This window comes from Nocardioides sp. J9 (assembly GCF_007829375.1).
Classification (GTDB): domain Bacteria; phylum Actinomycetota; class Actinomycetes; order Propionibacteriales; family Nocardioidaceae; genus Nocardioides.
The window spans coordinates 1-56,145 of record NZ_VLJQ01000059.1 but is presented as its reverse complement, the minus strand read 5'-3'; the positions used below and the strand labels follow the sequence as shown (position 1 = coordinate 56,145).

The window sequence follows — 56,145 nt, the reverse complement described above, 5'->3', positions numbered from 1 at the left end:
TGGGCGGCCTCGCGCAGCGCGAGGTAGAGGACGACGTCGTCCTCGGAGACGTCGAGGCCCTCGGCGAAGGCCCGCACGTTGCTCATCACCAGCGCCGCCTTGCCCGGGGCGCCGAGCGGCAGGCCCACGTCGGACGCGGTCAGCACCTCGCCCGCCAGGGCGCCGAGGCCCTGGCCGACCTGCATCGCGAGCATGCCGCCGACGGCCTGGCCGATGAGGCCGACGAGCGGGCCCGCTGCGGCCTTCATCTCCTCGGGCAGGCCGCTGGACAGGCTGGTCACCGAGCGGGCGGCGACCGGCTCGACCAGCACCTTCCACACCGGCTGGGTCTCGACCAGCCACTCGGCGCGTGACCAGGCCGCCGTCGTACTCACCCCGGAGGGGAACTCCGTGGTGTCGTCGAGCCAGTGGTCGGCGAGGCGCACGGCGTCGGCCACGCGGTCGCGGTCGCGCTGGCTGGGGGAGGGGTCCGCCTCCTGCGCGACCTGCTGGCGGGCGACGTCGCCGGCGGCGTTCCAGTTCAGCGGGCCGTCGTGCGGCTGCATCAGCGACTGGAGCTGCTGGAAGAACGCCATCCCCCCGCCGGGGCCGAACGGGTTCGCGCCGCCGGGGAACCCACCGCCGAGCGCACCGAAGAGGTGCTCGAAGGGGGTGCCCTTGAAGGGGTTCGGCTGGTCGTCGCCCGGGTTGCCCGGATCGTTGCTCATGGCCCCGAATTTACGCCGCGGAGCCAACCGGCGGTGTGGGGGAGAGCCCTGAGTGGACCCCGAGTCCGGGCCTAGAGTGGGGCCCATGCCTCACCCCGCCGTGCGCCTGGTGGCGATCTCCGACGAGCCGCTGTCGGTCACCGACGTCCTCGACAGCCTCGACGACCCCGCGTCGGGCGGGCTCGTCCTCTTCGTCGGCCGGGTCCGTGACCACGACGGCGGGCAGGGCGTGACCGGGCTGTCCTACTCCGCGCACCCGAGCGCACTCGACCGGCTGCGCGACGTCTGCGACCGCATCGCCGAGGAGTACGACGTCTCCGGCGTCGCCGCCGTGCACCGGGTCGGCGACCTCGGGATCGGCGACCTCGCCGTCGTCGTCGCGACCACCGCCGGGCACCGCGGCTCCTCCTTCGAGGCGAGCCGCGCGCTCATCGACACCCTCAAGGCCGAGGTGCCGATCTGGAAGCACCAGCGGTTCACCGACGGCTCGGACGAGTGGGTCGGCTCGCCCTGACGGAATCGCCCTGACGGAATCGCCCTGACCCGGCCGGGTCTGCCCGGCGCCCGCGTGTCCTGACCGGTCCGCCGTCGCGGGCGACCTACCCTCGTCAGGTGGAGATCCTGCTGTGGCTCGCACCCGCCGCCCTCGCGACGACCGTCGCGATGGTGTGGGTCGCCTGGTGGGGTCGCGAGGGTCGTGGCGAGGTCGACCGCGAGACCGCCGCGCGCCGGCTCGGCGAGGCGCTCTCCCGCGAGCAGCGTCGCCGCCCCGGCTACGCCGCCCCGCCCCGTCCCGAGGACCGCTCCAGCGGCGTCGCGCTGCGGCCGTCGAAGCTGCGCCCGGTCGTGCTGCCTCCGGTGGCGAAGGACGACGCGCAGGCAGGTGGACCCGTCGCGGACCAGCCGCAGGAGCAGCCCGGCGGGCAGGCCTCGCCCGACCGCCGCGCCTCCTGACTGCCAGCCGCGTCCCGAAGCCGACCCCGGGCGATTTCCGACACCCCCACCGACGCGTTGGCCCCGTCTGAGAAGGTAGGCGCCATGAGCCAGCGCCTGATCGCCGCGTGCATCGCGGGACCACTGGTGCTGATCCTCGGCGGCATCGCCCTCGCGGTGCCGCTCCCGTACGCGTCGTACAGCCCCGGCCCGACCTTCGACATCCTCGGCAAGGACGGCGACAACGCCGAGGTCATCCAGGTCGACGGTCACGAGGCCTACTACGACGACGGGCAGATCCGGTTCACGACCGTCATCGCGTCGTCGTACGGGCAGAAGCTGTCCCTCGGCGACGCGCTGACCCGCTGGCTCGACCCCGACCGCGCGGTGGTGCCCTACGACGTCGTCCACCCGGCCGACCGCTCCGCGGAGGACGAGAAGACCGAGGGCGCCATCCAGATGACGACCTCGCAGGACGTCGCCAAGGCCGTGGCGCTCAAGGAGCTCGGCATCGAGGCGCCCAGCGCCGTGCAGGTCGCGTACGTCGACGAGAAGGGCCCGGCCCACGACAAGCTCCTCGCGCGCGACGTCTTCAAGGAGGTCGACGGCGAGCCGGTCGTCGACGCCGACCAGGTCGTCAAGGCGGTGCGCAAGCACAAGGACCGCTCCAACGTGGAGTTCAAGATCCTGCGCGGGCAGAAGGAGATGTACGTCCGGGTCAAGCCGGTCATCGAGGACGGCACGCCGCGCGTCGGCGTCAGCCTCGGCCTCGGCTACGAGTTCCCGTTCGACATCCAGTTGCGCGTCGACCCGAGCGTGGGCGGCCCGAGCGCGGGCCTGATGTTCTCCCTCGCCATCTACGACACGCTGACCCCCGGCTCGCTGACCGGCGGCGCCAACGTCGCGGGCACCGGTGAGCTCCTGCCCGACGGCACCGTCGGCCCGATCGGCGGCATCCAGCAGAAGATCGCCGGCGCCGAGGAGGCGGGTGCGGAGCTGTTCTTCGTGCCGGCCGCGAACTGCTCCGACGTCGGTGACCTCGACCCCGACCTGCGCCTGGTCAAGGCGACCACGATGCACGCGGCCCGCGTCGCGCTGGAGAAGTGGGTCGAGGACCGCGACGCCGAACTGCCCGCCTGCTGACCGCCTGACTGCTGAACCGCCCGCCCCCCGCACCGCGAAACGAGCACCATGGACTACGAGCTGGACGTCGACCCGGCCCTCGCCGCTGCCGTGCTGGAGCTGGAGAAGCACCACGCCAAGGCCGGCTGGGACCAGCCCGCGCGGCTCTACGCGCTGGTCGACACCGCGCAGCTGGTCGAGCAGGAGCCGGGCCTGGCCGCCCAGCTCGGGCTGGACCAGCCGATCGAGCGCGGGTCGCTGACCCCGGTGGAGCAGGAGGCGCTCCCCGCCGGCCAGCAGCTGGAGGAGGTGCTCCCCGGCATCGTGTGGCCCGCCGTGGTCACCGGCTGCGCCGCCGTGGTCGAGCGCCTGGTGCTGCCGCCGGCCGCCGACGGGCAGGTGCCCGAGGACCCGGCCGCCGCGCTGGAGTTCGCGCGGGAGCACCCCGACGCCGAGGAGGTGCGCATCGTCGCCGGGGTGACCCGGCACGGTGCGGCGTACTGCGCGCTGCGGCTGCGCAGCGAGGACGACGACATGGCAGTGATGGGCGGACCGGACCTCGTGCCGGGCCTGCTCGAGCTGCTCCGTGGCACGCTGGAAGACGCTGAGGACGAGCCGATGGGTGGCAACGATGAGTGACCTTTTCGACGAGGAGCCCGCGCGCCCCGCGCCGGAGCGGCCGGGCCGGCGTGCCCGGGCGCTGGTGATCACCGGTGTCGTGCTGGTGGTCGGCTTCTTCCTGCTGACCGCGTTCGCGTCGATCTACACCGACCGCCTCTGGTACAAGGAGGTCGGCTACAGCCAGGTGTTCAGCACCATGCTGTGGACCCGGGTCGGCCTGTTCCTCGGCTTCGGCGCGCTGATGGCCGCGATCGTCGGGGTCAACATGCACCTCGCGTTCCGCTTCCGCCCGCTGTTCCGCATGTCGCCGAGCGACGCGAGCGTCGAGCGCTACCGCGACGCGGTCACCCCGATCCGCGGCTGGCTGCTCGGCGGCGTTGCCGTGGTCGTCGGGATCTTCGCCGGCACCTCGGCGGTGGGGCAGTGGCGCACCTTCCAGCTCTGGCTGAACTCCCAGAGCTTCGGGTCGAAGGACGCCTACTTCGACAAGGACATCTCCTTCTACGTCTTCCGCCTGCCGTGGTGGAACTTCGTCGTCGACTTCGTGATGGCAGCGACCGTCGTCGCGCTCATCGGCACCGCGGTCGTGCACTACCTCTACGGCGGCATCCGGCTCCAGGAGAGCCACGACCGGCTCTCGCCGGCCGCGCAGGTGCAGCTGTCCGTGCTGCTCGGCGTGTTCGTGCTCGCCAAGGCGGTCGACTACTTCCTCGACCGCTACGACCTGGTCACCGACGACCACCGGCTCTTCACCGGCATGAACTACACGGCGGAGAACGCCGTGCTCCCGGCGCGCAACATCCTCGTCGGGGTGGCCTTGATCTGCGCCGTGCTGTTCTTCCTCAACGTGTGGCGCCGCACCTGGCAGCTGCCGTCGGTCGGCCTCGCGCTGCTCGCGCTGTCGGCCGTGCTGCTCGGCATGATCTGGCCGGCCATCGTGCAGAACGTGCAGGTCGACCCGTCCGAGGCGGACAAGGAGAACCCCTACCTGCAGAAGAACATCGACGCCACGCGCGAGGCCTACGGCCTCAGCACCGTCGAGACCGCTCAGTACGAGGGCAGCGCCAACCCCGAGGCCAACGCCGCCCAGGCGCGCGCAGTGCTCGGCCAGCTCGCCAACGCCCCCGTCGTCGACCCGCTGCAGGTGCGCGACACCTTCCAGCAGCGCCAGCAGGTCCGCTCCTACTACAGCGTCCCGCAGGTGCTCGACGTCGACCGCTACACCATCGACGGCCAGGAAGTGCCGCTGGTGCTCGGCGCCCGCGAGCTCGACCAGTCCGGCATCCCGACCGGCGACCAGAACTGGTCGAACCTCCACACCGTCTACACCCACGGCGAGGGCCTGATCGCGGCCTACGCCAACCAGATCGCGCCCAACGACGAGCAGAACGGCCGCATCTCGTGGGCCGAGGGCATCGGCAGCGGCTCGAGCGGCAAGACCGACCTGAGCGAGACGTCGGAGTTCGAGACCCGCATCTACTTCGGCGAGCTGTCGCCGTCGTACTCCATCGTCGGGAAGTCGTCCGACGACGCCAACGACGTCGAGCTCGGCCTGGCCAACGTCGGCTCGGGCGAGGTCCAGCGCACGACGTACGACGGCAAGGGCGGCGTGCCGATCGGCAGCACCTTCAACCAGCTGATGTACGCGATCAAGTTCGGCGAGCCGAACTTCCTGCTCTCCGGCCGCGTCCACGGCAACTCGAAAGTGCTCTACAACCGTGAGCCGGTCGAGCGCGTCGAGAAGGTCGCACCGTGGCTGACGGTCGACAGCGACCCCTACCCGGCCGTGGTCGACGGCAAGATCGTGTGGATCATCGACGGCTACACGACGACCGACAAGTACCCGAACTCCCAGCGTGACTCGTTCGAGTCGATGACCGACGACTCGCTGCAGCAGGAGACCCTCGGCATCCAGACCATCCCGACCGACGAGATCAACTACATGCGCTCGGCGGTCAAGGCGACGGTCGACGCCTACGACGGCACGGTCACGCTCTACCAGTGGGACGAGAAGGACCCGATCCTCAAGACGTGGATGGAGGTCTTCCCGGGCTCGGTGAAGCCGAAGAGCGAGATCGACGAGGCCCTGCTCGAGCACCTGCGCTACCCCGAGGACCTCTTCAAGGTGCAGCGCTTCCAGCTGGCGCGCTACCACGTGACCGACGCGGGCAGCTTCTACTCCGGCAACAACCGGTGGGAGGTTCCCGAGGACCCGAACTCCACTCGGCAGGTGTTCCAGCCGCCGTACCGGCTCTTCGCGACGGGCGAGGGAGACCGGGTCGACAGCGACTGGTCGCTGACGTCGGTGTTCGTGCCGTACCGCAAGGGCTCGCTGGCGGCATACCTGCAGGCGAACTCGGACGCCACCAAGGACGACTTCGGCAAGCTGCGGCTGCTCGAGATGACCGACCAGAGCGCCCAGGGCCCCGGCCAGGTCGTCAACGAGATGAAGCAGGACCAGAAGGTCACCGACACCCTGCGTGACCTCAACGTCCAGCAGGACACCCCGCCGCGCTACGGCAACCTGCTGACGCTGCCGGTCGCCGGCGGCCTGGTCTACATCGAGCCGATCTACGTCGTACGCACCACCGGTGCCGGCAGCTTCCCGATCCTGCAGTACGTGATCGTGAAGTACGGCGAGCGCGTCGGCATCGGCGAGACGCTGCCCGCGGCGCTCGGAGACGCCCTCGACGTGGACACCTCCGGCAGCGGCTCCAGTGGGTCCGGCGGGGACTCCGGCGACGGCGGCGACGGTGGCGACGGCCAGGGGTCGGGCGGCACCATCGACGAGCGGATCGCCTCGGCGCTGCGCGAGGCCGACGACGCGTTCAAGGCCGCGCAGCAGGCCCAGCGCAACGGCAACACCGTGAAGTGGGCGCAGGAGATCGACAAGGCGCAGAAAGCCATCGACCGCGCCGTGAAGCTCGCCGACCAGCGCGACATGGCTGCCGCGGACAAGGCCGGCAAGGGTGACAACGGCAAGGGTGACAACGGCGGCAACGGCGACGCCGACGCGGGGGAGGACAGCGAGCAGTGACGAGCGAGATCGAGGTCGTCCAGCGCTTCCTCGGCCGGCTCCAGGAGATGGACGTCGAGGGCGCGGTCGCGCTCTGCGCCGACGACGTCGTCTACCAGAACGTCCCGCTCCCGGCGGCGCGCGGTCGCAAGGCCGTACGCCGCCAGCTCAAGGCGATGACCAAGCTCGGCACCGGCTTCGAGGTGCAGATGCGCAACATCGCCGCCAACGGCCCCGTCGTGCTGACCGAGCGCGTCGACGTGCTGCGCCGCGGCTCGTTCGCGATGGAGTTCTGGGTGTGTGGCACCTTCGAGGTCGAGGGCGGGAAGATCGTCCTGTGGCGCGACTACTTCGACTGGCCGACCTTCCTCGCCGCCGGCGTGCGCGGTGCGGGTCGTGTCGCACGGCAGGCCGTGGCCACGCGCCGCGCTGCCCGCTGACCTCCGTCTCCTCGGGTCTGACCGGTCGGGGCTGGGTGGCAGGGGTACGTCGATGCTGCTGACCCTCGACCTCCTCGGGATCTTCGTCTTCGCCATCTCCGGCGGCCTGGTCGCCGTGCGGAACCAGCTCGACATCGTCGGCGTCGTCGTGCTCGCCATGTCCACCGGCCTCGGCGGCGGTGTCATCCGTGACGTCGTCATCGGCGCCGTCCCGCCGGCTGCGGTGGAGAACTGGCCCTACTTCGTCGTTCCCGTCGCCGCGGGCCTGCTGACCTTCTGGCTGCACCCTGCCGTCGGCCGCTTCGAGCGGGTCGTCAACGTCTTCGACGCCTTCGGCCTCGGCCTCTTCTGCGTCGCCGGTGCCCTCAAGGCCCACGAGTACGGCCTCGGCCCCATCCCGGCCGCCGCCCTCGGCATGGTCACCGGCGTCGGTGGGGGAGTCATCCGCGACCTCTTCGTCGGCCGCATCCCCGTAGTGTTCCGTGCCGGCGAGCTCTACGCCATCCCCGCCCTCGCCGGCGCCGCGGTCGCCTCCACCGGCTTCGAGCTGGGCGCCCACGGACCCGGCATCGTCGTACCTGCCGCGGGCGTGGCCATCACCTGGCGCCTCCTCGCCCTCAGCCGCGGCTGGACCGCCCCGGTGCCGAGAGCGTGACGAGGCGGGGGATGCCCGCCCCGATTTGGTGCCTTTTCACCCCTGTTGTAACGTTGTCATCACCGACGCGGGGTGGAGCAGCTCGGTAGCTCGCTGGGCTCATAACCCAGAGGTCGCAGGTTCAAATCCTGCCCCCGCTACAAGAAAGTGGCCCCTGACCTGCGGAAACGCAGATCAGGGGCCACTTGGTTTCTTGAGTCACATCGCCTTATGTCGCGTTTATGTCCCAGAAACCCTCCGCGGTGGTGACCCAGTTCGGTACCAGTCGGGGCCGGGGCATGGGGCCAAGGAGGTGCAGGGCTGGGCTCGAAGGGTCCCGGACGACGTCAGTCGTCCGGGGCGATCGTCGTGGCCTTGGCTGCGAAGGACTGAAGGATGTGCGTCACGTCAGGTGTGGTCCTGTCCTTCTCGATGTAGAACTCTTTGGTGATCGCGTCTGAGGAGTGGCCGAGAATGCGGGCTGCGGTGTTCGAGTCGACCAGGCGGTCGATCAAGGTCGCGACGGTCTTGCGGAAGGTGTGTGGGGTCACCCAGTCGAAGCCTGTGTCTGCTCGGATCGTGCGCCACCGCCGCTCGATGTTGCCCACCTGGTGCCAGGTGCCGTTACGGGTGGCGAAGACCGCGTTGTAGTGATTTGGCCGCTGCTCGATACGCCGCCTCATCAGAACATCGACAGCAAACGGCGGCAGCGCGATGGTGCGTTTGGAAGCGTCCGACTTCGGCTTGGGCTTTCGGTAGGTGCCCTTTCCCGTCTCCGTCTTGATCGTCCCGCTGATTGACACCGTCGGCGGGGCACCACTCAGGTCGATGTCTGTCCACCGGATCGCGAGCACTTCTCCGATCCGGCAGCCGGTAGCGAGAAGCAGGTCAACGATGTCGGGCATGTCCTGGTTCGGCTTTGGACCAGGTCGCTTCTTGGTCATCCAGGCGTCTACAGCAGAGCGGACGGCATTGAGATCCTCCACCGAGAGCGCTTGGACGTCCTTCTTCTGGCCTCGAAGCCGCGATGTGGACGAGACCGGGTTGGCTGGCACCGCATCGTCGATAACTGCGGCGTCGAACATCATCTTGAGGACCGTCTTCGTCTTCTTGCGGCGGCTGTGCGAGCCCTGCGACCTGATTAGCCGCTCCAGGCGCCCAGCAGTTGCCTCGCGCAGGCGAATGTTGCCGATGGCTGGATTGATGACGTTCTCGATGATGCGTTGGTACTCGTTCGCGGTAGTTGCTTCCGAGCGCTGTTCAGCGCGATACAGCGAGAGCCAGATGTCGGCCACCTGGCTGATTCGCATGTCGGAGCCGATGAGGTCACCGGATGGGGCGCTTCGGTCGGCGATCTTGGCTTTGAGTTCTCGCACTGCGGCGGCGGCGCTTCGACCGGTCCCCTTGATTTCGCGCGTGACGCCGTCGAAGTCTCGGAAGCGCGTTCGCGCGCGGTAAACGCCGGGACGCACCTCCTTCGTCGTGATGCTCCCGAATGTCCCGATGGGGAGCGGAGGGCGAGCCATGGGCGTTCCTTCTTGACCTCTGAGCGCTAGCGATGCCGTGGACGGGACCGTCGTGACATGGAACCTAGCGTGCCGGAAGTTGATGACTGGTCGCCCCTCGAGCCCCGACCGTCGTGGTCGATGTCCACCTCCGCTTCGAGATCCAGTGCCTCGGCGTGGGCCTCGATCCATGCATCAAGATCCGAGCGGCGGTACCGCAGCGCGCCGCCCGCCTTCACTGCGCGCGGACCGAACCCCGGGCGTCGCGTGCGCCAGGTATAGAGCGTCGACTTCGCGATCCCGATGTAGGCAGCCGCTTGGGCAATGTTCATTGTGGCTGGGATGAGTGCGAGCCGGCCACGTTCTGCCGGGCGTGGCTCGACGGAAGGTGCCTTGGCGTGTTCGCTTATGTCTGTGACTGCATCCTCAGGGATGCGTTCGCGTTCCTGGGCAGCCAGCGTTCGGTAACCGCCGACGTTGAGGATCTCCCTCGCCTGTTCCATCTCGCGTCTCCTCCGACCTGGCTGTGGTGGATCTCGGTGGTCGCAGCCCACCTGGTGTCTGATGGTCACCTAAGTGGCCCGACAGGTGGTGAGCGATCAATGCCGGCAGCGGACTTTCTGCATGGCATGCCGCGGTCCGGCGAAGATGCCGGGGTGAAGTGGTCGCCAGGTTGCGCGTTGTCCGCTGCCGAGAGCCAAACGGGGCGAGGGCTACCGCCGCCGTTTGTGTGCGCCAGGATCGCAGAGGCTGCCGCGGCGGATGCCGCGGACGCGGTTGCCGTACTCGCCGAACGCAAGGCTTCCCGTACGGGCCGCGGCACCGTGACGGCGCGTCGGGCGAGGATGTCGGCGGGGGAGACCCATACGACGTCGCCCTCGGTCGGCGGAGTGGCAAGCCCGGCCTCGGCGTCGTTGTGGGCTCGGCGAGACATGGCTCGGGCCGGGCCGGTGAGGTTGGGGGCGTCTGCTTTCTCAGCGACGACGTGCGCGAGCTCGGAGCCAGCCTCGATCGCACGGAGCGTGGCCATGGTGGCCTGGGGGAGTCCTGGCCGGGTGGCGATGACCTGCGGTGTCGCGAGGGTGGTGGTGTCGTGGGTCATCTGGCGGTACGCGGCGCGGACCTCGGCGGCCGCGCGCGCCAAGGGTTCTTCGAGGCGAGCGCCCGGGGGAGCGAGGTCGCCCCAGCGGCTGGCCAGGTTGCTCCAGGAGCGGCCTGCTTCGGCGATCGCGGGGACCAGGCGGTCCGCAGGCTCGAGGATGCCGGCGGTGGCGGCCGCGTCGACGAGCACCATGCTGGCGCCGGCGATGAGTCCCTGGGTGCGGGTGATGAGCAGGATGTTGGCCGGCTCGATGTGGCGGGCCAGGGCGCGGTGTGACTGGATGTCCCAGTTGGCCAGGGCCTGCGCCAGGCGGCCGGGGTCGTCGACCGGCCTGATCGCCTCGCTGGCGAGGGCTTGGGCGAACTGGTCGGTCAGGTAGCTGCGTGCGGTGTTCTCGCATACCGACATTCGATCGACCCAGACCCCGGTGGGTGCGATCGCGTAGGGGGAGTGGTGCTGGGCCAGCTGGACCCGGCGGCCCGAGTCGCGGGCGTCGTTGACGCGGTCGCGGCCGTTGTCGTGCAGGGCGACGTTGACGGCGTGGGCGGTCAGGTAGAGACCGTGCATGATCCTGGTCCGGGCTGCCTCGAGGTCGCGGTGGGCCTCGGTCTGCTCGTGCGGGATCTCGGCGCCGTAGCGGCGCACGAGAGCCGCGGCGGTGAGGAGGGTCTGGGTGATCTGGTCGACGCGGGGGTTGGTCGGGCCCGGACCTGGCCAGGCCTTCCGGCCGGACAGGCTGGACTCGATGGTCGAGGCTTGCGCCGACAGGCTGGTGATGGGCCGATCGCGCTCGTCGATGCCAGGCCTGCGATCAGGTAGCGAGGCCCACAGGTCCTCCGCGGCCGCGACCATCGTCGGCCAGCTCCGCAGGAGCGTGTCGGCGTCATCGCCGGCGACGTCCATGAGCAGCTGGCGGGCCAGGTAGTCGACGTCGAAGAGCATCTCGCCGACGCTGCGTACGTCGTGCGAGGTCATCGGGATCTGGTCGACGTCGAAGAGCTCCTCGTCGATGTCGGCGTACGCCAGGCGCAGGTCAGTAGTCAAGGCCGCGGGCTTCCCGGATGAGGTCGCACAGGTCGACGACCAGCTGCGAGCCGTGGACCAGGTCCGGCTGATGCAGCGGTAGCGGGCGGGTCAGCTCCTCGGCGTCGGTGAGCAGCTGCAGGGGCGTGCGCTCCTCGAGGTCGGGGAGTGGGTCAACGTCGCGCAGCTCGTAGTCGTCGGGCAGCAGGGCGCTGGCCTGGGAGTGCGCCAGGTAGACACCCAGCCCGAGGTCGTGGAGCGGGGAGTCGGGGGCGGCCTCGTCGGCGTCGCTCCACACCTGGGCAGCGGCCTGGTGCAGCAGCTGGGCGATCGAGCCGAGGCGGTCCCAGGTGGCATCAGCGTTGAGGGTGTCCACGGGTGTTCCTTTCAGTCGGAGGTCGGTCTGCACCATGAACCCACGTCCCGGCCGCGGCCCGCTGCGCCGAGCGGCGGGGCTGTGGATAACTCGGGGTGCWGTCGGCACTTGGGCACAAACTGGTCTCGTTCGCCTATGTCGCTCGGCGGTTGCCGGACGATCACCGCGAGCAAAGTCAAGAGATCCGCACTAGTGCTGCAAGATGGAGGAGGGTCGAGATGAGGTTCCCGATGACCGTGCTGAGAGGCGTGACGCTGGCGCCGGCGCTGCTGGTGAGCTTCGTCCTCACCGTGGTGGTGTGCGCCCTGCTCCCGCCGGCGCTGGGCCTGGTGGCGTTCATGGCTGCGGGCGGCGTGCTGGTCGCGCTGGCGCTGGGGCAGGTGCAGGAGCCTGCGGTCGCGGCGTTGACCAGGTCGCGGCCGGCGACGGAGGCCGAGTTGCGGGTGATGGCGCCGGTGCTGGCCGAGCTGTGCGGCCGCGGTGTCGACGTCGGCGCGCTGTTCGTGCGCCGGATCCAGCGATCGAGCACCCCGGTGGCGGTGGCGATCGGCCGGCGCACCGTGGTGGTCAGCCCTGGGCTGGTCGAGGCGACGTACCGCGGCGCTGTGACCGGCACGGAGGCGGCCGCCGCGCTGGCTCATGCGGTCGGCCGGCGCCGGGCGATCCGGCCGTGTCTGGAGCTGGCCGTGCTCGCGGCGACGACGCCGTGGGGGCTGATGGTGACGACGTTCCGCGGCGTCGGCCGGGCGTTCGCCTGGCTTCCGTTCATGCGGCTGGCCTGGACGCTGCGCGGCGTCGTGGGGGTGATCTGCGTGGTGCAGTCGGTCGTCGAGGACCGGGCCTGGGCCGGTCTGCTCGGGGGCGCGGTCATCGCGGTGACCTATCTGGTACCGGCGGCCGGCCGGCGGATCGAGCTCCAAACGGAGGCCGAGGCGGACCAGTTCGTGCTCTCGCTCGGCCTCGGTCCCGTGCTGGCAGGTCTGCTGCGGCGCTACGGGCACCCGATGACCCTTGAGCGGATGCAGCGCTTGGAGACGGCCGTCGAGCAGCCTCAGCGGCCGCGGCTTCGCCTGGTGCACGGCTGAGGCTGCTCTCTGGCGGTGGGGCGGCCAGCGGCGGGTTACTCGTCGTCCTGGAAGCCGGACGTTGAGTGGTGCACGCAGCCGCGGCCGTCGCCCTCGTGCGGCTTGTGGTTCATGCAGGGCAGCGACCCCAGCTTGTGTGAGCAGTCGACCCAGCGGACGGTCGAGGATCTGGTTGTCGGCGCGAGTGCGGTAGCCATCGCGGCCTCCTATCGGCGCGGGCCGCGGCGGCGGCCGAGCTGGGGCGGCTGGTAGGCGGCGGTGTCGGTGTGGTCGTGCTGGCGGCCGGACCGATGGACCTGTGCGATCTCGGCGTCGGGGGAGGGGCCGGTGTCGGCGGCCGCGGCCTGGGCGGCTGCTTCCTCGCTGGCCCTGATCTCCTCGGCGCGCTCTCGTGCCTCTTCCTCGAGCGCGGCTTCCTCTCGAGCGGCGTCACTCATGTGGACTCCCATGGATCCCGTGGACCGGCACCGGCTGCGCCGGTCCTCCTGGTCACCTATGTGCGGACCGAGGGCCCGGGCGATCACCGGGGCCCGACTGGATTGGAAAGTCGCGGGGCCCTGCCGGTGCTCAGGCCGGCTGGGCCAGCAGCGTGGCGCCCAGCATCTGTGCCGTGTGCTCGAGGACGGCGTGGGAACCGGTCCCGCTCGTGTGGTCGCAGCACGGATGGGTGTCGAAGCCCTCGTCGACGACGATGCGGTGCAGCTGGCTTCCGCAGGCCCGACAACGCCGGTCGGTGTGGGTGGGGCACTGGTCGCCCGCCACGGCGCAGGGCAGGCACGCCGCGGGCGGCGGGGGAGTCACCTGGTGGTCGCGGTCCCAGTCGCGCCGCTGGCGCAGCAGCGTGGCGGTCTGTTGCCACAGCGCGTGCTCGAGCTGCGTCGGCGCCGGTCGGCCGAGCGCCTGGTCGACCGCCGCTTTGAGCAGCTGCTCCATGCAGCCGAGGACGCGTTCGTCGACGCCGCAGTTGTAGCACCACCGGGCCAGCGTCTTCGCGGCCGTTGTCAGCTGCTCGTCCATGCGCGGCCGTCCCTCAGCAGGTGCCCCACAGGCCGCTGTCGGCGTCCTGGGCATCGTCGTCGGCCGCGGAGTACGACTCTTCGCGGGCGAGGTCCTGGGCAGCCTCGTAGCGGCGTGCGGCGCCGCGGGCCAGGAGCTCCTGGGCTACGTCGACGCCGGCGTGGTCGACGTAGCGCAGCAACCGGTCGTATCGGTCGCGGTTGGGCTGGCCGCTGTCGGTGACCAGCTGGACGGTGCTGCCGACCGGCGCGAGCTCCTCGAGCAGGTCGGTTGCCTGATCGGCATAGCACTCCGCCGGTGCCGGTGGTTGGGCGACTTCGGGGGCGTCGATGCGAGCAGGCGGACTCGGCCGAGCTCGCGGCCGCCGAAGTCCTCGACGCGCAGCGTGTCCCCGTCGACCACGGCCGTCACGCGGACCTGGGTGGCCTTGCCCTCGGATGGGTCGGGGCCCGTGGAAGCGCCGGGGAGGGCTGCCTTGATGCCGCCGGCGGTGAGTACGGCGATCGCCGCGGCTGCGAGGCCGATGAGGGCCTTCATCGGGCGATCCTCAGCTGGGAACGCTCGCCGGCGATGGGAACCGCGCGCTCCTGCGCCCGGGCGCCGGGGGAGCGGTAGCCGGGCTCGGGGATCTGCTCGACGACCTCTGCCCCGCTCGTGCCGGTGTTGGCCGGCTCCTCGGGGAGCTCGGCGGCGATCTTCGCGGCCAGGTCGCGCAGCGGTGGGGTCTTCTCGATGCGCCCGGTCGCGTGGAGCACGGTGGTGTGGTCGCGGTCGAAGTGACGCGCGATCGTCGGCAGGCTGTGCCCGTGGATGCGGGCCGCCGTCATCGCTACCGCCCGGGCGTCCGCTGCCGCCCGGCTGCGGTCGGTACCCAGGAGGACCTCGGGCGTGGTGCCGAAGGCCTCCGCGGCCGCCACGACGGCCTGCTCGACGGGGCCATCAGGCTCGAAGGTCGACGCCGGCCGATCCTGGTGGAGGCTGACCACCGTGGCCTCGGGGCGGGGGAGCCGGGCGGTGTAGCGGTCGTTCACGTGCTCACTGACCCGGGCCGCGGCGTCGGCCAGCCGGGGGCGCTCGGCGGTGCGGCGCACGGCGTGGATCACCGAGCCGTGGTCCTTGTTGAAGTGCTCTGCGATCGCCGGCAGGGACAGGCCGACCTCGCGGGCGGCGGTCATGGCCACGGCGCGGGCGTCGCTGACCGGACGGCTGCGCTCGGCGCTCAGGATCGCCTCCGGCGTGGTGCCGAACATCGGTGCAGCCGCGTTGATGGCCAGCTCGCACACCGCAGCCGGGCCGGTTGCCGGCGCCGACGGCATGGTCTGGTCGACCTGGACGGCCAGGACCGTCACCAGCGACCGCAGCTGATCGGCGTCCAGCGGCGCGATCAGGTCGGCGACCTGGTCGTGCTGCCCGCGGCCGGCGGCATCGACGACGAGGCCAGCCAGCTGGCGGTCGCCCTGATCGAGGTCCATGCCCGTCCTCCCGCCTACCGCGCCGGCGACCCGCCGGCCGTGGCCGCCTGGCGAGGAACCTGGCCGCGGCCCTGCTCGGCTATACGCCGGCGGGCGTTGTCGGTGATCTCGCTGGCGATGCAGGCCGACTGCCGGGCGTTGGCCGCGGCGTGGTCGACGACGTTCTCGAGCAGGCGCACGTCTTCGTCGGCGCGGCCGAGCTCCTTTCCGGCGGTCGCGATGCTCCGCTCAAGGGTGACCGGCTCCAGCAGCGACGGCGGAGTCACGTGCTGGGCCGCCAGCTGCGCGCTGCCGACGTGCTGAGCGGTCAACTGGGCCATCGGCTTGGCCAGGTCGATCATCTCGCCCACGACGGCGAGGCGTGGCTTCAGCTGCGCGACCTCGCTGGCGAGCTCAGGATCGGAGGTGTCGGCGTCTTGGAGGAGACCGTGGGCATCGGCGATCGCCTGCGATGCACGCTCCAGGTGTCTGGTGAGTTCGCCGACCAGCTCGGCGTTGTCGCTGCAGCGCCGCTGCAGGCGGCTCAAGTGCTCGCCGGCGGCCTCGAGGTAGTAGTCACCGCGGTCACTGCTGAGGCGGGCCTTCGCAGAGTCGAGCTCGGCGTCATCGAGAACCCGGAGCGCGGAGCTGATCGTGGTGTGGAGCTCGTCGACGACCCGGCGGGCGCGTCCCGCGGCCTGCTCGGCCATGAAGACTGCGTCTGCGGCTTGCAGAGCGGTCTCGGGGGTCATGCCTGCTCACCGCCTCCCGTGTCGGACGGGGGCGTACTGCTCGACGGGGGCAGGATCTCGCGGAGGCGGTCGAGAGCCGCCAGGGCCTGCTCGAGGTGGTCGCGGGCCTCCTGAACCGGGTCACGGTCGGCCGCGGCGGAGGGAGAATCGGTGGGCGTGCTCACGGGCAGCTCCTTGGTTGACCGGGGTCATGTCTCAGTCACCAAAGGAAGGGCGACCCGCTCGGGCGATCACCGAGCGCGAAGAAATCTTGTGGGCCTCAGGCGCCGCGGTTCACCGAGGGCCGGGGACCACCAGGTCAGGGTTGGTTCCAGGGCATCGACTCCTGTCCGTCGTCGACGCCCTGGCTGATGATGTGCGCGGTGGCGTTGCGGGCGGCGTTCAGGTGCTTGTGGAGGTCGACCGCGAGTCCGCGGGCCTCCTCCAGGTGGAGACGCGCGACGCCGATCGCCATGGCTGGGTCGGATTCGTCGGTCATCGAGTCCATGCTGAGCACCTGGCCGGCCAATGCCTGTTCGAGCGTGCTGGAGAGCTGCGAGAACGTTTGGGGCAGCGCGGCCGCGAGGTCGGCGAACTCCGCGAGCTCGTCGGAGGTCTCGGCCGGGATCTGGTCGCGCGCCCACATCGTCGCGCGGTTGAAGCGGTAGACGTGTGCGCGGGCCGCCGTCGCGTGCCCGCTCGCCTCGAGCTGGTCGTTGTCGTCCACCAGGTTGCCCTTCCTGCCGAGCGGTCTCGCTGGCCTAAGTCTCGCGGTTCTCGTCGGCGTACGCGCGGCCGCCGACGGCGGGCTGTGGATAACCGCAGGGGTTCCCTCCGAGGTCCCCGGGCGGAGGACTGATCGACCATGGACGACAAGGCGGCCTTGATCGCGCGACGTGGCCATGGCGGCGGCCGCTTGGTTCAACGCTCCGGCCGACGTCGAGGCCTACCGCCGGCTCGCCGCCGGGGTGGGGAGTGGAACGCCTACAGTTGCACCGCAGCTGGAGGCCGGCGACGTCGACGAGCTCCTCGATGACCTCGCCGACGTGGCACCGCCGATGCCGCTGGTGGAGGGCGTCGACGAGCTCGAGACCGTCCTGCGCCGTCAAGCCCGGCGCCAGCTGGGGCCGTAGCGGAATCGCGGGCGCCGCTCAGGAATTGCCGGGGCAGTTCACGGCCGCCGGTGTTGTCGGGCGGCCCTGGGGGTTGCCTCCACTCCTTGTCGGTGTCGGGGAGTGTCGGCCGGTGGAAGCGCGATTTCAGGACCCCAGTGGCTGCTGGCGGCGTGCTCGCGCAGATAGTCCCGCAGGCCCGGGAGGGTGAAGTCGACCAGCCCGTGGCCCCGGGGCTCGATCACCTCCGCGGCGATCAGTCGCAGCCGGTACTGACCAGCGTAGGTGGCGTCGACGCCGAGGCGGGCGGCGATGTCGGCCATGCGGCTCGGACCGTCGTCGTGGGCCATGGCGGCCAGGAAGGAGCGGTCCACGTCGGAGAGGTCGGCCAGAGCGCTGGCATGGACGAGCTGCCCGACCTTGCGGCGCGCCTGGTCGACGCCGCGACGAGCTTGGTCGACGTCGATGGTCGCGGCGGTGCTGTCGGCCCGCCAAGCGTGCAGTCCGACGAGCTGGATCATGAACGGGTATCCGCCGGTGCCGGCCACGGCGACCTGCAGGGCGTCAGGAGTGATGTCTCGGCCCGCCTCACGGACGGGCACGGCGATCGCCGCGGCGACCTCCTCGGGCCGGACCGTGCGGAGGTGGCGACGGTCGGCGCGGCGCAGGAACGTCGAAACCTCATCGGAGAGCAGGTCGTCGACAGCGGAGGGCAGCCCGGCGCCGACGAAGGCGACGTTGCGGCGCTCGCGGAAGGCATGCTGAATCGTGGTTCCGAGCTCGCGTAGATCGTTCAGGCCCTTGCGGTGGACCTCGTCGACGGTGATGAGGACACCGCCGCCTCGCTCGGCCAGGAGGTCGGTCAGCAAGTTCAGCTGGGACCGCAGGCCCGGGCGGGGAGTGTGGCGCTCGGAGACCTCGCGGTCGGCGCCGAATCCGCCCGGGAGCGAGACGCCGGTCAGGCGCGACTCGGTCTGGCGGGGATCGACTTCACTCAGCAGGCGCGGCAGGTCCTCATGGATGATCCGGTCGATGAGGTTGGGCGTCGCGGTCTCAGAGATCACCAGCCATGGCGTGAACCCCTTCACCCCGACGTTCGGGACCAGTCCCCCGCTGCTGGTCGGCCGCGATACCGACCTGGACGACTTCCGCGAGGGGCTTCGGGGAGGCCCCGGATCGCCTGAGCGCGCCACGCTGGTCACTGGGCTGCGCGGCACAGGCAAGACGGTCATGCTCAACGCCTACGAGGACGTTGCCGGCGCGGAAGGCTAGACACCGTATCAACCTCTTTAACTCCTTTAAATATCGCCGCGAGCTTTAGCGGCCTTTAAACTCTTTAAACCTCGCCCGTCACGCGGGGTTCCCGTGCCGGGGTACGCCGAGGTTGCCGCCTGCGCACATCGACCGCGTCGAGAGCCGCCGACGCGCAGCGCCGTCGGGGCTCTCGGCCGCGGCCCGAGCTCGTCGACGTCGAGGCTCGCGGGCGGCGCCGGCTGGGCGCTCTGGCTGAGGGATTCGGCCAGGTCTTCGATCTCGGCTTCCAGGACCTGTTCGAGGAGGTCGGCGATGCTCGTGGGGGAGCCGTCTGACTCGGCCACCAGTGCGTCGGCCAGCTGATCGAGGGCGGCGTTGCCGCGGGCGGTGAAGGTGACGACACCGAGGACCGGGTTCTCGGCTGAGGAAGTGCTCATGGTCCACCTCGCTTTCTGGTCACCTAGGTGCGAAGGAGGTTGGTAAGCGATCAGCTCGATACGCGATACGAGGGGAATCCGGCGGCTATCAGGGGCGAACTCACTGCCCTGTGTGGGACTCGCAGCGGGTGGCCAGCGGGGCAAGGTCGCCGGGGGTGACACCGACGGTGCGCGCGATCTCGCGTTCTAGGTCATTCGCCGTGCGGCGAGGAGTGTCCGCGTCGCGAGCGGCGTCCTCACTGGGAGAGGCGGACGGGCTCCGCGGTCCCAGGTCGTCGGTCCGGGGCGGCCCAGACTGACCGATCCCGCAGACGATCGGTACCGCTAGTGTTCGTCGGTGATGGCCTCCGGAATCGACCCCAACGCGTTGAGGGCTGCTCGCGAGGAAGCGGGGTTGACTCAGCATGAGTTGGCGCGCCTGGTGGGGGCGGCCGGGGGTGAGCGCATCTCACGCTGGGAGTTGGGCACGTCAACTCCGCGCCCCGACTTTCTGGTCAGACTCGCCAAGGCCCTCGACATCCCCACGCGGCGGCTAATTCACCTCGACGGTGGTGTCCCCGATCTTCGAGCGCTCCGCCTGCAGGCAGGGCTCACCGTTCCCGAACTCGCCACCTCGGTGAACGTGGCTGTGCCGACCTATTACGCCTGGGAGCAAGGGCGCTGGACCCGACTCCCTGCACCACAGTCGCTCGAAGCGCTCGCCCGCGCACTCGGGGAGTCCGTCGAAGTGGTTGTCGCAGCATTCCATGAGGCGCAACGGCAACGCCGGCGCAGCGGGACTGCCTCGGCCTGAACGAGCTCGTAGGTGCAGGCGGGTTTGACCGTTATCCACAGGTGAGAAATTCGTTCCGGGAGCTCCGGACGATTTTGTGGTCCCATGGACTCCGGATCGTTCGGAGGCGTTGATGCTCGGTCCCATCGGGGGGATTGAGCCGCGCGACCCTCCGGTCAGGACTGGGCGATGGCATCTCGGAAGCGGTCACCTGTGGATAACGAGACGCTCGATAGAAATGCACTAGTGTGGCAGTATCGAGTTGGGCTCGCGCTGATCGCTCCGGGCCCGTCTTGACACGTAGGTGATCGAGACACGAGAGGACTCGGGATCCATGTCGCAGAACACCGCTCAAGGCCTGTCAGGCGAGGCAGCCCCCACCAGCCGACCCCTGCCCAATCTCAACAACAGTCCGCGACCACGGCCCAAGCGGCGCCGCAGACCATGGGTGTTCGCACTCTGTGGGGCCCTTGTCGCCGCAGGAGCGCTGGGGACCGCCTTCGCGTTCACATCGGTCAACGACACCCAAGAGGTCCTCGTGGTCAGCCAGGACATCATGCGGGGCGAGACCATCGAGGCCGGTGACCTCTCGGTTGTGCGGGTGAGCGTCGACCCGGCGCTGACCCCGGTCGCCGGGAGCCAGAAGGCCGAGCTCGAGGGCAGCCGCGCCGCCGTCGACCTGTGGGCCGGCACCCTGCTCACCGAGGAGGCCGTCACCGACAGCCTGGTGCCGGGGGAGGGGGAGTCCCTGGTGGGCATCAGCCTCACCCCGGCGCAGATGCCGTCCGAGCCGCTCTACTCCGGTGACTCCGTCCGGATCGTCACCACGCCCGGCGACCAGGGCGAGGTCACCAACGAGGACCCAGTCACGGTCGAGGCAGTCGTCGTTGGCGTTAGCCGCGTGCAGGAGACCGGCGAGACCGTAGTCGACGTCTCTGTCCCCAAGGGCGACGCCGCCGACCTGGCAGCCCGCGCCGCGACCGGACGGGTCGCACTCGTCCTGGACACGCGGGAGCGCTGACCAATGGCGCTGATCGTCCTGGCCTCCGCCAGCGGTTCGCCCGGCGTCTCCACCACGGCGCTGGGGCTCACCCTCAACTGGCACAGTCCCGTGCTCCTGGTCGACGCCGACCCGACCGGTTCCTCCGCGGTCTTCGCCGGCTACTTCCACGGCACCCAGGAGCCCACCGCCGGGCTGATCAACCTCGCCCTCGCGCTGCGCGAGGGGACACTGGCCGCCGCCCTTCCTCGCGAGACGCTGTTGTTGGACCCCGAGGCCCCGGTCGAGCGGGCGCCCTGGTTCCTGCCTGGCATCCGCGCCCACGAGCAGGCCCCGAGCCTGCTGCCTCTGTGGGAGCCGCTCGCCGAGCAGCTGCGCGCGCTGGACCGCAACGGGCAGGACGTCATCGTCGACGCCGGCCGGCTCGGTCTCGCGGGCTGGCCGCAGCCGCTCATCGCTGCCTCCGACCTGACCCTGCTGGTCACTCGCAGCTCACTGCCCGCGCTGGCCGGTGCCCGCTCGTGGGCCAAGTCGCTGCGCGACCAGTTCGCCGCCGTCGGTGGCCTCTCGCGACTCGGCCTCCTTCTCGTAGACGAGGACCGCCGCTGGCCGGCGATGCCCACGGGCGTCCCGCGGGTGCGTCCCTACACGGCGCGGCACATCGCCAAGGCGCTCCAGATCTCCGTCGCGGCATCGGTGGACTGGGATCCCGAGGCCGCCGAGGTCTACTCCCACGGCGCCCGCAAGCCGCGCAAGTTCGAGTCCTCCGACCTGGTGCGCAGCTACCGCACCGGAGCGTCCCTGATCCACTCCGTCCTCACCACCAACCAGGCCGCCCTCGCCCACCCGATCGGAGGCCGCGCATGACCACCAACGGACACCAGCCCGGAGCCCAGGGCCGCGAACCGCTCCGCGCCGACGAATGGCTCGCGGCGCGGCACGCAGACCGCAGCCCACGCTCCCCGTTCGCCCGCGGCCGCGGCACTAACGGCAACCAGCCGGCCACGCAGCCACCCCCACCGGCGCCGACCAGCGAGGACCACGACCCGACGTCGCTGCCGATCTTCGCCGGCGCCTGGACCAGCGAGGACCAGCTGCCGGGCCGCACCCGCTCGGACTTCACGCTCCGCCCGCTCGTCGCCAACCCCGACGACCAGCCATACGCGATCGCCGCCACCGACTACGATGGCGCAGACGTGGGTGAGGTCGAGCTGGACTGGGAGCTCATCGCCCAGTACCGGGCCGAGATCTCCTCCCGGCTGACCGCCCGGCTGGACAAGGAAGGCGGCCGGGTCACCGACGAGGACCGCGAGCAGATGGGCCTCGACGTCATCGAGGAGTTCATCAAGTCCGAAGCCGAGACCCTCGTCTCGACCGGCCGTCCGCCGTGGAGCCGCCAGCAGGAGAACGCCCTCAAGGCCGCGCTCAAGGCCGCACTGTTCGGTCTCGGACGACTGCAGCCGCTGGTCGAGCGCGAGGACGTGGAGAACATCATCGTCATCGCCCGCGGCCCCGAATGCGCCGTGTGGCTGGAGCTCGTCGACGGCACCCTGGTCGAGGCCGCCCCGATCGCCGACTCCGAGGACGAGCTGCGCGAGTTCCTCGCCGACCTCGGCTCCCGGCAGAACCGGCCCTTTACCGAAGCGCGTCCGCACCTGGACCTGCGCCTGCCCGGCGGCGCCCGGCTCGCGGCCGGCTCCTGGGTGATGGCCTACACCTCGGTGGTCATCCGCCGGCACGGGATGCGCGAGGTCTCGATGGACGAAATGGTCTACGACCGCAAGGCGTGCGGCGCGGTCCTGGCCGACTTCCTCGCCGCCTGCGTCCGCGCCGGCAAGAGCATCGTCGTCTCCGGCGTCCAGGGATCGGGCAAGACCACCTGGGTCCGCGCCCTGTGCTCGTGCATCCCACCCTGGGAGATGATCGGCACCTTCGAGACCGAGTTCGAGCTGCACCTGCACGAGCTGGTCGACCGACACAAGATCGTCCACGCCTGGGAGCACCGGCCCGGATCCGGCGAGGTCGGCATCGACGGCCGCCAGGCCGGTGAGTTCAGCCTCGAGGAGGCCATCCACCACTCCTTCCGGTTCAACCTCGCCCGCCAGATCGTCGGCGAGGTCCGCGGCCCGGAGGTCTGGAACATGCTCAAGACCATGGAGTCCGGCCCGGGCTCGATCAGCACCACCCACGCCCGCAGCGCCGAGCACACCATCGAGAAGCTCGTCTCCTGCGCCATGGAGAAGGGCCCCCAGGTCACCCGCGAACTCGCGATCAGCAAGCTCGCCGCCGCCATCGACATCGTGATGTACCTGCGCTCCGAAGTCGTCCCCAACGGCGACGGCACCTTCCGCAAGCAGCGCTGGGTCGAGGAGGTCCTGGTCGTCCAGCCCAGCATCGACGCAGCCCGCGGGTATGCGACCACCCCGATCTTCGCTCCGATTCAGCTTGGCCAGGCCGTCGCCACCGGGAAGCTCGACAACTTCCTCGCCCAGGAGCTCGCCCGCCACGGGTTCGACCTCGAGGCGTACAAGGCCGAATCCCAGGCAAACCCCGGGGTGGCGATCTCATGACCGCCTTCCTGCCCGCCGTCTTCGGGGCGCTCATCGTCATCGGCCTGATCGGCATGGTCTACGCGCTGATCCCCGCACCCCCGAAGCCGCCGCGGCCCGCCCGGACCCTCACCCCCTTCGGCCGGGCGGGTGGCTGGTTCACCCGACTCAACCCGCGCACCCGGATGCTGGTCATCGGCGGCGCTGTCGCCGGCCTCCTGGTCGCGCTGCTGACCGGCTGGGTGATCGCGATCGTGCTCGTCCCGGCCGCGATCGTCGGCATCCCGCTGCTGCTCTCACCCCCGCCGGCGGCCGCGAGCGTCGAGAAGCTCGAGGCGCTCGAGGAGTGGACCCGGTCACTGTCGGGCAAGCTGACGGCCGGCCAGTCGCTGCGCTCGGCTCTCATCAAATCGCTGCAGTCGGTGCCGGCGCCCATCGAGCGCGAGGTCGGCCTGATGGTCTCCCGGCTCTGGAACAACACCGCCACCACCGAGGACGTGCTGCGCGCCTTCGCCGAGGACCTCAACGACTCCACCGGCGACGTGGTGGCCAGCCAGCTGATCCTCGCCGCCAGCGGGCGCGGGCAGGCCGGCCTGGCCAAGGCGCTGGACGCCCTCGCCGAGACCGTCGCCGCCGACGTGCGCGCCCGCCGCCAGATCGCAGCGGACCAGGCCAAGCCGCGCACCACCGCGCGCACGGTCACCGTGATCACCCTCGGCGTCCTGGGCATGCTCGCCCTCACCGGCGACTACATCGAGCCGTACGGCAGCCCGCTCGGTCAGGTCATCCTCGCCGTCTTACTGACTGCCTACGTGGCCACGCTGCTGTGGATGCGCCGGATGGCGGTCGCCAAGCCGCTCCCGCGCTTCCTCGACCTCCAAGCCCGCAACGCGCACCGAGCGGCGCACGGGGAGAAGGAAGGAGCACTCGCATGACCGGCCTCCAGCTCGCGCTCGCCAGCGGCACCCTCCTCGGGCTCGCCGTTGCCCTGCTCGTGTGGCGCCTGGCCCCGTCCGACCCCGACCTCACCGACGCCCTGGACCGGCTCGCGCCCGGCCACGTCCTGCCCCGCCGCAGCGCCGGCCCGCTCGACGTCGATGAGAGCACCGAATCCGGATCGCTCGTCGACCGGATCGGCGTGTGGGCGATCAAGAGCCTGCCCGGGGGAGCGTGGGCACACACGCCCCGCAAGGACCTGGCCATCCTCCAGATCAGCGAGACCAGGTTCTACGGCGAGAAGGTCGTCTGGGCGCTACTCGGCCTGGCGATGCCGCCGCTGTTCGCGGCGTTCTTCGCGCTGATCGGGCTCCCGCTCCCGTTCGCGATCCCCACCTTCGGGTCGCTCGGGCTCGCCGCACTGTTCTGGTTCATGCCCAACTACAACGCCACTGACGACGCCAAGAAGGCCCGCATCGAGTTCAGCCGGGCCCTGGGCGCCTACATCGACATGGTCGCCACCGGAGTTCGCGACGGCTCCAGCGGCCAGCAGGCGCTGCGCTCCGCGGCCGAGGTCGGCGACACCTGGGTGTTCAAACGGATCGAGAGCGAGCTGCGCCGCGCCCGCTACATGACCCGCGCCCCCTGGGACTCCCTGCACGGGCTCGCCAATGACCTCGGCGTCCCCGAGCTCGCCGACCTCGCCGACATCATGCAGCAGTCCGGCCAGGACGGCGCCCAGATCTACAACAACCTCCGCGCCCGAGCCGCCGCACTCCGCTCGGCGATGCTCAGCGCCGAACTCGGGAAGGCCAACGCCGTCTCCGAGCGCATGTACATCCCCGCCAGCCTGCTCGGCATCGTCTTCATGGCGATCCTCGTCACCCCGTCGATGCTCCGATTCGCGACCTAACACCGACGTCAATCCCGGGACACCCCGAACTCCACCACCCAGAAAGGAACACCCCGATGTTGAAGCTCTTCATCACCCTCCAGGTGACGGCCCTCGCCGTGATCGCCAGCATGGAGGACCGCACCGTCAAGCACCGACGCGACGAGCGCGGCTCGGTCACGATCGAGCAGGTCATCTGGGCCGGCGCGGTCATCCTCATCGTCGGCATCGTCGTCGCGGCGATCAGGGCGTTCGTGACCAGCGAGGCCGGAAAGATCAAGTAGGTCCGTCCATGTTCTCTAGCTCTCGCCGCCGACGCCGGGACGAGCGTGGCTCAGTGGCCATCCAGATGGTCTTCCTGATGCCGGCGCTCTTCCTGGTGATGTTCCTCGGTGTCCAGGGCGCGCTGTACTACCACGCCCGCGAAGTAGCGCTCGCGGCCGCGCAGGAGGGCGCACGCGAGGCGGGCAGCGAGAACGGCACCCGCGAGTCCGGGGTGGCGACCGCGAACGGCTTCCTTCAGGACGCCGGCGGATCCGACGTGATGACGTCGACGAGCGTCTCCGGGTCACGGACCACGACAACGGCCACGATCACCGTCACCGGCAAGTCCATGAGCGTGATCCCCGGCTGGCACGTGACCGTCCGCCAGAGCGCCAGCGTCCCGGTCGAGAGGCTCACCGAATGATTGGGCAGAGCATCTGGGTGCGCGCCTTCAACCGCAGCCGGGACGAGCGCGGATCGGTGGCCATCGAGGCCGCGATCGGCGTCCCGGCCTTCGGGCTGTTCGTGGCGATGATCATCCTCGGCGGCCGCGTCGAGATCGCCAAGCAGTCCGTGGAAGCAGCCGCTTACGAGGCAGCACGGGCAGCCTCGATCGAGCGAACCCAGAGCGAGGCGATCGCCGCAGGGAGGTCCTCGGCCGCAAGCAGCCTGCACGACCAGGACGTGAACTGCACCAGCACAAACATCACGGTCAACGCTGCGGCGTTCAACGCGCCGATCGGGAACACCGCACAGGTGAACGTCACGGTGACCTGCACGGTCAACCTGTCGGACCTGAGCATCCCCGGCGTACCCGGCACCCGCACGATCACCGCAACCGCGAGCAGCCCCGTCGACGCCTACCGGGAGCGCCGATGATGAGGCACCCGGTCCGACGACAGCGCGACGAACGCGGCGCCATCAGCGTCTGGTTCGCCACCGCGTCACTGGTGATGATCATCCTGGTCGGGATGACCGTCGACGTCGGCGGCAAGGTGCACGCCCAGCAGCAGGCACGCAGTGCCGCGGCCCAGGCCGCCCGCACCGGCGCCCAAGAGGTCCAGGGCTCGACCGCCATCCGCGGCGAGGAGCTCCGCGTCGACATCAACGCCGCCAAGTCCGCCGCGCAGGGCTACCTCAACGCCGCCGGCGTGGAGGGCAGCGTCACCGTCGTCAACGGCGACACCCTGATCGTGCGCACCACCGACACCTACGACAGCAAGTTCCTCGGGATCATCGGGCTGGACTCGATGAGGGTCACCGGGGAGGCGTCTGCACGGCTCATCCGCGCCCAAGGAGGCACCGAACGATGACTACGCCCACCCTGCGCCAGCGGCTGACCGGGCTCCTCGCCACGGTCGCCGTCCTCGGCATCATCATCGGCCTGCCGGCCCTCTTTCTCGCGATCGGAGCCAACCCGATCCCCGACCAGGCGCCGAGCTGGGAGAGCGTCAAGGACGCACTCCTCGCACCCGACGACGGCACCCTGATCCTGGGCCTGTTCAAGGTGATCGGCTGGGCCGCGTGGGCCTTCATGACCCTCAGCCTGGTGGTGGAGACCATCGCCCGGCTCCGCAGGGCCGAGGCGCCCAAGCTGCCGGGTCTTGGCCGCCCGCAGGCCGCGGCCCACGGACTGATCGGACTCGCTGCCCTGCTGTTCATCGCAGCGCCGATCGCCGCACAGGCCGCCAACGCCGGTCCGGCCGCCGCGTCCGCGCCGGCGACGGTGGGACATGTCCAGGCCGGGACCCTCGACCAGACGTCCGCCCAGCACGGCGTGAACGTCGAGGCGAAGCAGGAGCGCGCGACGGTCGATCACTCGGTCAAGCCGGGGGAGAGCCTGTGGTCGATCGCTGAGGACCACTTCGGTGACGGCGCGCGCTACAAGGAGATCGCCGAGCTCAACCGAAACCTCCTCGGCTCCCGACCCAGCTTCCTCGAGCCCGGCTGGGTGCTCAGGCTGCCAGCCCCGGACAGCGGAACGCCGGCGCACGCCTACACCGTGCAACCCAACGACACACTCAGCGACATCGCCCACGACGAGCTCGGCGACGCCGACCGGTGGCCGGAGATCTACAAGGCCTCCACCGGCATCACCCAGCCCGGCGGCGCCCACCTCGCCGACCCCGACGTGATCGACGTCGGCTGGAAGCTCAACATCCCCGGAGCCCAGACACCTGCCGGTCACGACGACCGGCAGCACCAGCCGCAGCCTCGCGAGGACAAGCCCGAGATCCCCGCCGAGCCCAAGACCGAGCAGCAGCCGATCGACCCGCCGACCGAGGAGACGCCGCCGCTCCCCGAGACCGAGGCGCCGGAGACCGCCGCACCCGAGGTCCCGCAGGTCGAGGAGCCGACGGCGCCGGCCGCCGACGTCGACCAGGTCGACGAAGCCGACGACTCGATCCTCGAGGCGCCCTGGGTCCTCGCCGGTCTCACCGGCGGGGGCGTGCTGCTGTCCGGGGCACTGCTGATGGCGCTGCGGTCCCGTCGGCGCTCGGCCTACCGGAACCGGCCGCCGGGTCGAGCGATCGCCGCCCCGCCACCCGAGCTGGCGCCGGTGGAGATGACGCTGAACGCGACCGGTGCCGCCGCGGCCGCCACCGTGGAGTTCGCCGACGAGGCCCTGCGGCGCCTCGCGGCCGCGGTCGGAGCCCAGGGCACCACGATGCCGCCGCTGGCGGCCGTCGAGCTCGCGAAGGGCAAGCTGACGATGCACCTGAGCGCCCCGGCCGCCGTCCCGGGTCCCTGGGTGGGCAGCCCCGACCAGACCCACTGGAACGTCAGCACGGACATCGCGGTGGAGGACCTCGGTCCCGACACCGGCAACGTCGAGCCGCCCTACCCGCTGCTGGCCACCATCGGCATGAGCGACACCGGCGAGACGTGGCTGCTGAACTGCGAGGAGCTCTCCACGCTGACAATCAGCGGAGACCCCACCTACGGCCGCGACTTCGCCCGCCACCTCGCTGCTCAGCTGGCCGTCAACCCGTGGTCGCGCCGCGTCCAGGTCGACTGCATCGGCGTAGCCGAAGAGACCGTCGCCATGGACGAGCGGATCACCTACTACCCGACCGGTGCGGCCGGGACGCCCGCGACCGCGGAGATCCTCGCCGCCGCGGTGACCACGGTCGACCGAGCGAAGCGACACGACACCGATGTGTCCACGGCCCGCACCGGCAGCGTCGACGACGACACCTGGCCCGCCAGGATGCTGCTCCTCGATGCCGCAGCCGGAGACCCCGACGACCTCGAGCAGCTGCTGCAGCTGGTCAACGATCACGTCGGACAGTCCGCGACCTCCATCGTCGTCGCCGGCGAACGGCCGAACACGCCCGGCGCGGTGTTGCACATGACCAACACCGGTCGCGTCGTCCTCGAGCACGTCGGCCTCAACCTCGTCGCCGTCGGCCTCACCAGCGACGAGGCCAGTGGCTGCGCTCTGGTCTACGCCCAGAGCGAGACCCCGGAGTACGTCGACACTCCCGTGGACGAGACCGCCACCGAAGGCTGGGAGGCCTACACCGACTCCTCCGGAGCTCTGCGTCGCGAGTTCACCCTGCCCCGCAACACCCCCGAGGGAGCCGTCGACGAGCCGCTGTCCTCACTGCTCGAGGGCGAGGACGAGGAGTACATCCGCGAGAGCGCGATCGTGCAGGAGGACCTCGAGGCCCTGGCGCCGAAGGTGCCCGCCCACGTCCGCGCCGAGGTCGAGGAGAAGGACCCCACCCTCGACCAGGACATCGCCGACTGGTTCTCGCCCCACTGCGACCGCCCGCGGCTCACCCTGCTCGGCCCGGTCACCGCACGCACTCACGGCAAGGCACTCGCCAAGCGCAAGCCCTACTTCACCGAGCTCCTGGCGTTCCTCGCCCTGCGCCGCAAGCACGGCGCCACCCGCGAGCAGATCCGCGAGGCCTTCTCCATCTCCGACGGCAAGGTGCGCGACTACACCAACATCGTCCGCGACTGGCTCGGTCCTAACTCCCGCACCGGCGAGGACCACCTGCCCTACGCGGACAAGGCACCGGCCGCCAAGCTCACCGGGGTCAACGTCTACCAGGTCGACGACGGCCTGCTCGTCGACCTTGACCTCTTCATCCGCCTCCGCAAGCGCGGGCAGAGTCGAGGCGGCGCCGAGGGTGTCGCCGACCTCTGCACTGCGCTCGAGCTCGTCGGGGAGGCCCAGCCGTTCAGCCAGCTGCGCGAGGAAGGATGGGCATGGCTCGCCAACGAGCCTGACCGCGTCGACCTCATGGCGGGCGGGTGGATCGCCGACGTCGCCCTCATTGTCGTCACCGAGGCGCTCGCGGCCGGCGACCTGATCAAGGCCCGCTCCGCCGCCTACGTCGCCAACCGCGCAGACCCCGACGGCGAGAGCACCCGACTGTGCCTTGCCCACGTCATGAAGGCCGAGGGCGACCAGCTCGAGGCCGACCGGATCCTGCGCGAAGAGATCTGCAACCGGTCCGACGACGGCGACGCACCCATGGAATTGTCCGAGCGCACGAAGACCATCATCCGTACACACGGCTGGCTCGCGAGCTGACTCGGGAAGGGAGCACCAGCACATGACAACGTTCGACCAGGAACTCACCGGCCGATACGTCGCGGCCGGCGGCGACCGCCCCGACCTCGACGCCCGCCGCGTCGCGCGGGCCGTGTTCGTGCGCGACACCGTCCGCACGCTCTACAACGCCGACAAGAATTTCGGTATCGACCCCACCGACAACGGCTCGCTGGCCGAGCTCGTCGACGCAGCCGAAGAACACCTCGAGCACATTGCCAACGACGTCAGCCAACGGTCAGTAATGGCGTCGCCCACCACAGGAGGAGACACCACATGAGGAAGCACCACTCCGCACTCGGGGGAGTGGCCCTCGCCCTCGCCCTGATTCTCACGGGCTGCGGCGGCGACGACAACGAGCCCAAGGTCCAGGACACCCCGAGCCAGTCCCCCTCGCCGACACCCACCAGCACGCCGACTCCGAAGACACCGGAGGAGAAGGCGGCGGACCAGCTGACGAACTACCTCGACGTGCGCGACCTGGCGTACCGAAAGCGCGACATCAACTTCAAGACCCTCAATCCCGTCGCCACGGGGGACGAGTTCCTCCAGCTGCAGCACGTCGTCGCCAGCATGATGAATGAGAACGTCACGGTCACCGGTCAGTACGGGCACACACTCGCGGATCCACGGAACCGCGGGGCCTCGATCCTGATCATCGATTGCGAGGACCGCTCGAACGTGACATGGAAGAACGACGGGGCTGTCCGTCAGCCAGATTTCACCAACCCCAACGGCGACCCGCTACGGAACCCTGCGCCGGTCGAGTACACCCTGGTCAAGGACAAGGGTGCGTGGAAGGTCTCTGACTCCGACCTCCTGTGGGACCAGCCATGCTGAGGAAACTATTGGCCTTCATCGTGGCCTTGGCGGGGTCGCTCGTAATCGTGATGGTCACCGCCTCAGCAGCGAGCGCCGACTGCGTGGCGGACCCAGTTACGGGAGAAGTCCACTGCGAGGACGAGGACGACGGCGACGACGGAGGAAATGACGGAGGCGACGGAGGCTCGTCGACGTGCTCGACCTCGTCCGGCACCGAGATCCCGTGCACTGGCCCAGGCGGTTCGGTGTGGAGCAGCAGCCACCAATGCTGGGTCGGCGATGTCTGGGACCCGGGTGGCGAGGGCGCTCAGCCGCCGCCCGGTCAGACGAACCAGGACGGTGCGTGGCACATCTGCTATTGGCCGCCTCCTGGGTCCTCGTGGGATCCCGTCTGGATCCAGAACGGGGAAGTCACCATCGACCCCGTGGTCCTCGCTCAGCGCGCGATCGCCTCGATGGACCTGGATCCCATCCAGATCGGCATCGTCCCCGAATCGGGTCCGAACCGGGTTGGCCTTGTCGGGCTGCCGGTGTGGATGTGGGTCGACAGCCCGACGGACGACACCTTCGGCCCGATCACTGCATCGGCCAGCGAGGGGTCGGTGTCGGTCAGTGCCACCGCCAGCGTCTCCAACATCGTCTGGGACATGGGCGACGGGACCACGGTGACCTGCACAGGCGAGGGCACCCCGTACGCCGACCACTACGGCAAGCAGGACTCGCCGACGTGTGGGCACCGCTACGAGAAGATGTCGACGGACCAGCCCGATGGGTCCTACCAGGTCACCGCCACGAGCCACTGGGTCGTCGAGTGGACCGGCGGCGGGCAGTCCGGAACCATCGAGTTCGACCTGACCACCGCCGCGCTTCCTACCCGAATCGGTGAGGCCCAGGTGCTGACCCAGTGAGCGGTCAGTAGTCACTCAGCGACCACAGGAGACAGGTCCCCGTCCTCGGAGCAGGACGGGGACCTGTTCTCGTTCTAACGGCCTCGAGTCGAGCCCGGCCGACGCGAGCATTCCGGCCTGCGCGGGCCACCTGTTGCGAAGGGGAAAGCCCCAGGCGTCTCGGGTCACCTGGGGCTTCGGCGCCTAGTAGAGCACGGCCGATCGAGCAGCGCAGGAGAACCAGAAGCTCACGGCGGCTGGGTTGGGGAGGAAGCTGCGCCGGCGCCGGACCGGCGCCGCGTCGACTGCCGTCCGGGGCCGTGGAGCCGGGCCCAAGTGCTCGGCCTCCCCGACATGGTCGGTGGGTCCCACTACTGTGACGATGAGCCGCCTTTCTGAGGAGCGAACCGTGGCGACTAATAGTTCGATCGAGTGGACCGAAGTCACCTGGAACCCCGTCACCGGCTGCGACCGCGTCGCCGCGGGCTGCGACAACTGTTACGCGCTGGCCCTTGCCAAGCGCCTCAAGGCGATGGGCGTCGCCAAGTATCAGAACGACGGCGACCCGCGCACCTCCGGGCCCGGTTTCGGAGTCACGGTCCATCCGGCCGCCCTTGAGCAGCCGCGGAAGTGGCGGTCGCCGAAGGTCGTATTCGTGAACTCGATGAGCGACCTGTTCCACGCGAAGGTGCCGATCAGCTTCGTCCGCGACGTCTTCGACGTGATGGCCGAGACGCCGCAGCACACCTACCAGGTGCTCACCAAGCGCGCCTCGCGTCTCGCAAAGCTAGCCGACAAGCTCACCTGGCCGGACAACGTGTGGATGGGGGTCTCGGTCGAGTCGTTCGACGCCGTCGACCGGATCGACCACCTCCGTGCGACGCCGGCCGCGGTGAAGTTCCTGTCGTGTGAGCCGCTGATCACCGCGCTGCCGGCGATGAACCTCGAGGGGATCGACTGGTGCATCGTGGGCGGGGAGTCCGGCCCGCGGGCACGGCCGATGGATCCCGACTGGGTGCTCGACATCCGCGACCAGTGCATGGAGGCCGGTGTGGCGTTCTTCTTCAAGCAGTGGGGTGGCCGCACGCCGAAGGCCAACGGCCGCGAGCTCGAGGGCCGTACCTGGGATGCGATGCCGCAGCTGGCCAGCGTCTAGTCGGGGAACACCACTGAGACGCCCTCGGGGTAGGTGCACTTCCGCTGCTGCCCCGTCGCGCTGATGAGCCCCTCTCGCTGCATGGGCGCGAGGGTCTGGCGGCGAACCTGGCTGCTGTGGAAGGGCGTCTCGTCGATTACGTGGTCGACGAGCTGTTGGATCGGGACGGTCTTGCCGGCGTAGTGCTCGAGCAGGTAGTCGCGCAGCGGGCCGGTGGCGTTCTCGTCCTCGAAGAGCACGTCTTGGCCGGCAAGGCTGTCCTCGAACCGGTACTCCCCTGACGGGTCGATCTTCCACATTGCGCCCTTCATCAGATCGAAGGCCCGCCGGTTGCGGGTGCAGAAGAACATGTAGTTCCCGATGTGCCCGGTGTCGTTGACCATCGCGAAGCTGCGGACGTGGGCGAAGTTGGCGGCCTGCTTGAGCTGCCGCTCGTAGAGGTCGTGGAGGAACTGCTGCCGTGCCGGATCGCCGGCCGGCGGGGCGTTGCGGTACTCGTCGGTGCCGAAGAGCCGGTCGAAGTGCTTGTCGACGACGTTCGCCGTGGCGAACCGGTTGATCGAGTTGAAGTCGAAGTAGATGAACAGCTCGCACATCGGGAAGCTGACGAGTTCGGCGACCAGGTCCAGCGGCAACCCCTTGTACCCGAACGGGTCGATGAACGCGAACGTCGGCGCCATGTTGTTGCCCTTGAGGCTGTCGAGCATCTGGCGGCCGAGCTCCTCGAAGGACTGATTCTGCGGGTCGAGCAGGCGGACGTTGGGCGGCCACGGGTCGTTGGCCGTGCGCAGCTCGCCGAGCACACCCTCCAGCGACTCGAACCGCTCGGGGTCGAGCTCGTTGAACAGCAACACGAACTCGCAGTTGGACCAGTTGGCGAAGTCCTTGTGCTCGAGCAGCGCATTGAGCACCAGGATCGGCGACCCCTCCTCACCGTGGTCGTATCTGCCGGGGCCGGCGAACGCATCGAGCACGATCGCCTTGCGCACCGAGCGGCCCATGATCGGGAACCACGCCCCCAGGTAGCGAACCAGCAGGTCGTGCTTGGCCTTGGTATGTGGCCAGCGGGTCCACCTGGTCTCCAGGCTGTCTCCTCGTCTCGGCACCGCCGACACCTCCTCAACTGACTCAGAAGGTAGATCATCTGGCAGGTCGGGAGCAGGAGAACTGGGCGCCGAAGAGTCAGCGTCGCTGCGAGCCATCGGCTGACCCAACCTCTGCGGGCTCAGTGTTCTTGAGGCGAAGTTCGCCCGCCTCGTTCTGGGTGTATCGCCACAACCGCCGCGCATAAGACGGCCGCGCAAGGGTCGGGCGGGAACTTCTTCATTTTTCGGGGGGACGGGGGCGTCCCCCCGCTCTGACCTGCGCAAACGCAACGACCGTATCCCCGTCGAGCAGGCGTCCCCCCTCGAAATCAGGCGTTTGGGGGGACGGATGCGGGGACGCCCGCTCGCGACCTTTCTGCCGTGCTCAGCCACGGACGAAAGGAGCGAGCGCGATGAGTGTGGGCGACCAGCTCGACCTCGACGACAACAGCGAACTGCTCGACCAGGCCCGCCAGAAGTGGCCGGCCTGGGTGGCGGCCGATCCGCGGCTCGGCGTGGTCGACGACTTCGACGACCTCCGCACCTGGCTGCCGGCGGTGGACCATGCAGCCTCCGACGAGGTCCTCCTGGCGCTGGCCATGTTGGCGGCCCCTGATGGTGGTGACGACATTGCGGCCGCGGCCGCTCTCGCCAAGTGCCTGCTGCCCGGCGCCTGCCGGCTCGCGGGCTGGCTGAGCATCCTCCCGCCGCGCGAGGTCTTGCGCGACAGCCAGCCGGTCATGGCCGGCACCTGGTCAGCAGTCGAGCGGATCGACGAGCTGGTGGCCTCCCAGCTGTGGATCGAGGTACGCACGTTCAGGTGGCGCCGGCTCCGCAAGGTCGCTGCCAACATCTTGATCAACACCCGCGTCGGTGTCCTCCGCGAGGTCGGCGACTTCTTCTACGTCTCCCGCGCCGACCGCACCTGGACCAACACCACCCTCGTGGAGTCCTTCGCATCGGGGGACCTCACTGGCGCCGACGGCGGTGCCGGCTACTCGGCCGAGATGCCGACCGAGCGGGTCGCCGGCGCCCTGTTCCACCGCCCCGAGATCCTCGCCGACGCCGGACCCGAGCAGGAGGAGCCGTCGGCCACCGAGGAGCTCCTGGAGCTGCTCGCGTGGGCCTGCGCCCACAAGGTCATCAGCCCCGCGGACCGGTACCTGCTGCTGTGCCTGGTCGAGGAGGCCGACCGAGTCGAGACCCGCAGGCTGGCGCGCGGGTACGGCGGCCTGCTCAGCAACGAGGTGTCCAGCCGGGTCGCCCCCCGCATCGGGGTCTCTGAGGCAACCGTCCGTCGCCACGGCTCGCGCACTATGCGCGCCCTCGCCGAGGCCGCCCCGAGGAAGTTCAGCCATGACGAATAAGCCCGGAAGTGATCGCTCGCGCCACCCCGCGACACATAGGCGACTGGAGGTGGTGAAGCCCATGACGAACACCCACGACGGCGAGACCCGTACGCCGGAGCAGATCGCCGAGCTGTTCGCGATCGCCGGCCGCGAGATCGAGGCGATCGAGCAGCTGACCGGCTGCGTCGCCCAGCTGCACGAAGTCCAGGCCGCGAAGGCGCAGCTGGCGACCCTGACCCCGGCCGAGGTCCGCGCCGCGCTCGACTTCCGCCGCGGCACCCTCGGGGAGGCCCAGTGAGCACCCAGACCCCGAGCCGCCCGGTCGGTGTCGACGAGCTCAAGCGAGCCTGGCACGCACTGAACGCCGGCGAGTTCCGCACCGGCCCCGGCGCCGGCAGGGGTCCCCGCAGCCGCAGCGTCGCCGCCGAGGACAACTGGTCACCGCCCGAAGGCGAGCACACCATCGCCGTGATCGGGTCCGCCGGCTCAGTCGGCGCGAGCACCGTCGCCCTGGCCAMCSGCCYCGCCGCAGCCGCCCCGGTCCGAGTCATCGAGTGCTGCTCGGTCACCGCCTCCGGACTCGCCGCGGCGAGCACCGCCGAGCTCGGCCTTCACCCGACCGACTGGCGTCAGGGCAAGCGCGACCACGTCCTGCTCGAGCGCGCCAGCGAGGTCCTCGCCGGCGTCGACGAGGTCCCGCTGCCCACCGAGGCACAGAACGAGACCCAGCTGACCATCCTCGACATCGGCTGGGAGGCCGGTCAGCTGCTGGCCACCGACTGCTGGCTGGCCGAATCCGTCCGCGCCGCCGACCAGATCGTCCTGGTCACCACCGCCACCGTCCCCGGGATGCGTCGCGCCGGAGTCGCCATGGACCTGCTGGCCGGCTCCTGGCAGCCCGAGCAGATCGCCCTCGCCGTCCGCGGGCCCCGCCGCAAGAAGTGGCCGCGCGGCCTCGCTCACTCCGGCGGCCCCGCCGTACGCCGCGCCCTGGACGCGGACCGGTGCGTGGAGATCCCCGAGGACCGCGAGTTCGCGGTCAACGGACTGGACTCCCGCCCTGTCCCGGCCCCCCTGATCTCGGCAGCACGTCAGCTGCTCGAGCCCGCACATCTGCCCACCGACACCAGCGAAAGCGCCTGACCCGCCCGGGGTCAGCAACCCAGAAAGGAAGTCCACCCATGGACGTCATGACCGCAACCGCAACCACTGTGATGGCTGTCTGCCCGAAGGCGCCCCCGGGTGCTGTCGGCCCCACCAACGAGATCACCAGCTACGTGCTGTGGGGCGTCATCGTCCTGTTCGGGCTCGGCATCATCATCGCCATCGGCGCGATCATCGCCGGCCGAGTGTTCTCCCTGCCGCACGCCTCCAAGGTCGGCGTGATCTCGGTGGTGGTCGTGTTCGCGTGCGCGATCGCCTACCTGGTGCTGCCCGGCATGCTCAACGGAATCCTCGGCAAGGGCTGCATCTGATGCGGCGCGCAGCCACGAAGAAGGCAGAAGGCACCAGCGAGTGGAGCCGGCGCCGGCTGCTCGGCATCCTGGCCGCCGCCGTCGCCGTGGCTGCGCTCCTGCTCGGCGGCCTCGCGTACGCGATCTACCTGGCGGTCACCGGCATCGGTGACGAGGCCAGCGCGAAGACTGGCGTCGCCACCGGCGAGACCGAGCGCTCGATGGTGGTCCGCGGTGCTGCGCACCGCGATGAGATCGCGGCCGAGCCGATGCTGACCGTCCCCGAGAGCGCTGCGTTCCCGGCCGAGACCACCAGCGCCAAGGCACCCGAGATCAAGATCCCGACCGGGACCGGAGTCAACGGACCCGCGTTCGTGATGACCGGGTTCCCACACACCCCGGAGGGCGCGATCGGCCAGCTCGCCCAGATCGACCTCGCGGTGCTGCAGTCGATGAGCCTGAGCACCGCCGAGGAGGTCTACAACACCTGGGCGCTGCCAGGTGGGGTCCGCACCCAGGACTGGTGGATCACCGCCAGCGTCCGCGCGTTCCTCTCCAGCACCGGGATGGGCGAAGTCAAGGACCCCAGCGCCTCGGTGACCCTGGAGCCGGCCGCCGCGCTGGTCAAGGGAACCGACGGCCCCGACTGGGCGACGGTCTGCGTACTGATGAAGGTCAGCGCCACCTACAAGTCCGAAGGCCAGATCGCCTTCGCGCACTGCGAGCGCATGCAGTGGGTCGGCGGCCGCTGGATGGTCGCCCCCGGCACCCCGCCGGCACCCGCACCCGCGACCTGGCCCGGCACCCAGCTGGCACACGAGGCCGGCTGGCGCACCTGGTCCACCGACCACACCACCGAACCCGCCCACCCCGGCGACACGGAAGGGGAGCACTGAGATGAGCAACCGGATCAACGGGGAGTCCCGCACCACCCTGCTGCGCGTGGGAGTCCTGGTGGCGATCGCCGCCCTCGTGGCCACCGCCGTCTGGCTCGGAGCGCGCGGCCGGACCGATGACAACACCGGCACCGACAAAACCACCGGGGACTCCTCGAGCCAGACCGGGCAGCAGGGGCAGAACGTCTCGGTCGACCAGGTCGCCCCGGAGAGCGCACCCGCAGACGGCGTCGTGATCCCGACCGGCGCCGACCAGGTCGACGGCTACCCGACCCGGTTCCCCCAGACCGACCTGGGCGCGGTCGCGTTGCAAGTCGAGGTCGCCAAGGCGCAGGTCGGGTTCGACTACGACCAGGCCGCCGCCGTCGCTGGCCTGTACGCCAACCCCGAGGACAAGGCCGTCTTCGAGCAGCGCGCCCGCGACGCTGTCGCGCTGCGCCGTCAGCAGGCCGGCGTCCCGAAGGAGGGGGACGTCCCCCCACCCGCGTCGTACGCCGTGACGCCGATCGCCTACACCCTCGAGGAGCTCGACACCGGCTACTACGCGGTGAACCTGCTCAGCTACGTCACCCTCACCACTGCCAACGGCAAGGTCAGCGACGGCCTCTACGCCGGCACCCAGCTCATGCGGTGGCTCGAGGTCGACGGCGTGGGCGACTGGCGCCTGGTCCAGGGCAGCACCGCAGACATCGAGCACATGGTCTCCACCGGACAGCCCAAGGCAGTCGCGCCGGGCACCCCGGAGTACAAGCAGGCCGGCTGGATCCCGATCAACGGAGCACCCCAGTGAGCACCGCCGACCTCTTCCACCGGGTCACCAGGCTGGGCATCGGCGCCCTGGCGGTCCTGGTCCTCACCACGCTTCTCGGAGCCGCCACGACCATCCAGCCGCCAGCCGCCGCGGCCGAGCCGGCGACCAGCACGGCAGCCAGCACAGCGCAGATCGCCACGGTCGAGAGCACAAGCCAGCTGCCGGCCCACCCCCTCAAGATGGGCTGCCTTGGTCCCGACGAACTGTGCGACCTCGGCGGCGACGCCCTCGACTGTGCCAAGGACCCGGTCGAATGCGGCAAAGACGCGGCCGGTGGCGTCAAGGACGAGATCGAGAACCAGGTCGAGGGCGTCCAGGAGTGCCTCGAAAACCCCAGTCTCACCGACTGCGCCAAGGGAGTCGGGGGAGTGGTGCCGGGAGTCGGCGGGTGTGGGCTGCTCGACGCGATCTGCGACGCCGGGCTCCCGGGGATCGGACTCCCTGGCGTCCCGGGGGTACCCGGCATCCCCGGACTCCCGAACGTGGGGGACCTCTTCGGCGCCGGCATCCCCGGCCTCGGTGACATCCCCAACCCGTTCGAGAACATCGGCGACGTCATCGCCAAGGCGGCGGCCGATGCCTGGACCGCAGCAATGCTCGCGGTCTGGAGTTCCGGCCTGTTCGTGCTGCGCATCGTGCTCACGTTCAGCGAGCTGTTCTTGACCCCCGACCTGAGCGACGACGGACCCGGCAAGGATGTCTACGCCTTCACCCTCTGGCTCGCGCTCGTCCTGGTGGTCATCTTGGCGATGATCCAGCTCGGCGCCGCGGCCTTCAAACGCGAGGGCATGGGCCTCGCGCGGGCGTTCATCGGCGCCGGCCAGTTCGTCCTGGTCTGCGCCTGCTGGTTCGGCTACTGCGTCATGATCGTCGCGGCCTGTGGCGCTATCACCAAGGCGCTGATGAAGTCGCTGCTCAAGGTGCAGACCTGGCCCGACTGGGATCCCATGGCCGGCCTCGGCGTCGACGACATCACCGACGCCGGCGTGGCCACCGCGCTGGCCTTCCTCGGGATCTTCTTGTGGATCGCCGCGATCGGACACGTCCTGGTCTACCTCGCCCGCGCGGCATCGCTGCTTGTCCTGGTCGCCACCGGCCCGCTCTCCGCGGCCGGGCTGGTCTCCGACTTCACCCGCTCCTGGTTCTGGAAGTCGCTGCGCTGGTTCCACGCCGCGGCATTCACCCCGGTGCTCATGGTGATGGTGCTGGGCATCGGCGTGCAGTTCGCCAACGGCGTCGCTGCCCACCTCGCCGACGGCACCGCCAAGGCGTTCGGCACGGCCCTGCCGGCGGTCATGACGATCCTGATCAGCGTCGTCGCGCCGCTGGCGCTGTTCAAGCTCCTGGCGTTCGTGGACCCCGGCACCCCCAGCGGCGCCTCGTTCCGGCAGGGCATGGCCATCCAGGGCGGCCTCCAGGGCATGCTCAGCGGCGGCGGTGCCGGCGGCTCGGCGGCCTCGACCACCGATGGCAACGGCCGCTCGTCGGGTGAGCAGAGCGCCGAGGCCTCGACCGGCGACCGGTTCAACAAGTCCACCCAGGGCGTCCTCGGCAGCTTTGGCCCGGTCGGACAGGCGTTCGCTGCCGGGCTCGGGATGGTCAGCAGCGCCGGAGCGAAGGCCACGTCCCTGGTGTCGGACGAGTCCAACCAGGCCGGCGTCGGGCAGAGCACCTACGGACCCGACTTCAGCAACATGGGCGGCCGCCAGTCCGGTGGCCAGTCGGGCGACCAGAGCAGCGGCACGCACCCCGGCTCCCAGAACAGCGGGGACGACGACTCGCCGTTGCCGACCCCGCCTGCCCCGCCTGCCCCGCCCACCCCGCCGACGCTGCCCACCGGCGGCGGACCCGGCGGTGGCTCGGGTGGCGGCTCGGGCGGGCAGGGCGGCGGTGGTGCCGGAGCAGCGCCCAAGACCCCTGCCGCAGGCGGCGGCGGGGGAGCGGCCGGAGGTGCCGGCGGAGCCGGTGCAGCTGGCGGCGCGATCCCCCCGGTGGCGGTGTAGCCGATGCGCCGCACCACCTGCCACCAGCCCCGATCGACATGCAGTGACCCGGAAGGAAACCGACGATGACCATCTACGCCGACTACCAGCGCGACCGCATCGGCTGGTTCTTCGGCCTCTCCGGAGGCCAGCTGATGTTCCTGGCGCTGGCCAGCCTGCCGGCGTTCTGGGCGATCAGCCGCGGAGCGTGGTTCTCCGCGTTCCTGTTCGCCCTGGTCTGGCTGTTCCTGCTGGCCATCACCGTCATCCCGGTCCGGGGCCGCTCGGCCACTGGCTGGGTGTTCGCCTCGACGATGTACGCCATCGGCGGCCTGCTCGGCTGGACCTCGTTCCGTGCCAAGGCCACCGAGGGCCGCGCCGAAGACCTCGACACCCCCGACCTCCCCGGGGTGCTGCAGGGCATCAAGATCCACGACGGCCCGCCGCACGGCTCCCAGCTGCAGCGGGTCGGAGTGATCCACGATGACGCCACGAAGACCTGGGCAGTCACCGCCTCGATCGTCCACCCCGGCATCGGCATGAAGGACACCGAGGAGCGCAGTCGCTACGGCGAGGCGCTGGCCGGGCTGCTCGACGTCGCCGGCCGCACCGAGAAGATCGACGAGATCCTGTTCATGGTCCGCACCGTCCCCGAGGACGGCGCCGAGCGCGACCTGTGGGTCAACAAGCACCGTCGCGACAACGCCCCCCAGCTGTCCGAGATCGTCGCCAGCGACCTCGCAGTGGGCCTCACCCAGGCGTCGGTCCGCGCCGAGCAGTTCGTGACAATCGTCGTCCCGGAGACCCGGATCGCCCGGTCGGCCAAGGAGTCCGGCGGTGGCTTCGAGGGCCGCTGCCGCGAGCTCTACCTGCTCATGGCCGAGATCGAGGCCCAGCTGCGGGGCCCGATGGGGATGACGTCGGTCCGCTGGCTCACCTCGCCGGAGCTCGCCCTGGCGTCCCGGACCGGATTCGCCCCAGGCGATCGCGCCGGCATCGTCGAGGCCCTCGCCATGCGAGAGAAGGACCCGAGCGTGAACGCCGACGTCCCGTGGGCGCTGGCCGGGCCCTCGGGAGCCGATGCGACGGTGCGGCACTACAGCCACGACGCGTGGAACTCGATCAGCTCCACCATCAAGCTCCCGACCCGCGGCGTGGCGATGGGCGCCCTGGCGCCGATCCTCGCCCCGAGCGAGTCCGGTGAGCGACGTTCGTTCGTCGTCGCCTTCCCGATCGTGTCCCAGTCCAAGGCCGACCGGCAGTCCGGCAACGCCGAGTGGGCCGCAGACCTGGCTGAGGGAATGAACGAGAAGCTCGGCCGCAAGACCCGTGCCAAGCAGCGCGAGGAGGCCCACAAGGCCCGCGGCCTGGACGCCAAGCTGGCCCACGGCAACGCGCTGGTCCGGCCTTACGCCGTGTGCACGGTCACGGTTCCCAAGACGCTGCGGATCACAGAGTTCGGCCGCCGCCTGGACGCCTCGATCCGCCGCGCCGGGTTTGCGCCCCTGCGGCTCGACCTGGCCCAGGACGTCGGTTTCGCCGCCTCGACCATCCCCGTCGGGATGAGCCTGACCCGGAGCGGAGACGCCTGATGCCCACCACGACCCGCCGGAACCGCGGCGGCGGCCGCGACATGGCCGCCCTGCTCTCCGACTTCGGCCACGACCTGCCCACGATCCCCCCGCTCGCCCCGGAGGCCAAGGAGCCCCGGATCTTCAAGTACGCCCCGCGCCGCGGTGCAGCCCGCCGCGGCCGCGGCTGGGCGCCCGCCACCGCCCCGGCGCAGGCCTGGCGGATGACGAGTGACCAGGCACCGGTGTTCTGGCCGTTCGTGTCCGCGCCGGCCCTGCCGCCGACCGGGGCGCAGATGGGCGTCGACCAGCTCTCCGGCGGCTCGTTCTACTGCGACCCCTTCGGCTGGGTGCTGCGCGACGACGTGTCGGCGACCAACCCGAACATCTTCCAGTTCGCCAAGCCGGGCACCGGCAAGTCCGGCACCACCAAGGCGTTCTGCACCCGGATGATGCCCTTCGGCTACCGCACCCTGGTCCTGGGTGACCCCAAGGACGAGTACGAGTCACTGTGCCGCGCGCTCGGCGTAGAGCCGTTCGTCATCGCCCCCGGCTTCTGGGCACGAATCAACCCGCTGGCCATGGGCCCGCTCGGCCACGACTGGGAGAAGCTCTCGGCCGAGGAAGCCCAACGGCGCACGACGATCATCTTCAAGCGCTGGCTGGTCCTGATCCGCGGCCTCGTCGGCAGCATGAAGCTCGACGACCAGCGCCGAGTGCCGTTCGGACCCGACGAGAGCGACGTCGTCCGCAACGCCTTGGCGATCCTCACCGGCTACGCCGCCGGCAACTCGATCCTCACCGAGACCACCATCCCGCGGCTGTGGGACCTGCTGCGCAACCCCACCGAGGAACTCGTCCGGGCGTGCGAGTACGGGAACACCCGCCAGTTCCTCGACCAGACCCGGCTGCTGCGCAACGCGCTCGGCGAGCTGGTCACCGGCACCCTCGCCGGCCTCTTCGACGACTTCACCAACATCGAGGTCGACTGGCGCGCCCCGATCCAGTCGTTCAGCCTCTCCCGACTCGATGGACTCGATGGACTCGGCGACGAGGCGGTGGGCATCGCGCTGCTGTGCATGAACTCCTGGGGCCGCGGACTGCGCGAGATCGCCGAGCCCGGCGACCTGCGCATCGTCGTGCGCGACGAGGTCTGGAAGCAGATGCGCCTCGGCGTCTCCGCGGTGATGAGTTTCGACGCCGACCTGCGGCTCTCGCGCGGCATGGCCGGGAAGGGCGGCGACATCCAGTTCGCCAACCTCCACAAGCCGTCCGACCTGCTCTCGGTAGGCGACGCCGACTCCCAGGCCGCGATGATCGCCAAGGACCTCCTCGAGCTGGCCGACGTCAAGATCCTCGGCGGCCAGAAGCCGCGCGTCGCGCGCGAGCTCGACTCGATGCTCGGCTTCGGCCCGATCGCCCAGGACCTCGTCTCCGGGTGGGCGATGCAGGACAAGGGCCGCGCGCTGTGGTGCGTCGGAGACGCCACCTACAAGGTCCAGACGGTGCTCCACCCGCTGGAGAAGAAGCTCTACTACACCAACGAGGCCATCGAGGCCGCCGGCTGAGGCGCTCGGGACTGACCTGTCGTGAAGAAGCTACTCCTCGCCGGACTGCCGGTCCTGATCGTCTTCATGGCCCTGCCGTTCGTCGTGACCCTGATGGTGGTCATGACGACGACCGCGGCCGCCGAGTGCCGCACCCAGACCAGCGAGACCGCACCCACCGAGCTCGGCGACCTCGGTGTCATCGACGGCCCCGTGGGCGGCCCGGTCAAGGGCAACATCACCATGGCGCAGGCCAACATCCCGCGCCGCTCCGGCCTCGACGGCTTCCGCGCCTCCATGCCCCGGGTGTTGTCGACCAACCCCGACTTCGTGAGCCTCAACGAGGCCAGCGGCTGGAGCCTGGCGCAGATCGAGGCCGCCGCCCCCGGCTACGGAGCGTTCCGGGTCGCCGACCACACCGGCGACAACAACTCGATGGGCAACGTCGTGCTGTGGAAGCGCGACACCTGGTCCAAGGCCAACGGTGGCCGGGTCACCCTCGCCATCGACGACAACACCTACTACACGGGCCGCCCGGTCACCTGGGACCGGTTCGCCACCTGGGTGATCCTCGAACGCGCCGCCGACGGCGCCGTGGTGTCGGTGATCTCCACCCACCACATGACCAACCCGCACAAGTACCCCCGCCAGCACGGCAACCCGCCGCTGACCCGGCCCCAGCAGTACGGCGCCGGCATGGACATCCTGCTGCAGCTGCGCAACTCCCTGGCCACCCACGGCCCGGTGCTCATCGGCGGCGACATGAACACCCACGCCTCCTACACCGACCTCCCGTGGACGGCGGCCGCCAAGATGAAGGCCGGCACAACCACTCGGTCGACTTCATCTTCTTCCCCCAGCACCAAGGCGTCCGCCTAGCGCAGGGCTGGGACGGGACCATGGTCTCCGACCACCACTGGATCGCCGCCCGCATCGCAATGAACGGCGCCGGCCCCGAGAGCGCCCCCACGACCGCGGCCACCAGCGAAGGTGTGGTGAACGCCGCCCACACCACAAGGACGTCGGCCGAGCCCCCGTCCGGCGACGTGCTCGCCCAGCTGATGCGACTGCGGTTCGCCTCGAGCTACCCGACCCTGACCACCGAGCAGGCCCGCAACGCGATCACCATCGCCCAGGTCGCCCGCGACCTCCAGGTTCCCCGATACGGGCTGCAGATCGCGATCGCCACCGCGATCCAAGAGTCCAAGCTGGTCAACCTCACAGGCGGCGACCGCGACTCCGGCGGCCTGTTCCAGCAGCGTCCCTCAACCGGCTGGGGGAGCCGTGCCGAGGTCACCAACCCAGTGCTCGCCGCGCGTGCCTTCTTCGGCAAGGCCCAGCACACCGGCAACCCCGGCCTGCTCGACATCCCCGGCTGGCAGGACATGCCGCTCACGCAGGCGGCCCAGGCCGTGCAGCGCTCCGGCTTCCCCGACGCCTACGCCCAGTGGGACGTCGCCGGTGACATCACCGACCTCCTCGGCGGCGCCCTACCCGACCTGCCAGACGTCGACGGCGCGGTCTCGAACGCGAGCAACTGCGAGGACACCGTCAACCCGATCACCGTCGGGACCTTGAACATCCTGGGCGCTGGCCACACCGACAACGAGGCGGGCGGCGGCAACGAGAAAGCCGGGTACGCCACCTGGGACAAGCGGCTGCCCGGGGCACTCAGCGCGATCGAGAACGCCGGCGTCACCGTCGCCGGACTCCAGGAGGTCCACGGCCCCCAGGCCAAGGCCCTGGCTGACCGCTATTCGGCTAAGTGGGGCATGTACCCGGCCACCGGCAACACCCAGAACAAGGTGATCTGGGACCGCGGCAGCTGGGAGATGACCGACTCACGCCTCGTCCAGATCCCGTACTTCAACGGCAAGGAGGTCGGGATGCCGGTCGTCCAGCTGACGGGTGCGGCCGACAGCGTCAACGCCGGGCAGGTCATCTGGGTCTGGAGCATCCACAACCCCGCCAACACGCAAGGGAACGCTGCCGGGCACCGCAAGGAGGCGCTGCGCCGCCAGCTGGCCACCATGACCGAGCTCGCCGGCACCGGAACCCCGGCGGTGATCCTGGGCGACTTCAACGACGGCAAGGACGGCAACAACTCCTCACACTGCGCGTTGACCCCTGAGCTGAGCAACGCCTTCGGCGGATCAGCGGAGCCCTGCAAGAAGCCCAAGCAGGACGCGCCGATCGACCACATCTACGGCGCCAACCTCACCTGGGCCAGCGCCCAGGTCGACAACAGCACCCAAGCCAACAAGCTCGCCGACCACCCACTCGTGGTCGCCACCACCGCCGGCAGCAGCGCGGGCTGCGCGGTCGCGACCGAGACCAACTACAACCTCGGCCCGGTCAAGCCGCAGCTGACGCAGCTGGTCAACATCCTCGGCCCCATGTTCGACATCAAGACCGTCGGCGGCTACCGCGAGAGCGCCACCGACCCCCACGGCCACCCGGCCGGCCTGGCGGCCGACTTCATGGTCCCGCTGACGCCCGCCGGCAAGGCCCAAGGCGACGCGCTCGTAGCGTACGCCCAGGCCCACGCCCGCGAGCTCGGGATCGACTACATCATCTGGTACCAGCGCATCTGGTCGGTCGCGCGAGCCGACGAGGGCTGGCGACAAATGGAGGACCGAGGCTCGGCCACCGCGAACCACCTCGACCACCACCACATCAACGTGCTCCCCAACGCCAAGGTCTCCCCGGTCGGCCTCGAGGGCGCGTCCTGCGACGAGGTGGTCTACCCGGTGCCCGCGCAGTACATCGGCACCGACCGGAAGAACTGGCACGACACCGGCCCCTACTGGACCAACTGGCACACCGGAACCGACTTCTCCGCCCCGTGCGGCACGACCGTCTACGCCGCGCACGCCGGAACCATCGAGATCGACACCAGCCAGAGCTGGGCCGGCCCGCAGCTGGTCAAAGTCACCACCGGCGCCGGCTCTCTGACCACCTGGTACGCGCACATGCAGAGCGTCACCGTCAGCCGCGGCCAGACCGTCGCTGCCGGCGAGCCGATCGGTGAGGTCGGCAAGGAGGGAAACGGCTCCGGGTGCCACCTTCACTTCGAGGTCCACCTCGAGAACGGCTCCATCTACGGACCCGACAACGTCGACCCCTCGACCTGGCTGGCTGAAAACGCCTCGAAGCCGAGCCGGTCCGTGTGATCGCTGCCAGGCCCTCCCGACACATAGGTGACCAGCCAGAACTTCGACCACCCACGATTCCTGGAGGTGGAATCCAATGCAGCGAGAGCGACGACGCGACCCCTACCCCTGGACTTGGGAGATCCCTGTAGCCGTGGCCCTGGCGGCCCTGTTCGTCATCGTCATCGGCATCCAACTGGGCCGCTCCGTCGCGAACCTGCTCGCCGGCGCCGGCTGGACGTGGCCCGACGCCAACGCCGGCGCGTTCCCCTCACCGATCGGCACCGCCTTCTGGACCAGCCTCCCCAGCGTGCTCGGCGGGCACGCCGACGCCGGCCTGCCCACAACAGCACCGGACGGCCTGGCTGGCCGCGGCCTGGTCTGGGTCAGCCTCGCAATGACCGAGGTCGCGCTGTTGAGCGCCACCATCTGGGTCGGCGTTTGGGCCTACCAGCGGTGGGGCCCGGGACGCATGCGCGGCATGGCCACCGCCGCAGAGGCCGAGAAGATCCTGGGCGTCACTCGGCTGCGCAAGGTCGCCGGCATCGTCCGGCCCGACCTCTCCGGCAAGCACGCCACCGCCACGGCGGCACCCGTTCAGCGCACAGCCGGCGACCTCACCGAACAGACCGGGCCGCAGCTCGGCCACGGGCTCAGCCCGTGGCTCCTGAACGGCCGCCGGACGAAGGAGGAGCGATGAAGCTGAGGTTCAACCCGTGGGACGTGGGCTGGCGCATCGGGGACGCGCACGAGCCGCGTGGCGGCGAGCTGTGGGTGCCGTGGGACCGCACCGCCGGAGTGATCGGCCCGCAGGGCTCCGGCAAGACCCTCGACCTGCTCACCCCGGCGCTGCTCAGTGCCCCGGGCGCTGCCCTAGTCACCCTGACGAAGGTCGAGGACCTGCTACTCAGCCTCACCGAACGCTCCCGCGACGACCGGCCGTGCGTGGTCCTCGACCCGTTCGGGCTGGCCGAGGGCGTCATCGACGAGCTGATCTGGGACCCGATCGCCGGCTGTGTGGACCCCAAGGTCGCCGAGCGGCGAGCCAAGGCCTTCACCGCCGGCACCGTCAAGGGTGCGATCACCGGCGGCACCGGGGATGATGCTGCCCGGTTCTACGCCGCGGAGTCGGCGAAGGTGCTGCAGGGCTACTTCCACGCCGCGGCCCTGACCGGCAAGACCCTCGAGGACGTCTTGCAGTGGGTCGCGAACCCGACCGCGGCCAGCCAGCCGATGGAGATCCTGCGGCGCCACCCGCACGCCGAGCCCTTCTGGCACGGCCTGCTGCACGGGGCACTCAACGGCGACGACCGCACCGCGGGCAACACGATCACCACGGTGCAGCAGGCGGTGTCCCTGTTCTTCCAGGCCGACATCCGCCGCCGCTGCGTCCCCAGCCACGGGCACCCGGCCACCGACCTGGCCGACGTGATCCGTCGACGCGGCACCATCTACCTCCTGGGCCGCGAAGACCCCTACGCCTCGGCCAGCCCGCTGATGACCGCGGTGGCCGAGCACGTCTTGGACACCGGGCTGCTGCTGGCCAACAGCTCACCGTGGGGCGGCCGGCTGTGCCCGCCCCTGGTCTCGGTGCTCGACGAGCTGCCCTCGACCGCACCGCTACCGACCCTGCGCACCCGGATGGCCAACGAGCGCGCGCTGGGCCTGTCGTTCATCTGGGCCGCCCAGACCCGTCCCCAGCTGACCAGCATCTTCGGCGAGCACGAGGCCCGGGCACTGATCGGGCTCACCAACACCCTGGTGATGTTCGGCGGGTCCAAGGACGTCGCGTTCAACCAGGAGATCTCCGACCTGCTCGGAACAGTCCGCATCGGCCGCGTCACCCACTCCACCGGCGGGTTCAACGGCGGTAGCCGCAACTTCTCCGGCGACGACATCCCCATCATGCGGCCCGAGGAGGTCCGCCAGCTGCCCGAGCGGCGGGCCCTGGTGATCGCGGAGAACGGCAAGCCGATCATCGCCAAGCTGCACCGCTGCGTGGAGGGCAAGGCCGGCGAGCGGCTCCTGGCCGACCAGCGGGCGCTGCGCGCGCGGCCCACCAACGACCGCCGCATGGTCATCACCCCCGAGGCCCGGGCGACCGCCGCCCTGGTCGAGGCGCGCCGCCTCGGCTTCGTCGACGACGAGACCGAACCGACCAGGAGTGAGCTGTGACGACCGAACAGGCCCGAGGGGCCGCGCCCAGCCCGATGGTGTTCCCGTTCCCCGTGCCCGGGGAGCGGGTCCGGTTGGCCTACCGCGAGCTCCACATCGCCATCAATGGCACCGAGGAGCAGAAGAAGATTCTGGGCAACCACGCCCTGCTGCCGCGGCCCTGGGAGCCGGCCACGTGCCTGGACCCCGAGCTGCGGCACCAGCTGTGGGAGTGGCTCGAGGACGTCGTGATCTGGCTCAACCGCGAGTACACCTGGGACGTCTCCGGGCTCATCCCCAGCTGCTGGCCCCTGCACCCGCACCTGGTCCACGAGATCGCGGTGCTGGCCGACCAGCGTCGCCGCGCCGGGCTGGCGATGACCAGCGACGCGCTTGAGGAGTGGCACCGCTACTGCCTGCCCGCCTTCACCGACCGCGTGCGCAGCAGGCTGCGGGCCCACTGCGACGACGAGCACAAGAGCTGGCCGGCCAAGCCGCGACACAACGAGCACCTGGGCGAGGCCAGCACCCAGCGGCGTGAGAACGCCTTCGCCCACGACGTCGACGCGCTGCCCGCCAACCGACGGGCCTATGAGCAGCCCGAGCCGGTCGGTCGACCGCGCCTGGTCGAGGTCGACCTGGACACCGGCGAGATCAAGGACGACCCGCTCGGTGCGCAGCCGCGCACCCGAACTGAGAAGGGACCGAGGGAATGACAGAGGCAACGATGCAGGCGAGGGAGCGTTCGGAGGCCATCGGTCGCGCGCAGCGCGCTCTCAAGGCCCTCGGGGAGCACCCACGCTCGAGCAAGAAGGAGCTCGGCCACGCGCGCGAGCACCTCAACGCCTGCTACTCCCACGGCTCCGGCGAACACGTGTGGAACGCCGTCGCGCAGGTCGAGGCGATGGCCGAGCGTCGCTACGGCGTCCCCGGCGCCGAGGAGCACCGCCAGCTCGTGGAGCCGAGCGAGGACCTCGAGGAGCCCGCGACAGCCGCCCGCGGCCGCGCGGCCGAGGACCGTGCGCCGGCGTCGACGACGCCGGCAAACGAGGTAGCGGACCTCGCTCCCACCGCGTCGAGATGACGCCGAAGCCTGCGCCCAGTGCACGAATCGGCCTCAGAGCGCCGCTGAGAGACCAGGAACCCGGCCTGACGGGCTCGGTGGCGCCGGCGCGTTGTCTCAGAGCGATTCTGAGCGATCCCACCACTGCGGCCGTCAAGGCCGAAGAGCCGTGCCCGACCCAGCGGCCTACGCCCTCCTCATCGTCGTGGCGATCGCCTACCTGGGTGGCGCCGTCCTGGTGGTCGCGGCATTGGCCAAGGTCCTGCTCGCCTGGTCGTACGGCTGGCGTACCCGTCGGGCCGCCGAGTCGGTCGACCAGGCGCTGCAGCAGCGGGCCGCAGCTGCGATGGCGGCCGTCGCGGAGCTCGCGAACGTCGCAGCGCCTGCCACCGACGTCGTCGCGATCCTCGGTGCGCCCACCGGTGCCCCGGAGCGCGTTGTGGGCGACGGTGGGCTGACGGTGACCCGTTTCCGGGCGGGACACCCGGTGACCGTGGTGTTCGCCCGGGCCGCCCTCACCGGGCTCAGCTGCGCCGCGGTGCAGAGCCTGGCTGCCCACGACCTATTGACCGCACCAACTGGAGTGTCCTGAGCCGTCCCCGGGCGACCAGTGCGGCACGACTCGCCGGTCGATGGGGATGTCCGCCGTTCCCGAGGCTTTGCGTGCTGCCGTTCGTCGCGACGACGAGCGGAAGGACATCTGGGATGGAGCGTGACGTGACGGCTTTGGTCGTCCCGACCATCGGCGCCGTGGCCAGCATCGACGCGGCGCCGGGCACGGTGCTGCTGGATGCGACTGGCGAGCCGGTCGAAGAGGTCAGCGAGTTCTTCGCCACGATGGTGGCCTGCGGCGCGAGCTTCAGTTCGCTGCGGTCCTATGGCCTGGCGCTGCTGCGTTGGTGGCGGTTCCTGGCTGTCATCGAGGTGCCTTGGCAGCGCGCGGGCCGGATCGAGGCACGCGACTTCGTGTTGTGGATGCGGCTGGTGGGCCCAGCAGGCCGGCCGGGCGGGTACGCGCCGGCGACGATCAACCACGCCCTCGCGGTGGTCAAGATGTTCTACGCCGACCGGACCCGCGCCGGCGACGGGCCACTGGTCAACCCGGTCCCCGACGCCGTCCATCGAGCCGGACGGAGGTCCCAAGCGCATCACAATCCGATGCAGCCCTTCGCGCCAGGACCGCGGGCGCCACTGCGGCAGAAGATGCCTGAGCGGATTCCTCGCCACCTGCCCGACGGGCTCTTCGACGAGCTGTTCGCTACGTTGCGCTCGGACCGGGACCGTGCCCTGCTGGCGTTCTACGTCTCGACCGGTGCCCGCGCCTCTGAACTCCTCGGCGTCACCGTGGACCTCGTGAATCCCGGCGACCAGCGCATCGGCGTACGTCGGAAGGGCTCGGGCCGGTTGCAGTGGCTACCCGCCTCCGCGGATGCGTTCGTGTGGCTTCGGCTCTACGAGCAGCAGACCGAGCGTCCGGCCGGCGAGCAGGCGTTGTGGCTGACCCGGCGACGTCCGGTGCGCCCGCTGACCTACTCGGCAGCCCGGCGAATGCTGCAACGGGCGAACGAGTCGCTGGGCACGGCCTGGACGCTGCACGACCTGAGGCACACCGCCGCTCAGCGGATGGTCGACGACCCCGCCATGTCGTTGACCGATGTGCAGTGGGTGCTGGGCCACGCCCACATCACCACGACCCAGCTCTATCTGCGTCCGCGGGAGGAAGAGGTCGTCGCCCGCGTGCTGGCCCATCACCGCGACCGGGTTGAACGGCCGTCCACACCACCACCGCCTGTGGACACGGCGGGATACTCCGCCGAGGTGCTGGCGGTGCTGTTCGGCGGGACACGGCCATGAGCGACCACATCGACCCGGTCGCCCACCTTCAGAAGGCCGCGCGCCCGTCGCGCAACGTGCCCGCCAACAACGGTGGCCTACGCCCCAAGGCGCCGACCCCGACGCTTCCGACGCCGGCGATCGCCCGGCCGACAGTGTGGGCCGCCTCCCAGATGAGCTATGAGGAGTTGCTCGCCGCGGTCCGCGACCTGGAATCCGCGAACGGCACCACGTTGTCGAAGCAGATCCGCAGCCAGGTGTTGTTCGCGGAAACCCTCCTCGGTTGGCTGCTGAGGTTCCCCGGGGAGTCGTGGCAGCAACGGTGGCACGCCTCCGGTGCGGACGCAGCCGGAAGGGACTGGACCGCCTTGGCCGCCGAGCCCGACAGACACGGGCACCTTGTCGCTGCTGCGGGCAGGCTCCTGCTGCTGGACGTGATCCGTCCCGACTACTCCTGGCTCTACGCGACCCAGGCCACACCCAGACTCTACGAACGGCTCCGGACGCTGCGTGATCCCGCGGGGTTCGCCGACATGGAGCGTCTTTGCGACGCGGATGCGCGGATGCTGCCGAGCGACCGGCGCCAGGCGTTGAACCAGCTCACCAGGATGCTGGTCCACAACGGCGGCACGTTGGGCGACATCACCCTGCCGGACTGCATCGAGGCCCACCGTGCGCAAGACGGCTACCGTGGCCGGTCTCACCCCCGCTGGTACACGCTGCTCCGGGAGGCCGCGATCCTGCCGGCCGACAGCCCGCCGACCATCTTCGCCGCGTCACGGCGAGGGCAGTTGACGATCGAGGAGATGGTCGACCGCTACGACGTCGTGTGCCGTCCGGTCAGAGACCTGTTCGTCGCCTACCTCTACGAACGCCGTGCCGCGATGGACTACAACTCCATCCGCTACCTCGCGGCCAAGCTCGTCCTCTTGTTCTGGCGCGACCTGGAGATCCACGAGCCCGGCATCGAGTCCCTGCACCTGACCGACGAGGTCGCGCGTCGCTGGAAGACCAGGCTCAGCGGCCCGGTGCTGTACGGCAGCAACCGCGTCGGGAAGAAGCGCGAGGACCCCTACACGATCCTCATGGCCGTCCGTGCTTTCTACGCCGACCTCTCCCACTGGGCGCTGGAGGACTCCGCCCGATGGGCCACCTGGGCCGCACCCTCCCCGGTCAACTCCCGCGACCTGGCCGGCATGACCAAGATGCTCAAGCAGTCGCGGTCGCGCACCCACCAGCGCATCCGGGAACTCGCGCCCCTACTTCCACGGCTCGTCGACGCAGCCAGCGACACCCGAGCGGCAGCCAAGGAACTGCACGATGCCGCCGCAGCGACCCCGCCCGGCCAGTCGTTCACCCAGGATGGTCACACGCTACGACGAGCGACCCTGAGCGACGACGGGAGCCGCGGCCGGAAGGTCAGTCGTGGCCACGTTTACGTCGACAATCCGGAGTCCGGCGGCACCAGCGACCGGCCGCAGGACAATCGCCGGAACCTAAGCCTTGAGGCCGACCGGGCGTTCTGGGCGTGGGCGCTGGTCGAGGTGCTGCGTCACACCGGGGCACGCATCGAGGAAGTCCTCGAGATCACCCACCGTTCCTTCGTGTCCTACCGGCTGCCCTCGACTGGTGAGGTGATCCCGATGCTGCAGATCACCCCGTCCAAGACCGACAAGGAGCGGCTCTTGGTCATCGGCCCCGAGCTCGCAGTGGCGTTCGCCGAGATCATCTCCCACGTCCGCGGCGACAACGAGCAGCTGCCGCTGGTCAGCCGCTACGACAGCGCCGAACGCGTGCACAGCCCCGAGCTTCCGTACTTGTTTCAACGGCCCTATGGGATAGGCAGGACCGCGATGAGCTCCTCCTACGTCATCAAGCTGCTCGACGAGCTGGTCACCACCGCGAAGATCACCAACAACGGCGGCACACCGGCCAAGTTCAGCCCCCACGACTTCCGAAGGATCTTCGCCACCGAGGCCGTAGCGTCCGGCCTGCCCGTGCACATCACCGCCAAGATCCTGGGCCACGACTCGATCGCGACGACCCAGACCTATGCGGCGGTCTACGACCAGGACGTGATCGAGCACCACCGTGCCTACATCGCCCGCCGGCGAGCACTGCGGCCGTCTCAGGAGTACCGCGAACCCACCGACAGCGAATGGGACGAGTTCCTCGGCCACTTCGCCCAACGCAAACTCGAACTCGGCACCTGCGGGCGTGCCTACGGCACCGGCTGCCAACACGAACACGCCTGCATCCGCTGCCCCATGCTCCGTCCCGACCCCGCACAGCACCAACGGCTTCAGCAGATCATCGACAGCCTCGACGGCCGGATCGCCGAGGCCAGCAATCGGGGCTGGCTCGGCGAGGTCGACGGCCTGCGAACCAGCCGCGCCGCCGCCGAACAGAAACTCACCCAGATGCAGCGCACCGCCACCAACCTCGGCCTGCCCACCGTCCGGAGCCGACTCGACCCGTCGCCGGATGCGTAAGGCGAAGCTCTCTCGCCGTCAGGCCACGAACAGGCCGCGGAGACCCGGGGTGGGTGTCGCCCCATGACCGCCGTTCTAGCCGACGACGCGAAGTCCATCGCGGTCGCGCTCGTTGCCGCGTGGCGATCGCTCCGAGGCCCAGTCGTCGATCGGCTGAGCCCGGATCCACCATGGATGATTTCTCGTCGGCCCTGAACGGCGCTTGAGAGGCCTGGGGCGTGGCTGGGCAGGGGGTGGCCGCCGGTCTGTCCGGCTCTTCCACGTGGTTCTGGGTGACGCCCGGGCGGGCTGGGTGGTCAGGTCGTGATTGGGGCTGGTGGGGCGGTCGCGGTCGCCCACAGTGCTTCCCAGGCGGATGCCCATGGCCAGCCGAGGGGGAGGTGCAGGTCGAGCCGGCGGGCGGTGGCCGCGATGCGGCCCGGGACGTCGATGAGCTTCTTGCGCAGGGTGGCCCATCGTGCGCGGTGCAGCGATGCGGCGACGCCGGTGGCGCGGGCGAGGTTGAACGCGGTGACCGCGAGCGCGACCCAGGCAGCGTTCGCGGTGTACTTCCCCGACGGTAGGTGGGCCAAGGCGTTGTCCTTGAGCTCGGCGATGACCTGCTCGACGATGGCGTGGTCGCGGTGATGCTGGTCGGCCTTCACCGTCGGCAGCGTGGTGTTGGTGATGAAGGCGTGGTGGCGGTAGGCAGCGAACAGCTCACCCTGCGCGGTGCCGTCGGAGGCCAGTGGCTGGAGTCGTTTGACGCGGCGCACCACGAGGCGGCAGGTGACGTGCTCGGCCTTGCGGCGGCCGGTGAACGCGGTGAAGCCGATCTCGGCGACCTCTGCGTCGGAGACCCAACGCTGTTCGGTCTCGTCGAACACCGCGTTCGGGTACTCGATCGGCCTCCAGGCTCCGGCGGGGATGGCGGTGATCGCGCGGGTGACGGTCTTGGTCATCCGCGCGGTCACCGAGAACCACGCCTTGTGCCGCAGGGCGGTGCCGACGAACGCCCACCCGTAGTAGGCCGAGTCCGCTCGCGCGAGGATCTGCCCGCTCACCCCGGCAGCACGAGCGGTGGTGATGGCCTGGGCCAGCAGCCGTCCCGCACCTTTGGCCGAGGCGGTGTTCCCCGACCGCAGCCTCGCCCGGGCGATCACCGGCGCGGCCAGCGGCGTCGAGATCGTGGCGAGCTGGATGTTGAGGCCCCGCTGCCGGGTGTATCCGAACGCGGCGCCCTGCTTGGCGTGGCCGTGGACCTCGCGGACGGTGTCGTCGAGGTCGACCGTGGCGAACCCGTCTCCACCGGCAAGCAGCCCCGGGACCCGCTCGGTCAGCCCCGCCAGCAAGGCGGCGTTGACAGCGTCGAGCTGCTGGACGTGTCCGTGGGTGAACGAGCGCAGGAACGTCCCCAGCGTCGAGGGCGCCCGGACCCCGCCGAACAACCGAGTCATGCCGCCGTGCCGCAGCAGGTCCATGTCGTCGATCGAGTCCGCACCGGCCAGCATCCCGCCCACCACACACGCCGCCTTCGCCGACGCGTTCGGCGAGGGCACCGTCACCCCGGCGAGAAGGTCGTACAGGCCAGCGGACTCGGCCAGCCGCAGCGCGGGAACCAGACCAGCCGACGACACCAGGTTGGGGTCATCGAACACGGGCCGGACCTTGTGGGAAGGTTGCACTTACGAGGTGTCCCTTGCTCGGTGGCGAAACGGTTGTGTGAGAACTCCGATTCTCCCGCCCAGCAAGGGCATTCTCGTTCTACGCCACGCTCACCCCGACGCCCCCAACGGTGGATTCAGGCTGAGGCGGCGCATGAAGCTGCGGGAGAGTCTCGAACTCCGCGCGATGGGATCCAGTGTCAACCCCGGAACCAGCCGAGAGTGACACGCGTCACACTGGTGTAGAGTCGCTATCGATCGGCCAAGAGCGAATCCGATGGCGTCGGTCGAAGCGTCGTTGCGAGGGAGGGTCCGCCAGTGCGGTCATTGAGAATGCGTAGTCTCTGTCTCGGCTCGGCAGCCGTTGTCTGCCTAGGATTTCTCGTCGTTGCTCCAGCCATGGCTGACGAGTGAGGTTCCCAAGACGGCAACACTGGTGCGCACCCCGATGAGGATCCGCACTCGTATTGTCTGGGGAGTTCCGTGTCTGCTGACCTCGAGGAGAACATCGACGCCGCAGCATGGAACGCACTTGATCCCACGCAGGTTAACGTCAATTCCAGTTCGMCCTGCCAGTTGACGGGCGCGGGCGAGACGGATGTGGTGTGGACTCAGGGGAATATCGCATCTGGGGCACTCGCGTGGACCGACTGCGACGACTACGAAAGCGACCCTCCGACAAATCAGTGCGACCAGAATTAC

At 70.1% G+C, this 56,145-nt stretch carries 60 protein-coding genes and 1 tRNA gene (1 of these 61 only partly in view); 45 read left to right on the top strand and 16 right to left on the bottom strand.

Annotated features, from left to right (window positions below; translation table 11 throughout):
* Nucleotides 1–707: the 5' portion of a zinc-dependent metalloprotease gene (locus L615_RS07590; protein ID WP_145724684.1), read on the bottom strand. It extends 682 nt beyond the left edge of the window; only the first 707 of its 1,389 coding nucleotides appear in the window; the start codon lies at nt 705–707; its stop codon lies off the left edge, out of view.
* Between the two features lie 85 nt (nt 708–792).
* Between L615_RS07590 and L615_RS07585 the strand changes: the two genes are divergently transcribed.
* From L615_RS07585 to L615_RS07550, 8 genes are all read left to right on the top strand, one after another.
* A complete protein-coding gene (locus tag L615_RS07585; protein WP_051486268.1) occupies nt 793–1,221 on the top strand; it encodes a molybdenum cofactor biosynthesis protein MoaE in 429 nt (142 codons plus the stop codon).
* A 98-nt stretch (nt 1,222–1,319) separates the two neighbouring features.
* Nucleotides 1,320–1,661, top strand: a complete 342-nt coding sequence (locus tag L615_RS07580) for a hypothetical protein (protein ID WP_084255605.1) — start codon at nt 1,320–1,322, stop codon at nt 1,659–1,661.
* A gap of 84 nt (nt 1,662–1,745) precedes the next feature.
* Nucleotides 1,746–2,783, top strand: coding sequence for a PDZ domain-containing protein (locus tag L615_RS07575; RefSeq protein WP_028657182.1), 1,038 nt, complete (start codon nt 1,746–1,748; stop codon nt 2,781–2,783).
* A gap of 48 nt (nt 2,784–2,831) precedes the next feature.
* Nucleotides 2,832–3,401 (top strand): PPA1309 family protein, encoded by a 570-nt coding sequence (locus L615_RS07570; protein WP_145724683.1) that lies wholly within the window; start codon nt 2,832–2,834, stop codon nt 3,399–3,401.
* Complete coding sequence (locus tag L615_RS07565) at nt 3,394–6,420, top strand: UPF0182 family protein (protein ID WP_145724682.1); 3,027 nt, start codon at nt 3,394–3,396, stop codon at nt 6,418–6,420. The genes L615_RS07570 and L615_RS07565 overlap by 8 nt, the downstream gene beginning before the upstream one ends.
* Nucleotides 6,417–6,839, top strand: a complete 423-nt coding sequence (locus L615_RS07560; RefSeq protein ID WP_261376593.1) for a limonene-1,2-epoxide hydrolase family protein — start codon at nt 6,417–6,419, stop codon at nt 6,837–6,839. Before L615_RS07565 ends, L615_RS07560 begins: the two co-directional genes overlap by 4 nt.
* A 52-nt stretch (nt 6,840–6,891) precedes the next feature.
* Entirely contained in the window at nt 6,892–7,494 is a 603-nt protein-coding gene (locus tag L615_RS07555) for a trimeric intracellular cation channel family protein (RefSeq protein ID WP_028657181.1), read from the top strand.
* 66 nt (nt 7,495–7,560) lie between these two features.
* Nucleotides 7,561–7,634, top strand: a tRNA-Met gene (locus tag L615_RS07550).
* Between the two features lie 186 nt (nt 7,635–7,820).
* Here L615_RS07550 and L615_RS07545 read toward each other — a convergent pair.
* The 4 genes from L615_RS07545 to L615_RS07530 all read right to left on the bottom strand — a co-directional run bounded on the left by L615_RS07545 (nt 7,821) and on the right by L615_RS07530 (nt 11,479).
* On the bottom strand, nt 7,821–8,999 hold the full coding sequence (locus L615_RS07545) for a site-specific integrase (RefSeq protein WP_186449775.1): 1,179 nt from the start codon (nt 8,997–8,999) through the stop codon (nt 7,821–7,823).
* A gap of 26 nt (nt 9,000–9,025) precedes the next feature.
* Nucleotides 9,026–9,481: an AlpA family transcriptional regulator gene (locus tag L615_RS23755; protein ID WP_222430482.1), complete on the bottom strand. Its 456-nt coding sequence runs from the start codon at nt 9,479–9,481 to the stop codon at nt 9,026–9,028.
* A 65-nt stretch (nt 9,482–9,546) separates the two neighbouring features.
* Nucleotides 9,547–11,124 carry a hypothetical protein gene (locus tag L615_RS07535; protein ID WP_145724680.1) on the bottom strand — a complete coding sequence of 526 codons (1,578 nt, stop codon included), beginning with the start codon at nt 11,122–11,124 and terminating at the stop codon, nt 9,547–9,549.
* Nucleotides 11,114–11,479 carry a hypothetical protein gene (locus L615_RS07530; RefSeq protein WP_145724679.1) on the bottom strand — a complete coding sequence of 122 codons (366 nt, stop codon included), beginning with the start codon at nt 11,477–11,479 and terminating at the stop codon, nt 11,114–11,116. Before L615_RS07530 ends, L615_RS07535 begins: the two co-directional genes overlap by 11 nt.
* A gap of 248 nt (nt 11,480–11,727) precedes the next feature.
* On the opposite strand from L615_RS07530, the gene L615_RS07525 reads away from it, so the two are divergent.
* Nucleotides 11,728–12,564, top strand: coding sequence for a hypothetical protein (locus tag L615_RS07525; RefSeq protein ID WP_145724678.1), 837 nt, complete (start codon nt 11,728–11,730; stop codon nt 12,562–12,564).
* Nucleotides 12,565–12,770: 206 nt separating this feature from the next.
* On the opposite strand, the gene L615_RS07520 is transcribed toward L615_RS07525, so the two are convergent.
* The 7 genes from L615_RS07520 to L615_RS07495 form a co-directional block, all read right to left on the bottom strand.
* Nucleotides 12,771–13,001, bottom strand: coding sequence for a hypothetical protein (locus L615_RS07520; RefSeq protein WP_145724677.1), 231 nt, complete (start codon nt 12,999–13,001; stop codon nt 12,771–12,773).
* A 130-nt stretch (nt 13,002–13,131) separates the two neighbouring features.
* Nucleotides 13,132–13,581 (bottom strand): hypothetical protein, encoded by a 450-nt coding sequence (locus tag L615_RS07515; RefSeq protein WP_145724676.1) that lies wholly within the window; start codon nt 13,579–13,581, stop codon nt 13,132–13,134.
* 13 nt (nt 13,582–13,594) lie between these two features.
* Nucleotides 13,595–13,912: a thermonuclease family protein gene (locus L615_RS07510; protein WP_261376594.1), complete on the bottom strand. Its 318-nt coding sequence runs from the start codon at nt 13,910–13,912 to the stop codon at nt 13,595–13,597.
* 202 nt (nt 13,913–14,114) lie between these two features.
* Entirely contained in the window at nt 14,115–15,053 is a 939-nt protein-coding gene (locus L615_RS07505; RefSeq protein ID WP_145724674.1) for a helix-turn-helix domain-containing protein, read from the bottom strand.
* 14 nt (nt 15,054–15,067) lie between these two features.
* Nucleotides 15,068–15,742: a hypothetical protein gene (locus L615_RS07500; RefSeq protein WP_145724673.1), complete on the bottom strand. Its 675-nt coding sequence runs from the start codon at nt 15,740–15,742 to the stop codon at nt 15,068–15,070.
* 38 nt (nt 15,743–15,780) lie between these two features.
* On the bottom strand, nt 15,781–15,948 hold the full coding sequence (locus L615_RS23180; RefSeq protein ID WP_186449774.1) for a hypothetical protein: 168 nt from the start codon (nt 15,946–15,948) through the stop codon (nt 15,781–15,783).
* Nucleotides 15,949–16,082: 134 nt separating this feature from the next.
* Nucleotides 16,083–16,490: a hypothetical protein gene (locus tag L615_RS07495; protein ID WP_145724672.1), complete on the bottom strand. Its 408-nt coding sequence runs from the start codon at nt 16,488–16,490 to the stop codon at nt 16,083–16,085.
* Between the two features lie 175 nt (nt 16,491–16,665).
* On the opposite strand from L615_RS07495, the gene L615_RS07490 reads away from it, so the two are divergent.
* On the top strand, nt 16,666–16,896 hold the full coding sequence (locus tag L615_RS07490) for a hypothetical protein (RefSeq protein ID WP_145724671.1): 231 nt from the start codon (nt 16,666–16,668) through the stop codon (nt 16,894–16,896).
* 38 nt (nt 16,897–16,934) lie between these two features.
* Here L615_RS07490 and L615_RS07485 read toward each other — a convergent pair whose 3' ends face one another.
* The gene (locus L615_RS07485; protein WP_145724670.1) at nt 16,935–17,963 is read right to left on the bottom strand and encodes an ATP-binding protein; all 1,029 of its coding nucleotides are present in this window, start codon (nt 17,961–17,963) and stop codon (nt 16,935–16,937) included.
* Here L615_RS07485 and L615_RS07480 point away from each other — a divergent pair.
* On the top strand, nt 17,950–18,147 hold the full coding sequence (locus tag L615_RS07480; protein ID WP_145724669.1) for an ATP-binding protein: 198 nt from the start codon (nt 17,950–17,952) through the stop codon (nt 18,145–18,147). The genes L615_RS07485 and L615_RS07480 overlap by 14 nt on opposite strands.
* Nucleotides 18,148–18,173: 26 nt before the next feature.
* Here L615_RS07480 and L615_RS07475 read toward each other — a convergent pair whose 3' ends face one another.
* Nucleotides 18,174–18,566: a hypothetical protein gene (locus L615_RS07475; protein WP_145724668.1), complete on the bottom strand. Its 393-nt coding sequence runs from the start codon at nt 18,564–18,566 to the stop codon at nt 18,174–18,176.
* Nucleotides 18,567–18,906: 340 nt separating this feature from the next.
* On the opposite strand from L615_RS07475, the gene L615_RS07470 reads away from it, so the two are divergent.
* The 15 genes from L615_RS07470 (at nt 18,907) to L615_RS07400 (ending at nt 32,411) form a co-directional block, all read left to right on the top strand.
* Nucleotides 18,907–19,359, top strand: coding sequence for a helix-turn-helix transcriptional regulator (locus L615_RS07470; RefSeq protein ID WP_145724667.1), 453 nt, complete (start codon nt 18,907–18,909; stop codon nt 19,357–19,359).
* A gap of 517 nt (nt 19,360–19,876) precedes the next feature.
* Nucleotides 19,877–20,359: an SAF domain-containing protein gene (locus L615_RS07465; RefSeq protein WP_261376592.1), complete on the top strand. Its 483-nt coding sequence runs from the start codon at nt 19,877–19,879 to the stop codon at nt 20,357–20,359.
* A 3-nt stretch (nt 20,360–20,362) separates the two neighbouring features.
* A complete protein-coding gene (locus L615_RS07460) occupies nt 20,363–21,205 on the top strand; it encodes a hypothetical protein (RefSeq protein ID WP_145724665.1) in 843 nt (280 codons plus the stop codon).
* Complete coding sequence (locus L615_RS07455; protein ID WP_145724664.1) at nt 21,202–22,908, top strand: CpaF family protein; 1,707 nt, start codon at nt 21,202–21,204, stop codon at nt 22,906–22,908. The genes L615_RS07460 and L615_RS07455 overlap by 4 nt, the downstream gene beginning before the upstream one ends.
* Nucleotides 22,905–23,822 (top strand): type II secretion system F family protein, encoded by a 918-nt coding sequence (locus tag L615_RS07450; RefSeq protein ID WP_145724663.1) that lies wholly within the window; start codon nt 22,905–22,907, stop codon nt 23,820–23,822. Before L615_RS07455 ends, L615_RS07450 begins: the two co-directional genes overlap by 4 nt.
* Nucleotides 23,819–24,736 carry a type II secretion system F family protein gene (locus L615_RS07445; protein ID WP_145724662.1) on the top strand — a complete coding sequence of 306 codons (918 nt, stop codon included), beginning with the start codon at nt 23,819–23,821 and terminating at the stop codon, nt 24,734–24,736. Before L615_RS07450 ends, L615_RS07445 begins: the two co-directional genes overlap by 4 nt.
* A 56-nt stretch (nt 24,737–24,792) precedes the next feature.
* The gene (locus L615_RS07440) at nt 24,793–24,999 is read left to right on the top strand and encodes a hypothetical protein (protein WP_145724661.1); all 207 of its coding nucleotides are present in this window, start codon (nt 24,793–24,795) and stop codon (nt 24,997–24,999) included.
* Nucleotides 25,000–25,052: 53 nt separating this feature from the next.
* Nucleotides 25,053–25,403 (top strand): TadE family protein, encoded by a 351-nt coding sequence (locus L615_RS07435; protein ID WP_261376591.1) that lies wholly within the window; start codon nt 25,053–25,055, stop codon nt 25,401–25,403.
* Nucleotides 25,400–25,858 carry a TadE/TadG family type IV pilus assembly protein gene (locus L615_RS07430; RefSeq protein WP_145724659.1) on the top strand — a complete coding sequence of 153 codons (459 nt, stop codon included), beginning with the start codon at nt 25,400–25,402 and terminating at the stop codon, nt 25,856–25,858. The genes L615_RS07435 and L615_RS07430 overlap by 4 nt, the downstream gene beginning before the upstream one ends.
* Nucleotides 25,858–26,292, top strand: coding sequence for a TadE/TadG family type IV pilus assembly protein (locus tag L615_RS07425; protein ID WP_261376590.1), 435 nt, complete (start codon nt 25,858–25,860; stop codon nt 26,290–26,292). Before L615_RS07430 ends, L615_RS07425 begins: the two co-directional genes overlap by 1 nt.
* Complete coding sequence (locus L615_RS07420) at nt 26,289–29,528, top strand: LysM peptidoglycan-binding domain-containing protein (protein ID WP_145724657.1); 3,240 nt, start codon at nt 26,289–26,291, stop codon at nt 29,526–29,528. The genes L615_RS07425 and L615_RS07420 overlap by 4 nt, the downstream gene beginning before the upstream one ends.
* 22 nt (nt 29,529–29,550) lie before the next feature.
* The gene (locus L615_RS07415) at nt 29,551–29,826 is read left to right on the top strand and encodes a hypothetical protein (RefSeq protein WP_145724656.1); all 276 of its coding nucleotides are present in this window, start codon (nt 29,551–29,553) and stop codon (nt 29,824–29,826) included.
* Nucleotides 29,823–30,386: a hypothetical protein gene (locus tag L615_RS07410; RefSeq protein ID WP_186449772.1), complete on the top strand. Its 564-nt coding sequence runs from the start codon at nt 29,823–29,825 to the stop codon at nt 30,384–30,386. Before L615_RS07415 ends, L615_RS07410 begins: the two co-directional genes overlap by 4 nt.
* Before the next feature lie 8 nt (nt 30,387–30,394).
* Complete coding sequence (locus tag L615_RS07405) at nt 30,395–31,276, top strand: hypothetical protein (RefSeq protein ID WP_145724654.1); 882 nt, start codon at nt 30,395–30,397, stop codon at nt 31,274–31,276.
* Between the two features lie 361 nt (nt 31,277–31,637).
* Nucleotides 31,638–32,411, top strand: coding sequence for a phage Gp37/Gp68 family protein (locus tag L615_RS07400; RefSeq protein WP_315897777.1), 774 nt, complete (start codon nt 31,638–31,640; stop codon nt 32,409–32,411).
* Here the strand turns inward: L615_RS07400 and L615_RS07395 are convergent.
* Nucleotides 32,408–33,517 (bottom strand): three-Cys-motif partner protein TcmP, encoded by a 1,110-nt coding sequence (locus tag L615_RS07395; protein ID WP_145724653.1) that lies wholly within the window; start codon nt 33,515–33,517, stop codon nt 32,408–32,410. The two genes, L615_RS07400 and L615_RS07395, sit on opposite strands and share 4 nt — an antisense overlap.
* 392 nt (nt 33,518–33,909) lie before the next feature.
* Here L615_RS07395 and L615_RS07390 point away from each other — a divergent pair, with 392 nt between their 5' ends.
* The 18 genes from L615_RS07390 to L615_RS07305 all read left to right on the top strand — a co-directional run bounded on the left by L615_RS07390 (nt 33,910) and on the right by L615_RS07305 (nt 53,800).
* A complete protein-coding gene (locus L615_RS07390; protein ID WP_145724652.1) occupies nt 33,910–34,863 on the top strand; it encodes a hypothetical protein in 954 nt (317 codons plus the stop codon).
* Between the two features lie 61 nt (nt 34,864–34,924).
* Nucleotides 34,925–35,143, top strand: a complete 219-nt coding sequence (locus L615_RS07385; RefSeq protein WP_145724651.1) for a hypothetical protein — start codon at nt 34,925–34,927, stop codon at nt 35,141–35,143.
* Entirely contained in the window at nt 35,140–35,988 is an 849-nt protein-coding gene (locus L615_RS07380) for a hypothetical protein (RefSeq protein WP_145724650.1), read from the top strand. The genes L615_RS07385 and L615_RS07380 overlap by 4 nt, the downstream gene beginning before the upstream one ends.
* Nucleotides 35,989–36,026: 38 nt before the next feature.
* Entirely contained in the window at nt 36,027–36,320 is a 294-nt protein-coding gene (locus L615_RS07375) for a hypothetical protein (RefSeq protein WP_109691870.1), read from the top strand.
* Nucleotides 36,320–37,195 (top strand): hypothetical protein, encoded by an 876-nt coding sequence (locus L615_RS07370; RefSeq protein WP_145724649.1) that lies wholly within the window; start codon nt 36,320–36,322, stop codon nt 37,193–37,195. Before L615_RS07375 ends, L615_RS07370 begins: the two co-directional genes overlap by 1 nt.
* 1 nt (nt 37,196) lies before the next feature.
* Entirely contained in the window at nt 37,197–37,985 is a 789-nt protein-coding gene (locus tag L615_RS07365; protein ID WP_145724648.1) for a hypothetical protein, read from the top strand.
* Nucleotides 37,982–40,009, top strand: coding sequence for a hypothetical protein (locus L615_RS23175; protein WP_186449771.1), 2,028 nt, complete (start codon nt 37,982–37,984; stop codon nt 40,007–40,009). Before L615_RS07365 ends, L615_RS23175 begins: the two co-directional genes overlap by 4 nt.
* Nucleotides 40,010–40,074: 65 nt before the next feature.
* A complete protein-coding gene (locus L615_RS07355) occupies nt 40,075–41,580 on the top strand; it encodes an SCO6880 family protein (RefSeq protein WP_145724647.1) in 1,506 nt (501 codons plus the stop codon).
* Complete coding sequence (locus tag L615_RS07350; protein WP_145724646.1) at nt 41,580–43,127, top strand: ATP-binding protein; 1,548 nt, start codon at nt 41,580–41,582, stop codon at nt 43,125–43,127. The genes L615_RS07355 and L615_RS07350 overlap by 1 nt, the downstream gene beginning before the upstream one ends.
* A 21-nt stretch (nt 43,128–43,148) precedes the next feature.
* Complete coding sequence (locus tag L615_RS07345; protein ID WP_145724645.1) at nt 43,149–43,985, top strand: endonuclease/exonuclease/phosphatase family protein; 837 nt, start codon at nt 43,149–43,151, stop codon at nt 43,983–43,985.
* A 20-nt stretch (nt 43,986–44,005) separates the two neighbouring features.
* A complete protein-coding gene (locus tag L615_RS07340; protein WP_145724644.1) occupies nt 44,006–46,279 on the top strand; it encodes a M23 family metallopeptidase in 2,274 nt (757 codons plus the stop codon).
* 133 nt (nt 46,280–46,412) lie between these two features.
* Nucleotides 46,413–46,958, top strand: a complete 546-nt coding sequence (locus L615_RS07335) for a hypothetical protein (RefSeq protein ID WP_145724643.1) — start codon at nt 46,413–46,415, stop codon at nt 46,956–46,958.
* Nucleotides 46,955–48,433, top strand: coding sequence for a type IV secretory system conjugative DNA transfer family protein (locus L615_RS07330; protein WP_145724641.1), 1,479 nt, complete (start codon nt 46,955–46,957; stop codon nt 48,431–48,433). The genes L615_RS07335 and L615_RS07330 overlap by 4 nt, the downstream gene beginning before the upstream one ends.
* Entirely contained in the window at nt 48,430–49,128 is a 699-nt protein-coding gene (locus tag L615_RS07325) for a hypothetical protein (RefSeq protein WP_261376589.1), read from the top strand. Before L615_RS07330 ends, L615_RS07325 begins: the two co-directional genes overlap by 4 nt.
* A complete protein-coding gene (locus tag L615_RS07320) occupies nt 49,125–49,496 on the top strand; it encodes a hypothetical protein (RefSeq protein ID WP_145724640.1) in 372 nt (123 codons plus the stop codon). Before L615_RS07325 ends, L615_RS07320 begins: the two co-directional genes overlap by 4 nt.
* 148 nt (nt 49,497–49,644) lie before the next feature.
* On the top strand, nt 49,645–50,067 hold the full coding sequence (locus L615_RS07315; RefSeq protein ID WP_145724638.1) for a hypothetical protein: 423 nt from the start codon (nt 49,645–49,647) through the stop codon (nt 50,065–50,067).
* 113 nt (nt 50,068–50,180) lie between these two features.
* Complete coding sequence (locus L615_RS07310) at nt 50,181–51,329, top strand: site-specific integrase (RefSeq protein WP_135831088.1); 1,149 nt, start codon at nt 50,181–50,183, stop codon at nt 51,327–51,329.
* Entirely contained in the window at nt 51,326–53,800 is a 2,475-nt protein-coding gene (locus L615_RS07305) for a site-specific integrase (protein WP_145724637.1), read from the top strand. The genes L615_RS07310 and L615_RS07305 overlap by 4 nt, the downstream gene beginning before the upstream one ends.
* Nucleotides 53,801–54,096: 296 nt before the next feature.
* Here the strand turns inward: L615_RS07305 and L615_RS07300 are convergent, their stop codons facing one another.
* Nucleotides 54,097–55,464, bottom strand: a complete 1,368-nt coding sequence (locus tag L615_RS07300) for an IS1380 family transposase (protein WP_145724635.1) — start codon at nt 55,462–55,464, stop codon at nt 54,097–54,099.
* A 462-nt stretch (nt 55,465–55,926) separates the two neighbouring features.
* On the opposite strand from L615_RS07300, the gene L615_RS23750 reads away from it, so the two are divergent.
* Nucleotides 55,927–56,145, top strand: a 219-nt coding sequence (locus L615_RS23750) for a hypothetical protein (RefSeq protein WP_222430481.1), incomplete at its 3' end; no start/stop codon positions are given.

Coding starts and splice junctions, on each gene's coding strand:
- L615_RS07490 (WP_145724671.1), top strand. CDS start 16,666: ATGGCGGCGGCCGCTTGGTTCAACGCTCCGGCCGACGTCGAGGCCTAC.
- L615_RS07500 (WP_145724673.1), bottom strand. CDS start 15,742: ATGGCCGAGCAGGCCGCGGGACGCGCCCGCCGGGTCGTCGACGAGCTC.
- L615_RS07565 (WP_145724682.1), top strand. CDS start 3,394: ATGAGTGACCTTTTCGACGAGGAGCCCGCGCGCCCCGCGCCGGAGCGG.
- L615_RS07570 (WP_145724683.1), top strand. CDS start 2,832: ATGGACTACGAGCTGGACGTCGACCCGGCCCTCGCCGCTGCCGTGCTG.
- L615_RS07420 (WP_145724657.1), top strand. CDS start 26,289: ATGACTACGCCCACCCTGCGCCAGCGGCTGACCGGGCTCCTCGCCACG.
- L615_RS07520 (WP_145724677.1), bottom strand. CDS start 13,001: ATGAGTGACGCCGCTCGAGAGGAAGCCGCGCTCGAGGAAGAGGCACGA.
- L615_RS07385 (WP_145724651.1), top strand. CDS start 34,925: ATGACGAACACCCACGACGGCGAGACCCGTACGCCGGAGCAGATCGCC.
- L615_RS07470 (WP_145724667.1), top strand. CDS start 18,907: ATGGCCTCCGGAATCGACCCCAACGCGTTGAGGGCTGCTCGCGAGGAA.
- L615_RS07425 (WP_261376590.1), top strand. CDS start 25,858: ATGAGGCACCCGGTCCGACGACAGCGCGACGAACGCGGCGCCATCAGC.
- L615_RS07350 (WP_145724646.1), top strand. CDS start 41,580: ATGCCCACCACGACCCGCCGGAACCGCGGCGGCGGCCGCGACATGGCC.
- L615_RS07505 (WP_145724674.1), bottom strand. CDS start 15,053: ATGGACCTCGATCAGGGCGACCGCCAGCTGGCTGGCCTCGTCGTCGAT.
- L615_RS07575 (WP_028657182.1), top strand. CDS start 1,746: ATGAGCCAGCGCCTGATCGCCGCGTGCATCGCGGGACCACTGGTGCTG.
- L615_RS07340 (WP_145724644.1), top strand. CDS start 44,006: ATGGTCTCCGACCACCACTGGATCGCCGCCCGCATCGCAATGAACGGC.
- L615_RS23755 (WP_222430482.1), bottom strand. CDS start 9,481: ATGGAACAGGCGAGGGAGATCCTCAACGTCGGCGGTTACCGAACGCTG.
- L615_RS07460 (WP_145724665.1), top strand. CDS start 20,363: ATGGCGCTGATCGTCCTGGCCTCCGCCAGCGGTTCGCCCGGCGTCTCC.
- L615_RS07370 (WP_145724649.1), top strand. CDS start 36,320: ATGCGGCGCGCAGCCACGAAGAAGGCAGAAGGCACCAGCGAGTGGAGC.
- L615_RS07475 (WP_145724668.1), bottom strand. CDS start 18,566: ATGAGCACTTCCTCAGCCGAGAACCCGGTCCTCGGTGTCGTCACCTTC.
- L615_RS07415 (WP_145724656.1), top strand. CDS start 29,551: ATGACAACGTTCGACCAGGAACTCACCGGCCGATACGTCGCGGCCGGC.
- L615_RS07355 (WP_145724647.1), top strand. CDS start 40,075: ATGACCATCTACGCCGACTACCAGCGCGACCGCATCGGCTGGTTCTTC.
- L615_RS07555 (WP_028657181.1), top strand. CDS start 6,892: ATGCTGCTGACCCTCGACCTCCTCGGGATCTTCGTCTTCGCCATCTCC.
- L615_RS07440 (WP_145724661.1), top strand. CDS start 24,793: ATGTTGAAGCTCTTCATCACCCTCCAGGTGACGGCCCTCGCCGTGATC.
- L615_RS07390 (WP_145724652.1), top strand. CDS start 33,910: ATGAGTGTGGGCGACCAGCTCGACCTCGACGACAACAGCGAACTGCTC.
- L615_RS07430 (WP_145724659.1), top strand. CDS start 25,400: ATGATTGGGCAGAGCATCTGGGTGCGCGCCTTCAACCGCAGCCGGGAC.
- L615_RS07585 (WP_051486268.1), top strand. CDS start 793: ATGCCTCACCCCGCCGTGCGCCTGGTGGCGATCTCCGACGAGCCGCTG.
- L615_RS07450 (WP_145724663.1), top strand. CDS start 22,905: ATGACCGCCTTCCTGCCCGCCGTCTTCGGGGCGCTCATCGTCATCGGC.
- L615_RS07305 (WP_145724637.1), top strand. CDS start 51,326: ATGAGCGACCACATCGACCCGGTCGCCCACCTTCAGAAGGCCGCGCGC.
- L615_RS07410 (WP_186449772.1), top strand. CDS start 29,823: ATGAGGAAGCACCACTCCGCACTCGGGGGAGTGGCCCTCGCCCTCGCC.
- L615_RS07320 (WP_145724640.1), top strand. CDS start 49,125: ATGACAGAGGCAACGATGCAGGCGAGGGAGCGTTCGGAGGCCATCGGT.
- L615_RS07375 (WP_109691870.1), top strand. CDS start 36,027: ATGGACGTCATGACCGCAACCGCAACCACTGTGATGGCTGTCTGCCCG.
- L615_RS07455 (WP_145724664.1), top strand. CDS start 21,202: ATGACCACCAACGGACACCAGCCCGGAGCCCAGGGCCGCGAACCGCTC.
- L615_RS07545 (WP_186449775.1), bottom strand. CDS start 8,999: ATGGCTCGCCCTCCGCTCCCCATCGGGACATTCGGGAGCATCACGACG.
- L615_RS07365 (WP_145724648.1), top strand. CDS start 37,197: ATGAGCAACCGGATCAACGGGGAGTCCCGCACCACCCTGCTGCGCGTG.
- L615_RS07310 (WP_135831088.1), top strand. CDS start 50,181: ATGGAGCGTGACGTGACGGCTTTGGTCGTCCCGACCATCGGCGCCGTG.
- L615_RS07400 (WP_315897777.1), top strand. CDS start 31,638: ATGAGCCGCCTTTCTGAGGAGCGAACCGTGGCGACTAATAGTTCGATC.
- L615_RS07330 (WP_145724641.1), top strand. CDS start 46,955: ATGAAGCTGAGGTTCAACCCGTGGGACGTGGGCTGGCGCATCGGGGAC.
- L615_RS07445 (WP_145724662.1), top strand. CDS start 23,819: ATGACCGGCCTCCAGCTCGCGCTCGCCAGCGGCACCCTCCTCGGGCTC.
- L615_RS07515 (WP_145724676.1), bottom strand. CDS start 13,581: ATGGACGAGCAGCTGACAACGGCCGCGAAGACGCTGGCCCGGTGGTGC.